Consider the following 57,278-nt stretch of genomic DNA (forward strand, 5'->3'; position numbering starts at 1 on the left):
GCAGGTCGCCTCCCGCTCCAAGGGTCCGCGCTACACCCCGATCACCAAGCGCGGCGACAAGCCCGACGCCATCGCCTGGCTGCTGAAGCACCATCCGGAGCTGTCGGATGCCCAGGTCTGCCGCCTGATCGGCACCACCAAGCCGACCATCGCCGCGGTGCGCGACCGCACCCACTGGAACGTCGCCAACATCAAGCCGCGCGGCCCGGTGATGCTGGGCCTCTGCTCCCAGCGCGAGCTGGAAGAGGCGCTGGCCCTGGCGATCCGCCGCGGCGGCGTGCCGCGCGCGCCGGAGGATGCCGCCGAGGACTTCTACGGCGAAGGCCGCGAGGACGACCGTTATTCCGAACAGGAAGACGCGCACTGAGGGGGGTGTCCCTCTCCCCGGGCGGGAGAGGGAATACCGCTTGAAGAGAGCTTGGAATCCGGCCATGACCGATCCCACCATCCCGCCGCCCCGGCTCGTCGTCGGCATCAGCGGCGCGTCGGGAGTGATCTACGGCATCCGCATGCTGCAGACGCTGCGGCGGATCGGCGTCGAATCGCATCTGGTGGTCAGCCGGTCGGCCGAGGTCACGCTGGCGCATGAAACCGCCATGAAGGTGGCCGAGCTGCGGGCGCTGGCCGATGTCAGCTATGCCGCCGTCGACATCGGCGCGGCCGTGTCCAGCGGCAGCTTCCGCACGCTGGGCATGGTGGTCGCCCCCTGCTCCGTCCGGACAATGAGCGAGATCGCCAGCGGCGTCACCTCCACCCTGCTGACGCGGGCGGCGGATGTGGCGCTGAAGGAACGGCGCCGGCTGGTGCTGATGGTGCGGGAGACGCCGCTGCATCTCGGTCACCTGCGCACCATGACCGCGCTGGCCGAAATGGGGGCGGTGATCGCGCCACCTGTCCCGGCCTTCTATGCCAAGCCGCAGGGCATCGACGATCTGGTCGACCATTCGGTTGGCCGGGTGCTCGACCTGTTCGGGCTGGACGCCGGCAACCTGCGGCGCTGGGGCGAGGAATAGCTGAGACACCTGACCCGCGGCGGTCGCCCAACAGGTGGCTTGGAGCGCGGGCACAATGCCGTTATACCGCTGTCGATGCACCACGACGCGGAACCGGCATCGCCGCCGGCCGGCGCCAAAGGGGAAAAGCCCATCATGCCCTTCAGCAGCAAACCGTCCGAGCCCATCCGCCAGCTTCTGGCCGGCATCAAGGCATTCCGCGCCCGCTATTATGAGCGGCGCCCCGACAGCATGCGGCAACTGGCGACCGAAGGGCAGCACCCGGAGGTCCTTCTGATCGGCTGCTCCGACAGCCGCGTCGACCCGGCGCTGCTGACGATGGCCGAACCCGGCGAGATGTTCGTCGTGCGCAACGTCGCCAACCTCGTCCCGCCCTACCAGCCCGACGGCGCCTATCACGGCACCTCGGCCGCCATCGAATATGCGGTCAAGGCGCTGAAGGTGTCGGAGATCATCGTGCTGGGCCATGCCAAGTGCGGCGGCATCCAGGGCCTGATCCGGCTGCGCGCCGGGCAGAAGGCGGAGGATGATTTCGTCTCTCCCTGGGTGTCCATCGCCGGCTCCGCGCTCGACCCCTATGTCGGGCCGGAAGGCTCCGAACAGGCGCGCGCCGATGCGGAGAAGCTGCAGAACACCCCGGCGGTGATCGAACGCGCCGCAGTGCGCGCGTCGGTCGAGAACCTGATGACCTTCCCCTTCGTGCGCGAAGGGGTGGAGGCCGGCACGCTGAACATCCATGGCTGGTGGTTCGACATCGAGTCGGGCGAGATGTGGGCGATCCATCCCGTCACCCGACTGTTCCAGCCGGTCGAGTGAGCGGCTCGGCGAGCCGTTTCAGGCCAGGAAGCGTTAACCCGAGCGCCGGCACGGGATTTGCCGGCCCCCTGCCCTGTTGAGGGCGAAGGAAAAACTCTCCTTCGCAATCCTCATAAGAGAAAGGGACTGCCATGAAGACCGCGCTCCGCTTCGTGATCGTCGCCGCCGTGCCGCTGGCGCTCGCCGCCTGCAACCAGACCAGCAGCAACAGTGGCGGTGGACTGTTCGGCAACAGCGGCGGCGGCGGGCTGTTCGGATCGGGAAATTCCGACTCCTACGCCCGCAACGGCCGCTGCGACGACCCGCGCTACAACACCTCCAACGGCGGCCACGCCGAGGCCGGGACCGACGATTACGACTGCTCCCGCTACGGCAACGGCCTGAAGCGCTGAGCCAGCGCCGCCAGCTCGGCGGCCATGCGCCTGGCGACCGCAGGCCAGTCGCCGGGCGCCGGCTGCCGGAACAGGCGGGCTGTCGGATACCAGGGGCTGTCGTCACGGCCGGTCAGCCAGCGCCAGTCCGCCGAGAAGGGCAGCGCCACCCACAGCGGCACGCCCAGCGCGCCGGCGAGATGGGCCGGCCCGGTGCAGGACGACACCACCAGATCCAGGTTCGCCATGATCGCCGCGGTGTCGGCGAAGTCCGAGATGGCGGTCCCCAGATCGGTGAAGCTGTCCGGCAGGACGCTCTCGGCAAGGCCGGCGCGTCCCGGCCCCATCTGCAATCCATAGAACCGGCAGCCCGGCACATCGAACAGGCCGCGCAGTCCGGCGAGCCTCGGCGAGCGCTCCTCGTCGCCGGGGAAGCGCGGGTTGCCGGCCCAGACGACGCCGACGCGCAGCCCGTCCCGCCGCCCCAGCCGCTCCCGCCAACGGGCGATCCGCGCCGGGTCAGGGCGCAGGTAGGGGGTGTCGGCGGGCACGCTGTCGAGATCGGTGGCGAAGGCGCGCGGCAGGCTCATCAGCGGAGATTCGAGATCGAAAGGCGGCAGCGGATCGCCACGCGCGATGATCTCCGCCGCCCCCTCAAGCCCGGCCATCAGGGGCATCAACGGCCGCTGCACCTCCAGCACCACCCGGCCGCCGCGGGCCGCCACCAGCGGGACATAGCGCAGGAACTGCAGCGTGTCGCCCAGCCCCTGCTCGGCATAGAGCAGGATGCTGCGGCCGTTCAGCGGCTCGCCCTGCCACAGCGGCTGAGGGAACGGCCGCCAGGGCGGATCGGCATGGGCGTCACGGCGGCGCCAGTCGAACTCTGGCCAGCCGCCCCGGTAATCGCCGGCCATCAGCCGGGCGAAGCCGAGATTCCAGTGCAGACCGACATCTTCCGGCCGGTCGGCCAGCGCACGCTCGAACTCGACGGCAGCCTGCGCCGGGCGGGCCATGGCGACCAGGGCGATGCCCCGCGCCGCATGGACCGACGGGCCCGGTCTCAGGCTCTCCGCCGCGGCGAAGGCCTCCAGCGACTCCGGGAAGCGGGCGAGCTTGGCCAGGACGGCGCCCAACACCTCCCACGGCTCGGCGGCAGTGCGGTCAATGGTCAGCGAGTCACGGGCGGCGGACTCGGCCTCCATCCAGCGACGTTGGACTGCCAGGGCGGCGGCAAGGGTCGCAAGTGCAACAGCAGACCGGGCGTTCAGGCCCAACGAGCGGCGGGCACAGCGTTCGGCCGCCCTTGCATCGCCGCAGGACAGCAGGGCGGCGGCCCGGTTCGCCAGCGCATCGGCATGATCGGGCGCCAGGGCCAGCGCAAGGCCGGCGGCCGTCAGCGCGGCCGGCACCTGTCCCAGCCGGCGCAACGCGCCGGCGCGGCTGGCATGGGCATCGGCGAGGTCCGGCATCAGGCGCAGCGCCCGGCCATAGTACCGCACGGCGGCGTCGAGGGCGCCGGCGGACTGCTCGACTCCGGCGAGGTTCGACAGCCCGCCGGCCCCGTCGGGACGCAGCGCCACGGCAAGGCGCAGGCACCGGTGCGCCGCCGCCTGACGGCCAGTCTGCGCGGCGAGCACCCCCAGAAGCTGCATGGCGTCGGCATATTCGGGGTCGGCGCCGAGGATTCGGCGGTAGATGTCCTCCGCCTCCGCCACGCGGCCCGCCTGATGGTGGTCCAGCGCGATCAGCAGAGCCTGTGACAAAGTAACCATCGGGTCTCTTATAAGATGACGGGCTCGCTACCGGGATCCGGATCATGCCCTTCCGGCACCCGGCCGGTCCAGCCGGGCCTACGTCTGAAATCGTCGCAAACGGTCACAGAATTGGGTTTTTCCCTGGATTGTCATGATGCTGACCCATCGTTATTGTCCGCGCCGTTCTTCGAGGAGCGGATCATGACCACCCGCCCAATCCGGGCACTCTGCCACTCCGGCCTCCGCCGGGTTACTCTCGCCGCCGCCCTGACCGTCTGTTTCGGGATCGCCGCCGCGCAGGCCAATGAGGGCGCCAAGCCGAACGGCTGCCCATGGGCCCAGGATGTGACGCTGGAGATCAACGGCAAGACACTGACCCTGAAGCAGGATGCCTTCACCACCACCAGCCCCGAACCGCTGGAGATCGAGCAGTTCAAGGTGTTCCCGTTGATTGACCAGTTGAAGCTGCGCATCATCGGACCGAAGGGACGCGAATGGGAGGCGGCGCTGACCCGCCTGGTCAGCGGCAAGCGGTGCAGCGCCTTCTATGCCGGCAAGCCGGTGCTGGTGTCCAACACGGTGCGCGATCCGAACGAACTGATCCTGAACCGTTAGATCAGTCCCCCAGCATTCCCAGCAGGTCATCCAATGCCGGGTCGCCGCTGGGCACCAGCAGCGCCATGTTAGCGGCGGCAAGCTCAACGCCGCCGCCCGGTTGCGGGATGAAGCCCGCCGTGGCGAACAATCGGTCCTGCTGGACCCGCTCGGCCTCCAGTTCCGCGGCCTTCATGCGCCGATAGAAGACCTCGTCCTCCGCCTTGGCACGGCGGCGCAGGGCGCGGAGCGGACGCACCACCTCGTCGCGCCAGCCGGCGACCGCCCCGTCGAGGCGAACCAACTCCTCGGCCGACAGGCGGATGCCGCACTCCAGGCCGGCCCAGGCGGCGAACAGCAGCACATTCACGTCGACCCCGCGCCGGTCCTGAAGGGACAGGCAGCAGGCCGGTACCCCCGGCCGCCCATAGACGGCCAGGGAAAAGTCCCAGAAGGGATTTGCGGACATTCCGCCCATCGCCACAAGGATCAGTCGCCGAAGCTGATGTTCAGGCCGCGGGCCGTCTTCACCAGCGCGCCGTCCAGCTCGACGCAGGAATAATGCTCGATCGCCTCGGTGATCGGCACGTCGATGACGCCGCGGTTGGACCAGGCGACCATGCGGTTGAACTTGCCCTCCGCGATCAGATCGACGGCATGGACGCCGAAGGCCGAGGCGATCAGGCGGTCGCGCGGGCTGGGCATGCTGCCGCGCTGGACGTGGCCCAGCACGGTGACGCGGGTTTCGGCCCCGGTGGCGTCGGCAATCTTCTCGCCGATATAGTCGCCGATGCCGCCATAGCGCTTCTCACCGCCCTGGAGGATCTTCTTGACCCCGGTGCCTTCCAGCGTCTTCACCGCTTCCGACACCACGACCAGGGCGAAGTTGCGGCCGGAGTCGCGCACGCTCTGGATCTTGGCGGCGATGCTTTCGATGGAATAGGGGATCTCCGGGATCAGGATCACGTCGGCCCCGCCGGCGATGCCGGCCGCCAGCGCGATGTGTCCGGCATCGCGGCCCATCACCTCCAGCACCATCACGCGGTGGTGGCTGGCCGCGGTCGGCTGCAGGCGGTCCAGCGCCTCCACCGCCACGGCGACAGCGGTGTCGTAACCGACCGACACCTCGGTCTTGCCCAGGTCGTTGTCGATGGTCTTGGGCACGCCCACCATCGGGAAGCCGCCCTTCTGCGCCAGCTTGTGCAGGATGGCGAAGCTGCCGTCGCCGCCGATGCCGATCAGCGCGTCCAGCCCGAGTTCGCGGTAGCCGCCGATGATCTCGTCGGAACGGTCCTTCAACGTGCCGTCCGGCATCGGATAGGCGAAGGGGTCGCCGCGGTTGGTCGTGCCCAGGATGGTGCCACCCTGGCGCATCATGTGGCCGTCGACGGAGCCGAGATCGAGCGTCTGGTACTGCACCGGGCGCTGGAGAAGGCCTTGGGTGCCTTCCTTGATGCCCAGCACCTGCCAGCCATAGCCGGTGGCGCGGTGGACCACCGCACGGATGACCGCGTTCAGCCCGGCGCAATCGCCGCCGCTGGTCAGGATGCCGATGCGCTTGCCGGCTTTATTAGGGGCAGTCATTGAGGGTTTCCCGTCCCGTTCGCCTGTTCATTGAAATGGACCACCATGTTACCGGATCAGAACTTTCCCGCAATCGTTGCCCGCATCCGCAAAGGGGGCATTGCGCCCGCGGCACCCATCCGCAACGACGTCGGGCATGCCAAAGGTCCGAGCCAGCGGTTTGGCGGTGCGGTACCGCCGGAAATCTGGTATAGTCCGGCCCGCCCAGCCAAAGGGTCACCCGCAAGAGCACCCCCGACCCACCCGGGGCAACGGCCATTCCTAACGGGCGCGATGAACGAGCAAGAGATTTTGAAGGAAAAGCTGGCGAGCTTGCGCAGCGAGCACCGCGACCTGGACGATGTCATCGCCCGGCTGGTCGAACGTGCGCCCTATGACCAGTTGCAGATGCAGCGGCTGAAGAAGCGCAAGCTGATGCTGAAGGACCAGATCATGGTCCTGGAGAGCCGGCTGCTGCCGGACATCATCGCTTAATCATTCCCTCTCCCGGGACGGGAGAGGGAGAACCTCGTCACCCCTTCTTGGGCACGGTGAAGAACTGGATGCCCATCTGGAAGCTGCGGGCGATGTTCTCGGCCTTGCCGATCAGGAAATTGGCGCCTTCGGCCGGCAGGACCTCGTGGGCGGTCTGGCGGAACAGGCCCAGCCAGCGTTCAAAATGCGGCGGCTCCAGCCCCAGCGAGATGTGGACCGGCATCGGACGCCCGTCGTAGCGCTGGGTCAGCAGGGCGATGGACGACCAGAAATCCATCATCTTGCGCAGGTGCGGCTCCCAATCGGTGATGGCACGGCCAAAGATCGGGCCAAGCTCCTCGTCCTTCATGATCTTGCCGTAGAAGGTCCGCACCAGCGTCTCGATCGACGCCTCGTCGATGCCGACGGCGGCCATCCGTTCCTCCGCCATGGCAGTGCGGATGTCGCGGTGTTCCTTGCGCTGGGTGTCGCCGAGGTCTTCGCCGGAAACGGGGTCGGTCATGCGATGGGTCCGCCGAGTGAATTGAGCAGGGTCTATCCGGTCCATATAAGGCGGCACCATAAGTGGAACCATGTTCCGCCGGAAGGGCCGGAATGTCGCAGCCGCAGGGTGGGATTCGTGGCACGCAGGCGCTGAGGAAAGGCGCCGCCTCTGGACAGAAGCCCGACTCTTCCTATAATGCGCCGCTTTCCGGACCTTGAGGAAAGCGCCAGGCCGTGACCGCCGACCACTCCCCCAACAGCACCGCTTCGGCTGCCGGCGTCCAGCCGCTGGTCGGCATCATCATGGGCAGCCAGTCCGACTGGACGACGATGAAACACGCCGCCGACACGCTGGCGGCGCTGGGCGTCCCGCATGAGGTCCGCATCGTTTCCGCCCACCGCACCCCGCACCGGCTGGTGGAATACGCCACCACCGCCAAGGCGCGCGGGCTGAAGGTGGTGATCGCCGGGGCTGGCGGCGCCGCCCATCTGCCGGGCATGGCCGCGTCGATGACGCCGCTGCCGGTCTTCGGCGTGCCGGTCGAAAGCCACGCGCTGAAGGGCATGGACAGCCTGCTGTCCATCGTGCAGATGCCGGGCGGCGTGCCGGTCGGCACGCTGGCCATCGGCAAGGCCGGCGCCATCAACGCCGCCTTGCTGGCCGGCTCTGTCATAGCATTGATGGACCCGGCGGTGGCCGACGCGCTGGACGGTTGGCGCGCCCGCCAGACCGCCGCGGTCGCCGAAGCCCCCGTCGACGATCCTGCCTGATAACTGGCCTGATGACTGGCCTGATGACTGGCCCGGACAACTTGAAAGCCTCACCGTCATGACCGGCACCCCATCCGGCACTCCCCTGCCCCGCCTCGCCCCCGGCTCCACCATCGGCATGCTGGGTGCCGGACAGCTCGGCCGGATGACGGCGCTGGCCGCGGCACGTCTGGGCTACAAAACCCATGTCTACGCCCCCGACGCGGCCGACAGCCCGGCGGCGCAGGTCAGCGCCGCCGCGACCGTCGCCGGCTGGGACGATCTGGAGGCGCTGGAGCGCTTCGCCCGCTCGGTCGATGCGGTGACGCTGGAGTGGGAGAATGTGCCGGTCGCCACGGCCGAGCATCTGCGCCGCTTCACCAACCTGAACCCCGGCCCGAACGTGCTGTCGGTGGCGCAGGATCGCATCGCGGAAAAGAGCTTCGTCAACGCGCTGGGCATCGCCACCGCTCCTTGGCGCGCCGCCAACAGTGCCGAGGAGGTCGCGCGCGCGGTGGCCGAGGTCGGTCCGCGCTGCGTGCTGAAATCGACGCGGCTCGGCTATGACGGCAAGGGCCAGGCCCGGCTGGACAGCGGCAGCGATCCGGCCGCCGCCTGGGCTAGCATCGGCGGCGGCAAACCCGGCGTGGAGGGCATCGTCGAGGGCTTTGTCACCTTCGCCTGCGAAGTGTCGGTGATCGTCGCCCGCGGCGCCGACGGCGCGATGGTGGCCTATCCGGCGGTGGAGAACCGGCACAAGGACGGCATCCTCGACGTCACCATAGCACCCGCCGCGCCGGAAAAGGTGTCGGCGGCAACCGCGGCGGAGGCCGACCGCATCGCGCGGCGCATCGCCGAGGCCCTGGATCTGGTCGGTGTGCTGGCGGTGGAGATGTTCGTCACCGCCGATGGCGCCGTGCTGGTCAACGAGATGGCGCCGCGCCCGCACAATTCCGGCCACTGGACGATGGACGCCTGCGCCACCTGCCAGTTCGAACAGCTCGTCCGCGCCGTCTGTGGCCTGCCGCTGGGCTCGGTGGAGCGGGTGGCCGATGCCGAGATGACCAACCTGATCGGCGACGACGTGCTGAGCTGGCCGGAACTGCTGGCCGAGCCCGGCGCCCGGCTGCACCTGTACGGCAAGGCGGAAGCCCGGCCCGGCCGCAAGATGGGCCACGTCAACCGGCTGTTCCCACGGCGCTGACGCCGGCACCGTGGCAGAAGCCGAAAGGCCCCGCGACCGGCACGGTCGGCGGGGCCTTTTCTATTTGGACGGAGGCTCGGTCCCGCCGCCACCGACGTGCAGCCACTGCACGCGCTGCGCCGGCGGATGGACATCACCGGTTTCTCGGCCGCGACGGGACGGCTGGAGAATGGCGGTTGAGCCTGCCCGGCTCAAGGCCGAAAGAGCGCAACCTGAAGGCGCAAGCAGCGTACCGCTTCCAAGACAATCAAACGGTGTTTCAGGCTCCAGCCAGATATGGTGCCGCTCACAATAGGTAGGGCCGCCCGCGGCCGGACAAATCCGCGGTCCTCAGGAAGCGGGCATTCTATCGCCACAACCTTTCGGAGGTAATCACCGGCCGGCGTTCGGAATAAGCCTGATTTCCGCTTTTTGGTTGCGGTTCCGACATTTAAGTTCAGCCAACGGTAATCGGGCGAATAATCCCCATCGCCAAGCAAATATCACCTTTTGCAGCAAAAATATCGGCAGCCAGCGTGAAATGGTTGAGACAATACGCCAATCTGGAGATCCGAAATGCGCTTTCCAGTTCTCGACGGCTGGCGCGGCTTATGCGCCGTGTTCGTCGCATTATTTCACTTCAACGCTTCAGGACATTTCTACCTCGTTCCGTTCGTTCGCGGTAGTTATTTGTTTGTGGATTTCTTTTTTGTCCTCAGCGGTTTCGTCATCACCCACGCGTATATCCACCGCTTGAACTCGACCGCGGACGGCAGGAATTTTCTGGTCAGACGCCTTGGCCGGGTCTGGCCGCTGCATGCCGCCACCCTGATCGCCTTCATTCCGCTGGAGATCGTGAAGGCATTGGCGGTCAGCGGCGAGACGGCTGCCTTCACCGCCCGCTTCGCCCCGTCCTCCATTCTCAGCAACCTGTTCCTTGTGCATTCCCTGGGCATCGAGGACGGGTTGACCTGGAACATTCCGAGTTGGTCGATCAGCGCCGAGTTCCTCGCTTACGTCACCTTCGCAGCGCTCTGCCTGCTGGCCCGCCGCACGTGGCTGGTGACGATGTCGGCGGTGGCGCTGTCGGCTGCCGGAGCCTTCGTGGTCATGGGATGGTCCGACCAATACATAGACACCAGCTTCGACTTTGGATATTTCCGCTGCCTCTATGGTTTCTTCACCGGCCACGTGGCGTATCGGCTGTTCCAGGCGGCCCGCGGCGCCGGACTGTCCAGGCTGTCGTTGCGGTGCCCGACAGCCGGGTCGCCGATAGCCGGACTGAGCGAGGGGCTCAGCCTTGCCGCGGTGATCGTCTTCGTTGCAACGGCGCGCGGGAATGCCCTGTCCTATGCCTCCCCCCTGCTGTTCGGTTTGGTCGTTTGGGTGTTCGCCTTTGAAGGCGGGGTGATTTCCCGGCTGCTGGCGATGCGGCCTTTCCAATGGCTGGGCGCCCGCTCCTATTCCGTCTACATGGTGCATGCGCTGGTCATCGCGCTGTACGAGAAGGCGGCGGTCGCAATGCAGAGGCTGTCGGGCCAGCCGATGTTCATCGAACAGGCGGCCGACGGCGCTGAAGACCGGCTGATCTTCTTCGGTGCCACCTGGATGATGGATCTTCTGGCGCTCGCCTATCTGGGGACGGTGGTCGCGGTCGCCAGCCTGACCCACCGCTTCGTGGAGATACCCGGACAATCCAGCTTCAACGCCTTGCTGCTGAAGCGGCGCAAGCCTGCGGTCCGGCCGGCGACGGTGGAAGTTGCCTGACCTGCTTAACCATGTTGCATGACGAGGCGACTCTGGATCAAAGACCCGATGGGGTCGCCTGTTCATGCCTGACGCCATCGACAAATATCATTTCGACACCGGAACGATTCAGTCAATTTCTTGGTGACGTTGCCAATCGCAGTCATGAGCATCCGGCAAAGTTACTTCGGGTATTTTGCATTTACGAAATAGATGTCTCAAATTGCCGCGTTCGAGCCGGACGAAGGTCATTTCCCATCGATGCGGCTTTTATCTCGTATCAATATTGGTTACTCTCTGTTGCATTCAGGAAGAAACTCTCTAAACTTTGATGTAATTTGTAGTCGGATGACGATGCCCTTGTCGCAGGAAAGCGCAGGTCGCTCCCCTCCCCCGATCGGACCGGCCGTCACCCCGGCCTCCGGTGCGGCCGGCCATCGCCGTCCACAGTCCAGCCGCGACCGCGACCGCTTCGTCGGTTTTGCCTTCGCCGCCGCCGATCTGCTGATCGAATCGGACCCCCACGGCAATATCCTGTTTTCCGCCGGCGCCCGCTGCCGGCTGACCAGGGGCGAGGTCGGTGGGCTGGTCGGCAGCAACCTGATGGAGGTGGTGGCCCCCGGCGACCGCAAATACGTCCATGTCCTGTTCGACCGCATCCGCGAAAAGGCGCGGATCAAGCCATCGCGCGTGATGTTCCAGGCCTTCGACGGTCAGCAGTTCCCGGCACTGCTCGGCGGCTGCCGGCTCGATTCCTGTCCCGGTTCCCTGTTCCTCACCGTGCTGCTGACCTCTCCGGCCCGTGGCAACGGCGGCAGTGGGTCGGTGACGGCGGCCCAGGGTGAACTGCTCGACCAGTGCGGCTTCGCCGGCATCCTGGAGGAGCGCATCCACGCTGCGCGCGAACGGGGACTGGAGCAGGGGCTGACCCTGCTGCTGGTCGAAGGCTTGCAGGCGATGGTGGACTCGATGCCGGAGGGAGCGGCGGCGGAGGTGCGCGAGGGCATCGATGCCTATCTGCGCGGCATCTCCGCCGACGGCGACAGTGCCGGACAGCTGACCGGCGACCGCTACGGCATCGTGCATGCCGCCGACATCGACGGGCGCGAGGTCCAGGGCCACATCGCCCAGATCATCGAGGCGGCGGGCGGTGCCCTGCCCGGCGGCATCCGGTCCTGGACGCTGGACATGGCCGACGACCGGCTGGACGCCGCGGATGCCGCCCGCGCGCTGGTCTACACCGTGCAGGCCTTCGCCTCCGCGCAAGGCGGCGAGTTCACCATCTCCAGCCTGGAGGATGGTGCCAACCGCCTGATGGCCGGGGCGGTGGAGCGGATCGGGCAGCTGCGCGCCACCATCGACAACCGCGACTTCGTCGTCGTTTACCAGCCGATCGTCGACATCGGCACCGGTGCCGTCCACCATCTGGAGGCGCTGACCCGGGTCGAGGGGATGAGCTCGCCGGCCGACTTCATCACCTTCGCCGAGGATGTCGGGCTGATCTACGACTTCGACCTGCTGCTGACCCGCACAGTGCTGGACACGCTGCAGCAATTCCGCAAGGAACCGAAGCTGCCCGATGTGGCGATCAACCTGTCCGCCAAGACGCTGATGAGCCCGATCTTCTTCAAGCAGTTCCAGTCGGTCGTCGCCCCTTACGGCGATCTCGCCTCGAAGCTGCTCATCGAAGTGACGGAAACCGTCGTCGTCACCGACATCGCCAAGCTGAATGAGGTCTTGCAGAAGCTGCGCGAAAGCGGCTTCCGCATCTGCCTGGACGATGTCGGCGCCGGCTCCACCAGCTTTCAGTCGCTGTACGGCATCCAAGCCGACTATGCAAAGATCGACGGCAAGTTCGTCCGCGGCGCCGTGAACAGCCCGCGCGACATGGCGATGCTGCGCAGCATGGTCGATGTCTGCCGCCAGCTGGGACTGGAACTGATCGGCGAGCAGGTGGAGGAGACGGTGCACGCCGAGCTGCTGAACGGCTTGGGCGTGTCCTTTGCCCAGGGCTTCCTGTTCAGCCGGCCGTCGAGCGACTTCGCCTATTTCGCCAAGGACTGGTCGAAGGTGCGCGGCGGCGGCAAGGTGCTGCTGAAGGGCTGAGGCAGAGGGACTGGCGGGCGCAGACCTGCCGGACCGCCGGTCCGGCCTCAGGCGAGAACCGCCGACCGGCCGAAGCCGGTGAAAACGCCCATTTCCTCAATGCTGTGGACTTGGTCGAGCCGATGACGGGCCGCGTTCAAAAGCTCCCGGTTGCGCGCCAGCGTGTCGCGGCCGGCATAACCGTCGCGCAGATGCACACGGTTCAGCAAGGCTTCCGCCTGGTCCAGGGCTTCCATAATGGTCACTGCGGTATCGGCGTCCATCGTCGTTCCCTTGTTCGCTGCGTCGCACCGGCAAGCTGTCGTGCGCTCCTTGATGACCCGACCTTAGCCGCCGCAACTCGCCGCCAGGTAGAGGACGTTTGGTCGCATGTACAAGATAACGTGTTGGATTTTATTCGTTATTTTGCTTTTCTTGACTCGTTTCTCTCCAACCATTGGGTCTGTACGCGGATGACCTTCTCGGTTGCGGAAAACGCCTGCCGGCGGGTGAGAACGAAAACGACGCCGCTGGACGCGGCGATCAGCGGAATTGGGCCGATGATCCAGACCAGGGCCGCCAATGCGAAGTAATAGGCGCGGATGCCCCCGTTCAGCGCGACGATGGCCAGGGTCAGCGCCTCGCTGATGGTCCGGGCGATCTCCCGGCGGTCCTGCGGAGGCACCGGCGGCATCGGCGCAGAGCCGATCAGGGCGCAGCAGTAATTGTACTGGCGCAGCGCCCAGGTGAACTTGAAGAAGCCGAAGGTGAAGATCACCACCATCAGCAGCATCTTGATCTCGAACATCTGGTGCGAGGTCGGGACGGCGAAGGAAAGGTCCGAAATCACCTGCTGCGCCCGTTCCGCCGCACCGAAGGTGCCGATCAGCCCGGCCAGCACCAGCATGTTGGTGGAGGCGAAGAAGGTGCAGCTGTGCATGGTATGGCCGAACAGCTGCGCGTCCATGATGCGGTTGTCGCGCTCCAGCATTCGCTCGATCCAGTGGCGGCGCACGATCCGCAGATGCCGGTTCACAACGTTGCGGTTGGACAGCAGATGGTCCTGGGTGACGGTGAAGCCGACCCAGGAGCCGATGAACCAGACGAAGGCGACGATGTCGAGCGTGGTGACGTCTGGCGGCATGGCGGCGGGGTCTTGGCAAGGTGACGGGGGGAGCAGGCACCCGTGTACGCCGGCAATGGGCGGGTGTCCACCTGCGGGTATCCGAGAGGCCCCCCTACTCCCCACGCGCCTGCACCGCTTTCAGCACGTGGACGCGGATGGCGCTGGACAGGTTGCCGGTCCGGGTCTGGTCGATCTCCTCGATCAGGGCATTGACCGACAGGCCGCGGGACTGCGCCACCGATTTCAGGGAGTCCCAGAACTCTTCCTCGAGGGAGACGCTGGTGGGATGGCCGGCGATCAGGACCGAACGCTTCTTCATGGTCACTCAACGCATCGCAGTGGGAGATGGGGGTGGTCAGAGGAAGGCCGGCGCGGCCGGGATAACTCACCCCCACCCTAACCCCAAGCTTAGCCTGGACCAACCATCCGTTCGGGGCGAACCCATTGATCGAATTGCTCATCCGTCAGGAGTCCGAGTTCCCGCCCGGCCTCCTTTAGACTTGTCCCTTCCTTGTGGGCCTTCTTGGCGATCTTCGCCGCATTGTCATAGCCGATGTGCGGGTTCAGCGCCGTCACCAGCATCAGGCTGTCCGACACCAGCTTGGCGATGCGCTCGCGGTTGGCCTCGATTCCCACCACGCAATTGTCGGTGAAGCTGGTCGCGGCGTCGGCCAGCAGGCGGATCGACTGCAGGACGTTGAAGGCGATCACCGGCTTGAACACGTTCAGCTCGAAATGGCCGGTGGCGCCGGCGACGGTCACGGTGGTGTGGTTGCCCATAACCTGGGCACAGACCATCGTCATCGCCTCCGACTGGGTCGGGTTGACCTTGCCCGGCATGATGGAGGATCCCGGCTCGTTCTCCGGCAGCGACAGCTCGCCGATGCCCGAGCGCGGACCGGATCCCAGGAGGCGGATGTCGTTGGCGATCTTCATCAGAGACACTGCCAGCGTGTTCAGGTGGCCGTGCACGTCGACCAGAGAATCGTGGGTTGCCAGCGCCTCGAACTTGTTCTCTGCGGTGACGAAGGGAAGGCCGGTGAAGGCCGCCACCTCCTCGGCGAAGGCTTCGGCGAAGCCCGGCTTGGCATTCAGGCCGGTGCCGACCGCGGTGCCGCCCTGGGCCAGCCGGTAGAGCTGCGGCAGCGCGCCCTTCACCCGGCCGATGCCGTACGAGATCTGGGCGGCATAGCCGGAGAACTCCTGCCCCAGCGTCAGCGGCGTGGCATCCTGGAGATGGGTGCGGCCAATCTTGACGATGTCCTGGAAGGCGTCGGCCTTGGCGTCGAGCGCCGTGCGCAGATGCTCCAGCGCCGGGATCAAGCTGTGTACGATCTCGTCGGCCGCCGCGATGTGCATGGCGGTGGGGAAGCTGTCGTTCGACGACTGCCCCATGTTGACATGGTCGTTGGGATGGATCGGCGTTTTCGCTCCCATGGTGCCGCCCAGCCGCTCGATGGCGCGGTTGGCGATCACCTCGTTGGCGTTCATGTTGGTCTGGGTGCCGGACCCGGTCTGCCAGACCACCAGCGGGAAGTGATCGGCCAGCCGGCCGTCGATCACCTCGTCCGCCGCCTCCATGATGGCGGCGCCGAGTTTCGGATCGAGCACGCCCAGCTTCATGTTGGCGGCGGCGGAGGCACGCTTCTGGATGCCCAATGCGCGCACCAGCGGCACCGGCATGCGCTCCCCGCCGATGCGGAAATTCTGAAGCGAGCGCTGGGTCTGAGCGCCCCAGTAACGGTCGGCTGGAACGTCTATGGGGCCGAAGCTGTCGGTTTCGGTGCGGACACCGCTCATGGTCGGACCTTTCCTGATCGCCGCTTTTCACGGGTGGGACGGGTTGCAACTGCCCCCGCCCCGCCTGATCTTTGCGGTGGACACCGGAACGGCAAGGGCCGGGACTGCGCAGGCCAGGGACACGCTCAAAGCGGGAGCTTGAGCGACTCGGCGGAAATCCTCGCTGTTCACTCGAATTTGTTCTTGTTGCGTTCGCCGTTCTTCCGTACGCTTTCTTTAACGATCCGCCGCAGGACCAGCGGCTGTCGACAGCGATTGGGGGAACAGGATGGACGATCTGGCACACGACCATATCCGCGCCTTCATTGCCCGGACGCGCGTTGCGGAGATGAAGAGCCGCGGCTGGCGGGTTCTCGGCCCCGGCGAGGAAGGCTCCCTGCTGATGGAAGGCCCGATGCCGACCGGCCGGGCCGCGGTGCTGGAGGAGCCCATCGGCGGGCTCTTCGGCGATCTGATCGCCCGCGCCATGGCGCGCGCCGACGCCCGCGACCGCACCGCCACACGCCGCGCCGCCTGATCGACTTTTTCGGGAATTAGCATTTTCAGGGGGTTGTGACTGTCCAACCGGATGGGCGGGACTGCACCCTTTGGTGGTCCCTCCCTCCAATTCCCTCGGGCGGTCTGAGCAACCGGACATAGCGGTGCGTGTTGTCATCATGCATGCTACCCGCCGGGGCATCCGACGGGGATCATTGCAGCAGGACTTCAGACGGCGTCATAGACGTTTTGAGGTAACTCTTCGTGGCTGTCCTAGATAACGCGACCATAGATCGGAAGTACCCCCGAAGATACTACCTGCCGCATAGTCCCGTTAGGAAGTCTTTAACTCACCCAATGGCTTGATAGGGCCATCGGGAACGCTCAGGCCTAGGGAGATTTACATGATCGGCGCCGTCAACTCGAAGAAGATCACCTCCTCCTCCGCGGCCCATATCGCGCTTCTCGACCAATTCATTCGACTGACGCAAGACACTATCGTCGAACAGGACGATGCCTTCGTCCGCGACAGCCTGGTCGATCTTCTGTCGAATCTGCGCAGCGAGCGTGCCGATTATGCCGAGATCATCGGCGCGTCCGCTCTGAACCGCGCCGTCTGATCCCCGCCTTTCAATCTTCCCTGGTACCGTCTTCCGCTGCGAGGTTGGACAGGGCCTCCCCGGTCAGGCGGTAGGGAAGCCATTCCCTCATCTGGCGGAAGCCGACCCGGTCGTAGAATCCACGAGCCGGGTTCCAGTCCAGAACGCTGAGATCCACCCGGCGGTAGCCGCGCTCCACCGCGCTTTTCGCCACGGCGGCCAGCAGCTTGCGGCCGACGCCGTAGCGCCGGGCGTCCGGCGTGACATAGAGATCCTCGACATAGAGACCGGGCCGCCCCTCCCAGGTGGAGAAGTTGCGGAAGGCAAGCGCGAAGCCGACCGGCGCGCCGTCCAACTCGGCGATCAGCGCCTCGAACACCGGCTGCGGCCCCCAGCCGTCTCGGCGGAAATCCTCCTCGGTCGCCTTGACCGCATCGGCCTCGCGCTCGAACTCCGCCAGTTCGCGGACGAAGCGCAGGATGGTCGTGCAATCCTCCTCAACGGCGGGGCGGATGGTGACGGTCGGCAACGAAGGCAGCATCGGAGGCGGCATCGGAGGCGGGCTCCCTGAAAATTTGCCAAATGGCATTGGGCGCAAAACGAAACGGGGAGCGGACCATAGCCCGCTCCCCGCATTTTCGCACTCCCGATAAACCGGAAGCCGTCAATCGTCGCCGCCGCCCTTAAGGTCCAGGATGCTGCGCAGTTCCTGCACACGCCGTTCGGCGCTGTGTTCGGCCAGCACCCGCTTGCGCGCCCGGCGGCCGAGGTCGGTCAGGTGGTTGCGCGGCAGCATCATCGCCGTGGTCACGTCGTCGGTCTGCGCCGCCACCAGAATCTCACGGCCGGGCTCGAAGAAGCTGTCCAACCCCTCCCACCGGTCGGCGACGATGGCGGCCCCGCAGGCGGCGGCCAGGAACAGCCGGGGCGACGGGCACCAACCGATCCGTCGCTCGTCGTCGCGGGCCAGCGTCAGCGCGAGGCTGGCCGAAGCCAGCACATCGGCATGACGCACCGGGTCGAGATCGGGGAAGGTCAGGATGTTGGTGGTGCGCGGCACCCCGTCGGGCAGATCGGAGCCGACCAGTGCGAAGCGCCGGCGGGTCAGCCGTTGGGCCGGGTCGATGAAGAATTTGTCCAGCCCCTCGCGGATGCCGTCCGGCCCACCGACGATGCAGCAGAGATCGGCCAGATACTCCCGCTTGAAGTCGCCGGGCTTGTCCTCCTCCGGCACGACCCAGGGGTAGAGCGGCGCCACCGACTCCGCCCCCGCCTTGGCACGATAACGGTCCAGCGCCGGCCCGCCGCAGGAGGCGAGCACCATGTCGAAGCCGGCCAGCCCGTCGGCCGGCAGATGCTCCACCGCCTCTCCCGCCTCCAGCGCCGTCAGGCTGACCGCAGCCTCCGGATCGTAGAGCACGCGGCGCGGGGTCCTGGACTGGCGGACGAGGTCAGCGGCGGCACGGGCGTCCGGCCCCTGCGCCACCACCAGCGCCACGCCGGCATCGTCGGCCTGGGCCGCAGCCGCCACCGCCACCTCGTCCCAGGCGCCGTAGGACAGCACCTCGCCGCCGGGAATGGTCCAGGGGACGGAGGGGCCGGGGCCGGTGCGCTCAACCGCGACGACGCGATGGCCGCGGATCGCCAACCCATGGATCAGCGCGCGCCAGCGCATGCTGTGCCCGCCATCCTGGCGGTACCCGCTGGTCAAGCCTCTGTTGGTCAAGCCCCCGTTGGTCAAGCCGAGGATCACGATTTTCATGGCTTCGGCACCCTTGGCGTTCCGCGACGGGAAGCCGCTTCCCGATGGAAGCGCTCCCGGATCAACGCGATTGGAGAAGGTGGTGTTCCGGCTTCCGGTCCCGTCCCGGCAGCCCTGCCCAAGACGAACTCAACCTGGACAAATCCGGCCGGGTTCGGCGCCTGGAGACAGGGCTTTGCCGGACGGGATTTGCGAAAGCGTTGCATTGAAATTTGATATGGACCGGTCCGGCGGCCCTGCAAGCGTATACCCCTCGCAATAGGCGTTTCCCCGATAGGGCTGCCCATTTGACGGTTGAGCCTTGCGGCCGGGGGCCTTAGGGTCACGGCCCGGTTTCCCCTCCGATCACGGTCGAGCGCATGCGACTTCCGTTCCGTCATCCCGCCCGCCTCCTTCTCGCCACGCTGCTGATGGCCGGCTGCCAGAGCACCGGTGCCACCGCACCGGTCGCAACCGGAGCCGCAACCTCGGCATCCGGTACCGCGACGGCGGCCGTCCAGCCCGTGGCGCAGCAGCCCGCCTCCTTCCCCGAATGGCTGGCGGCCCTTCGTGCCGAGGCGCTGGGCCAGGGCATCCGTCCGCAGACCTTCGACCGCGCTTTCCAGCGGGTGAAGCTGTCCGACCGCGTCGTCGAGTTGGATGGCGCACAGCCCGAGTTCACCCGGCAAGTGTGGCAGTATTTGGACAGCGCCGTGAATGAAAAGCGCGTCCAGGACGGCCGTCAGAAGTTGCAGGAGCATGCGGCGTTGCTTTCCCGCATCACCCGCCGCACCGGCGTTCCGGGAGAGATCCTGGTCGCCTTCTGGGGGGTGGAATCGGACTTCGGCAAGTCGACCGGCAACTTCTCGGTCATCGACGCGCTGACGACGCTGGCCTTTGAAGGCCGCCGCGCCGCCTATTTCCGGTCGGAGCTGCTGGCAGCCCTGCGCATCCTCGACTCCGGCGACATCGCGCCGGAGCGGATGACCGGTTCCTGGGCCGGCGCCATGGGCCAGACCCAGTTCATGCCGACCGTCTTCCTGCGCAACGCGGTGGACGAGGACGGCGACGGCCACCGCGACATCTGGGGCAGCATGCCCGACGTGCTGGCCTCCACCGCCAAGTTCGTGCTGGCGAATGGCTGGCGGCAGGGAGAGTCCTGGGGACAGGAGGTGCGGCTGCCCGACGGCTTCGCTTACGATCAGGCGGAGCTGAGCATCACCAAGCCGCTGTCGGAATGGCGCCGGTTGGGTGTGCGTCCGCTGGACGGCGGCGATCTGGGCGGCGAGGGATCGGCGGCGATCCTGGTGCTGGCCGGGCATCGCGGCCCTGCCTTCCTTGTGCGGGACAATTTCCGCGCGATCATGCGCTACAACCCGTCGACCAGCTATTCGCTGGCCGTCGCCATGCTGGCCGACCGCATGACCGGCAAGCCCGGCGTCCGCGGCCCCTGGCCGCGCGAGGAACAGGCGCTGAGCCGCGACGAGCGCATCGACCTGCAACAGCGGCTTGCGTCGCTGGGGCTGGAGCCGGGTGCCGCCGACGGCATTGTCGGGGCGAACACCCGCAACGCGGTGCGGCGTTTCCAGGCGTCTGTCGGCGAGATCCCGGACGGCTTCGCCACCAAGGCCCTGCTGGAGCGGCTGCGCCAGCGGTCGTGAGGATAAGGCCGTGACGGGTGGCTGAGGCTATTGTCCAGCTACCCCCTCGCCCCCCATGCCGCCGCGCAGCAGGCCCCAGGCGGCCGGCAGCAGGAACGCTGCGACCCCGGCGCCGACCAGCGCGTCGGGCGCTCCGTCCAGCAGCAGCCAGCTTGCCGCCAGCCCCAAGAGGCCGGCGCCGAGCGGCAGGACATCCTTGCGCGAGCACAGCCAGATCGCCCGCAGGTTCAGCCTGCCGCGCCGGCCGGCGAACAGCAGGGTCGCGGTCGCCACCGTCACGCCGATGGCCAGCAGCAGGGCCAGACTGGCGAGCGGCATGTCGGGGATCGCCATGCCGGCGATGCTGCGCCCGGCCGTTACCACCAGCGCAACCGCCGCAACACCCAGCGCCGCCCCGTGCAGCATCGACAGGCGCGCATGCCAGTCCGGCCGGCGCCCGAGCCCGACCAGCGTCACCGCATGACCGGCGGCATGGTTCAGCACCAGCAGGGCCGCAGCCAACAGGGTGACCGCCTGCGTCGCGTTGGCGGAGGCGAGCAGCAGGGCGCCGAGCAGCCCGTTCACCACCATCGCCATCCGCATGGTGTGCTTCAGATCACCCGATCCGCCGGAAAGATGGGATGTTCCACCGCCACAGGATCCGCCACCGCATCCGCCGCTCATCGCACGCCCCATTTTGAAACCCGACAGGGAAATCATAGGAGCGGCGGAAGCGTGCGTCCATCACCATCAGAGATTTCTGATATGTGCCGATCTCACCTTTCCGGTATCGAAAGAGGTGTCCGACCGCGTGGGCTACCCATTCGAACTGCGGCGGGGATAACCCGGCCCACCCAACGGTGCATGGGCTGTCTCATTGGGCGCTTACCCGTCCCCCTCCATGAAAAGCGAGCCGTCGAGGCGGATATCGGGACAGACACAGCCGCATCATCGGAACCACTCCATGACGAAGCGTCCCGCCTCCCCCATCAAGATCCTGATTGTCGACGACAACCCGCTGTTGCAGCGGGCGTTGAAGGACATGCTGGGGCTGTGGGGCGTCGGCCAGATCACCGCGGTCGGCAACGGGCAGGAGGCCAAGGACGCGCTGCGCCGCGAGGTCTACGACCTGATGGTGACGGACTGGGTGATGGAACCGGTCGGTGGCGCGCAGCTGGTCCAGTGGATCCGCCAGTCTCCGGGCAGCCTGCGGCCCGGCATGCCGATCATCGTGCTGACCGCCAACGCCGACCTCGCCACCGTGCGCAGCGCCTGGGATGCCGGCGCCGATTCCGTGCTGGCGAAGCCGGTGCCGGCCGCCACTCTGGCTCGCCGCATCGACGCGGTGCTGAACCGTCGCGACGGCTCCCTCCGGACGGGAACTGCCGAGCCGGGACGCGATACCGCCCGTCCGGCGGCCAACCCGGCCGGTCAGGGCAGCCCGTCGACCACCAGCCTGCCCTCCCCGCGGCCGGCCACGCCGCGCCCGGCGGCGAGCGGGATGGCGCATCTGCCCCCTCCCGCAACGCCCCCCACGACACCGACGAACCCGGTGCCGCCGACGCCGGTACCGCCGACTGCGGTTCCGGCCTCCGCCATGCCACCCGACCGTGGCGCCGCCACCATGCGCAGCGACGACCCCAAGCGGATGCGGATGCTGCTGGCGCTCGACAAGCTGGAGGCGGCAATCGAGCGACCCGACCCGATCGGCAGCCGGCTGCGCCATGCCCTGTCGGATGTGCAGATCGCCACAGCCGGCGATTCCGCCGCGTCCTCGGTCGTCGCGTCGCTGTCCACCTGCGTCACCTGGGTGGAACCGGACATCGAAGGCTATGTCGATGCGCTCCAGGCCCATGCCGCGGCCCTGCGCTGGCTGGCGGGTTCGGACGGCGGCGCCCAGTCGATGGCGGTGGCGCTTTGCCTGATCCGCACCCTGCGGGCCAGCGTCCGCACGCTGGCGGCCCGAGGCCAGAGCGACTTCGGCAATTGGCCGGAAGGCGGCAGCCCGACCCCTCCGGGCAAGTCCCCCCTGACGGGGCGCTGAGTCCCTTCCCATATCGTCTGATGACGATCTGGGCGAGAGAGGGACGGAGAGGGAATTTCCGCAAGGCAGGGCATTCCATACGCTCCGTTACGGAAGACCGGCGGTTGCCGCGCCGTTCCTTGCTTTTTGCAGGATGGCCGGCCGCAGTCGTTGCGATATAAGACAGCCTTCATTACCTTTTTGCCCAGCGAACAAATCGGTTCCCCAGCACTCCGTCCAGGAGTTTGCCAGGCTGCCGACCGATGGGAGGAAATGAAGAATGGCGCTCGCAACAGTGTCTCTCGAAGACAAGTACGCGCTCGAACAGGGGCGTGTTTACCTCACCGGCACCCAGGCGCTGGTGCGCCTGCCGATGATGCAGCGCCAGCGCGACCTTGCCGCCGGGCTGAACACCGGCTGCTTCATTTCCGGCTATCGCGGCTCGCCGCTGGGCGGCTTCGACCAGAATCTGTGGAACGCCCGCAAATTCCTGGAAAAGAACCACATCCAGTTCCAGCCCGGCGTGAACGAGGAGCTGGGCGCCACCGCGGTCTGGGGCAGTCAGCAGGTCGGCATGTTCAAGGGCGCCAAGTATGACGGCGTCTTCGCCATGTGGTACGGCAAGGGCCCCGGCGTCGACCGGTCGGGAGACGTGTTCAAGCATGCCAACGCCGCCGGCACCTCCCGCCACGGCGGCGTGCTGGTGCTGACCGGCGACGACCACAACTGCAAGTCCTCCACCTTCCCGCACCAGTCCGAACACGCCTACATGCACTCGATGATCCCGGTGCTGAACCCGTCGGGGGTGCAGGAGATCCTGGATTACGGCCTGATCGGCTGGCAGATGAGCCGCTATTCCGGCTGCTGGATCGCGATGAAGACCATCGCGGAGACGGTGGATACCTCGGCGTCGGTGTACATCGATCCGCACCGCGTCTCCCCCATCGTCCCCGCCGACTTTCCGATGCCGCCGGGCGGCCTGAACATCCGCTGGCCCGACCCGCCGCTGGAGCAGGAATACCGGCTGATGAAGCACAAGCTGTACGCCGCCCTGGCGTTCGCCCGTGCCAACAAGCTGGACCGGGTGGTGATGGAGAGCCCGCGTCCGCGCTTCGGCATCGTCACCACCGGCAAGAGCTATCTCGACGTCCGTCAGGCCTTCGACGAGCTTGGCATCACCGAGGAGATGGCGGCCGACTGGGGCATCACCGTCTACAAGGTCGGCATGCCTTGGCCGCTGGAGCGCGACGGCGTCCGCCACTTCGCCGAGGGTCTGGAAGAGATCGTCGTGGTCGAGGAGAAGCGCGCGGTCATCGAGAACCAGCTGAAGGAACAGCTCTACAACTGGAACCCCGACGTCCGCCCCAAGGTGGTCGGCAAGTTCGACGAGCAGGGCGAGTGGATCCTGCCGAGTGCCGGCGAACTGACGCCGGCGCAGATCGCCGTGGTGATCGGCCGCCGCCTGCAGCGCTTCATCGAGAACGAGAACCTTGCCCGCCGCATCGCCTTCCTCGACGCGCAGGAGAAGCAGAAGGCCCATGTGGCGCGCGTGGTGCGCAAGCCGACCTTCTGCTCCGGCTGCCCGCACAACACCTCCACCGTCGTGCCGGAGGGCAGCCGGGCGCTGGGCGGCATCGGCTGCCATTACATGGCAACGTGGCTCGACCGTTCGACCGATACCTTCACCCAGATGGGCGGCGAGGGCGTGCCGTGGGTGGGTCAGGCCGCTTTCACCGACGAGAAGCACATCTTCGCCAATCTGGGAGACGGTACCTATTTCCATTCCGGCATCCTGGCGATCCGGCAGGCCATCGCCGCCAAGGTGAACATCACCTACAAGATTCTGTTCAACGACGCGGTCGCCATGACCGGCGGCCAGCCCTTCGACGGCACGCTGACGGTGCAGTCAATCGCCAACGTCCTGCGGGCGGAAGGCGTGCAGCGCATCACCGTCGTCAGCGACGAGCCGGAGAAGTACGGCATCGGCAACGGCCTGCCGCAATTCACCACCGTCGAGCATCGCGACGACCTCGACCGCGTGCAGAAGGAGATGCGCGAGGTCCCCGGCGTCAGCGTCCTGATCTATGACCAGACCTGCGCCACCGAGAAGCGCCGCCGCCGCAAGCGCGGCAAGATGGTCGACCCGGCCAAGCGCGTGGTGATCAACGAGCTGGTCTGCGAAGGCTGCGGCGACTGCTCGGCCAAGTCGTCCTGCGTGTCGGTGATCCCGCAGGAGACCGAGTTCGGCCGCAAGCGTCAGATCGACCAGTCGAGCTGCAACAAGGATTACTCCTGCACCAAGGGCTTCTGCCCCAGCTTCGTGACGGTGGAAGGCGGGTCCTTGCGCAAGCCGAAACCGGCCGCAGCGAAGTCGGCCGACGCCACAGCCCTGCCCGCCCCCGCCGTCCCGGCCTTCGACAAGACTTGGAGCCTGTATGTCACCGGGGTCGGCGGCACCGGCGTCGTTACCATCGGCGCACTTCTGGGCATGGCCGCGCATATCGAGGGCAAGGGCGTCGGCGTGCTCGATATGACCGGGCTGGCGCAGAAGGGCGGTGCGGTCACCAGCCACATCCGCATCGCCAACACGCCGGAGGACATCCACTCCGTCCGCATCGCCGCCGGCGGGGCTGACGCGGTGCTGGGCTGCGACCTGATCGTCGCGGCGGCGGGCGACGGCCTGTCGAAGATGACCGCCGGACGCACCCGCGCCGTCATCAACACCCATGACAGCATCACCGCCGACTTCATCAAGAAACCGGACATGGTGATCCCGGTCCGCGATCTGGTCGGCGACATCCGCAAGGCCTGCGGCGGCGAAGCCAATGTCGATGCCTTCGACGCGACCAAGCTCGCCACAGCGTTGCTGGGCGACAGCCTCTACGCCAACCCGTTCCTGATGGGCTATGCCTGGCAGAAGGGTCTGATCCCGCTGAGCGAGGAGTCGATCATCAAAGCCATCGAGCTGAACGGCGTGGCGGTGAAGTTGAACCTCGACGCCTTCCAATGGGGCCGCCGCGCCGCCGTCGATCTGGCGTCGGTGGAAGCCGCCGCGAAGCCTCAGGAGGTGGCGCAGGCCGTGCAGTCGCTGCTGCTCGACCAGCGCCGCCAGTCCGGCAGCCTGGACGAGGTGATCGAGCGCCGCCACCGCTTCCTGGTCGATTACCAGGACGCCGCCTATGCCGCCCGCTACCACGCGCTGGTCGATTGGACCCGCCGGACCGAGCAGCAGAAGGTGCCCGGCTCCACCGCGCTGACGGAGGCGGTCGCACGCGGCCACTTCAAGCTGATGGCCTACAAGGACGAGTATGAGGTGGCGCGGCTCTACACCGACAGCGGCTTCGTCGAGAATGTCCAGCGCATGTTCGAAGGCGACTGGAAACTGACCTTCCACATGGCCCCGCCGGCGATGGCCGAGACCGGAGAGGACGGCGGCGAACCGAAGAAGAAGAGCTTCGGTCCGTGGATGCTGCCGGTCCTGCGCCTGCTGGCCAAGGGCAAGCGTCTGCGCGGCACCCGGCTCGACCCGTTCGGCCGCACCGCCGAGCGGCGCCAGGAACGCCAGCTGATCGCCGACTATGAGGCGGTGGTGGGCGAGCTGCTGAACGGCCTGACCCGCGAGAAGCTGGATCTGGCGGTGGAGATCGCCAGGGTGCCGATGGAGATGCGTGGCTACGGCCCGGTGAAGGCCCGCAACGTCACGGCGGCCAAGGCGAAGGAGGCCAAGCTGCTGGCCGACTTCCGCGCCCCGGTCGCCGCCCCGCAGCCGCTGGCGGCAGAGTGAGGCAGTCCTGAGGCGGTGCAGGCAAACAAATGAAGTTTGGAGAAGCCCAAGCGATTGGGCTTCTCCGCACAATGCTTTACCTACCAACCCGTCAGCCACGACCAAAGTCTCATAGCGAAAGCCGCAGTATCTGCTAATGTTGGAAATGCGAGTAGCGTCGCAACCCCATTTCAGAAACGTCACGGGTTTCGGGTTGAAGTGACGAAATGCGGCATAGCCATTAAATACTTCTGAAATTCCCGGACGGAATTCGCTGCTGCAAGGCGATTTCCGACCGAATTCGCTGCAACTTGGCTCGATAAGCTCAAAGGCATACTACAGTATGGTGAGGGGAATATTCCTCCCGCCAAAAACGAGCCGGCCCATGGGCACCCTGCTAACCCGCATCAGCATCAGCCGCAAAATCTCCGCCATCGTCATCTTGATGGCGTTGATCGCGTCCGTAATCGGCACCATCGGCTTCCTCGCGATCCAGACCTTCGGCGGCAGGGTCGATGACATCCAGGTCCGCTCGCAGCGGGCGCTGCTCGCCGAACAGGTCAGCAGCCTGATCTACAAGACGGTGATGGACAGCCGCGGCCTCTATGCCGTCAAGTCGAAGGACGACGCACAGCTGTTCAGCAAGGGGATCAGGGAGTCGACCGAATCGATCGGCAAGCGGATGGCGGAGTGGGAACGTCTGCTGACGCCCGACCGCAAGGCCGACTTCCAGAAGATGGTGGCCAGCGCCAACGAGTTCGTCGCCATCCGCAACGAGGTCGCCCGGCTCGGCGTCGAAGTCTCTCCGGAGGCGGCGCAGAAGCACGGCGACACACCGGAAAGCCGGGCCAGCCGCACCGCGCTGGGCAAGTCCCTGGAGGCGGCGGCACAGCGGAACATCGACAGCATCCAGCAGGCGAACGACGAACTCGACGCCTTCAGCACCCACATGATCACCCTGATGCTTGTCGTCGGCATCGGCGGCATCGGCCTGGCGGTCGTGGTCAGCGTCGCCGTGTCGCGCTCCGGTATCGTCAAGCCGATCACCGGCATCACCGGGACGATGTCCCGCCTCGCGGATGGCGACCTGTCGGTCGAGGTGGCCGGCAAGGACCGTGGCGACGAGATCGGCGGCATGGCCCGCGCTGTCGAGGTCTTCCGCCAGAACGCGCTTGACCGTGCCCGCATGGCGGCGGCCGAGGAGGCGGAACGGCTGGACAAGGAGCGGCGCACCGCCGCGGTGGAACGGCTGGTCGCCGGCTTCGACAGCAGCATGTCGGGCATCCTGCGCACCGTGAGCGCCGCCGCCACTGAACTGGACGCCACTGCGCAGAGCATGTCTCACACCGCCGAACAGACCAACAGCCAGGCCGCCAGCACGGCCGCCGCCGCGGAGCAGGCCTCGGTCAATGTGCAGACGGTGGCGTCGGCGACCGACGAACTGACGGCGTCGATCTCGGAAATCAGCGCGCAGGTCTCGCGCTCCACCACCATCGCTGCCCAGGCGGTCAGCGAGGCGGACGCGACCAACCGGCAGGTCCAGGGGCTGGTCGAGGCGGCCCAGCGCATCGGCGACGTGGTGAAGCTGATCACCGACATCGCCAGCCAAACCAACCTTCTGGCACTGAACGCCACCATCGAGGCGGCCCGCGCCGGCGAGGCCGGCAAGGGCTTCGCCGTGGTGGCCAGCGAGGTGAAGAATCTCGCCACCCAGACCGCCAAGGCGACGGAAGAGATTGCCGGCCAGATCCAGGCGATGCAGCAGGCGACCGGCGAAGCCGCAAACGCCATTACCGGGATCGGCGGCACCATCACCACGATCAACGATATCGCCACCTCCATCGCGTCGGCCATCGAGGAACAGGGGGCCGCGACCGGCGAGATCGCCCGCAACGTCCAGGAGGCGGCGCGGGGAACCGAGGTGGTGACGGCGAACATCGCCGAGGTCAGCCAAGGCGCCACCCAGACCGGCAGTGCGGCGACCCAGGTGCTGGGGGCCGCGGGCCAACTGTCGCGGCAATCCGAACAGATGAAGATCGAGGTCGAACGCTTCCTGGCCGGTATCCGCGCGGCGTGAGGGCATTGCAGAGGACGGGAGAATGTGCCCGCATCCTCCACCGCCGATGGGACAGGTGAGTAAAAACGCCACCTCCCAGTCTTGAAAAAAGGGCAGCTTCGGCTGCCCTTCCCGCTTCGGGAAATGGAACGGTCCGAGCGGCCGCCCAATGTCTCTACGGTTGCATATCCCTGAGCAGTTTTTTCCCGGAGACTGCGCCATTGCATGGGGCATCTGTCCCAACCCATAGTCTGCCGGGGGATTATCCTTTTCGCATATTTATTACGTCGAATTGCTCTCGAGCGCCTGCCGGCCGATAGAACAGGGCGCCGGAGCTTGTGGGTCCGGCGGGACGAGGGAGAATCGAGTGGCGGAACATCGGTTGACGTCTGAGCTGTCGGACCGGAGCGAGGACCGGTATCGCGCTCTGTTCAACGCTCTGGACGACGGGTTCTGCATCATCGAGTTCAGCGAGGATGCCGACGGCAACCTCACCGATTACATCCACATCGAGGCCAACGACGGGTACGAACGCCAGACCGGCATCCGCAACATCGTCGGCATGGCGGTGCGCGATCTGGCGCCGGCCGAAGCGGATGGCTGGATCGAGCTGTACGGCAATGTCCTGCGCACCGGCGAGCCCATCCGATTCGAGCGCCATTTTGCACTGGTGGATCGTTACATCGAGGTGTCGGCGGCAAGGCTGGAACCGGCCAGCCTGCGCCAGGTCTCCGTCCTGTTCCGCAACATCACCGCGCGGCGCCACGCGGAAGAGGCGTTGCGCGTCAGCGAGGCGCTGGCGCGGGAGAATGTGCAGCGCGTCCAGCTGGCACTGGCGGCCGGCGCCATCATCGGCACCTGGAATTGGGACCTGCCCGCCAATCGTTTCACAGTGGACAAGCCGTTCGCCGAATCCTTCGGTCTCGACCCCTCGCTGGGCCGCGACGGGCTCAGCCTGGAGCAGGTGGTCACCAGCGTCCACCCGGACGACAAACCGGGGCTGCTCGCTGCCATCCAGGAGGTCATCGCCCGCGGCGGCGCCTATGCCCACCAGTATCGGGTCAAGCGGTCGGACGGGAACTATTATTGGATCGAGGCGAACGGACGGGTCGAGCACGGGCCCGACGGCACGCCATTGAGTTTCCCCGGCGTGCTGCTGGACGTCGAGGAGCGCCGCGCGGTTGAGGCCGAGCGCGACAGGGCGACGGCGGCGCTGCGCGCGCTGAACGAAACGCTGGAACAGCGCGTCGCCGAACGCACCGCCGAACTGATGCGCGCCGAGGAGCAGCTGCGCCAGTCGCAGAAGATGGAAGCGGTCGGACAGCTGACCGGCGGGTTGGCGCACGACTTCAACAACCTGCTGGCCGGCATCTCGGGCGCCCTGGAACGCATCGCCGCCCGTGTCGATCAGGGCCGCGTCAACGAGCTGGACAAGTTTATCATTGCCGCCCAGGGCGCAGTGCGGCGTGCGGCGGCTCTGACCCACCGGCTGCTCGCCTTCTCCCGCCAGCAGACGCTGGCACCGAAGGCGGTCAACATGAACCGGCTGGTCGGCGGCATGCTGGATCTCGTCCAGCGCACGGTGGGACCGGGCATCCAGGTGGAGATGGTCGGCATGTCTGGGCTGTGGGCGACGATGGTCGATCCCTCCCAATTGGAAAACTCGCTGCTGAACCTCTGCATCAACGCGCGCGACGCCATGCCGAAGGGCGGCCGGATCACCATCGAGACCGGCAACCGCTGGATCGACCATGAAGGGGCGCGGCAGCAGGACATGCAGCCCGGCCAATATGTCTCGCTCTGCGTGTCGGACAACGGCACCGGCATGACGCCGGACGTGATCGAGAAGGCCTTCGACCCCTTCTTCACCACCAAGCCCATCGGCCAGGGGACCGGGCTGGGTCTGTCGATGATCTATGGTTTCGCCAAGCAGTCGGGCGGGCATGTGAAGATCTATTCGGAGGTCGGCGAGGGCACCATGGTGTGCCTGTATCTGCCCCGCCACCGCGGCGAAGCGGAAGAGGAGGAGATCCGCGAGGAGCCGGCCACGACCCTGCCGGCACGGCAGGGCGAGACCGTTCTGGTGGTGGACGACGAGCCGAGCCTGCGCCTGATGGTGATGGACCTGTTGAGCGACCTGGGTTATGCGGCAATCGAGGCGGCGGACGGTGCAGCCGGCCTGCGGGTTCTGCAATCGGGCGCGCGCATCGATCTGGTGGTGACCGATGTCGGCCTGCCCGGCGGCATGAACGGCCGCCAGATGATCGATCTCGCCCGCGTCGGCCGCCCGAAGCTGAAGACGCTGTTCATCACCGGCTTCGCCGAGAACGCGCTGCTGAACAACGGCCAGCTCGAACCCGGCATGTCGGTGCTGACCAAGCCCTTCGCCATGGATGTGCTGGCGGCGCGGATCCGGGAACTGATCGCGGGGTGAGGCTGCCGGACAGTCAAACCGGAAGCGTGTGGTTTCCCTCAACCATGGAGCGATTGCGACCACCGCGCTTTGCGGCGTAAAGCGCATGGTCGGCATTGTTCAAGATATCGCTCACCGAAGCCGAGTCTCTGTGTGAGCAGGCGATTCCAATGCTGACCGTTAACGAGACCGTCCGCCCCTCCCCTGCATCGATGCATGTCCTCGATACCGCCTGCCGCATGTCTTCGGCCAGGGAGAGAGCCCCGTTCACATCGGTTTCGGGAAGAAAGACGGCGAACTCCTCGCCACCGATCCGGGCGAATGTGTCCGTCTCCCGCAGACGCGTCTTGATTGTATTGGCAAGGGCCACGAGCACCGCATCGCCGACACCATGGCCATGGGTGTCGTTGATTGCCTTGAAGTGATCGACATCAAGAATCAGCAGGCTGAAAATTCTCCTGTAACGCCGATGCCGGATCAATTCGGCATCGGCTACGGTCATGAAACGGCGTCGATTGGCGATTCGGCAAAGCGGATCGGTTTCAGACAGGACAACCAGTTCCTCTTCCCGCATTTTCAGGCACGCGTGCGCAACCGCCAATTCATCATGGGCAGTCCGCAATTCGGCGTTCATCGTCTGCTCGATTACATATTCATGCAGGACCGCGCGTATCGCCAAGGCGGACGCCAGGGACGCCAGCGCCAGCAGGAACGTCCCGGCGCCGACGATCAGATAGGCGGTCGACAGCGCTTGATCCGACCGGGCGAATGCCGCTTCCTTATCGAAAAGTGCGACGGCGACCAATCCATAGTCGCGAAGCTTCTGGTAGCCTACGAAGCGCTGAACCCCGTCGACGGGACTTTCTGCCTCGTACACGCCGGCGTCGGGAGCAAGTGCGCTCATGTAAGGGCGCGAACCGATCACGGTGCCGAAATATTGCTCCTGGTAGATTCCCCCAACCACCCTGGACAGGATCGCTCCGTCGTACCGCGACAAGCCGATCGCGTCTCTTTCTCCGAGCAGGACGCTGTTTGAAAAATTCGCGAGATAGGAAGGATCGACGGACAGAACGATCACCCCATCGAATTCCCCTTGTTTGTTGATGATCTTGCGGGTGAATTGGATCGACCATTTACGGGACACACGCCCGAGAACCGGCTTGCTGATGTACAGAAAGTCGCGCTTGTCCTCCAGATGGATCCGAAAATGCTCTCTGTCAGACAAGTCAATCGGCTCGGTAACTTTACTCAAGTTTGAAAATATCAGGAACCCGTTTTTGTTCACCGCCGAAACCTGAAATAGATATTCTGGCATAATGATGGAAGATGCGCTCTTTACGATCGAATCCAGAGGAGCATGCCCCTCTCTATATTCGCTTAATATTATCTGAGCTGTCTGATCGATTTTCTGGATGATCCTGAGCACATACTCACTATACGCCTTCGACGTCATGAGGACGTTGCTCTCAGCCATCTTCTGATCGAGATTCCGGTAATCCCTGACATTGTCGAAGGTGATAATACACAAAGATGACGCCGAAAAAACGAAGGCAATCGCAATCACGGAGATCCATACCCTCAGATGGAAACGAGCTTTCCCTCTCGCCGGCAAGATTTTTCCTCTCTAGAAAATCAATCAATCACATCTTATTAATATTTACGGAATCAGGTGCGTTTCAATAAGGGAGGTCACCAATTTTATTTATATAATTCTCATAAAAACATACTCTGGATACATTTTCATTCATGCTTTGAATTTTTTGTTTTTCGATGCAGGTAATTTTCCACCCGGCCATGCCCTGCATCTACATCCAAAGACTGAAATCAGATCATTGTTCTTTAATGAATTTCAACCTTGCGAACGTCGCGCTTCAGTTCTTCCAAGCATCCGACCGGCATAGGAAGCACGTCGCTGCCTGAATTTCCTCAACAGCGGCCGTCCGCAAAACCAGAGAACGGGCTAACCGTCGAACCGCACCGGAAAACGCAGCACGAACCGCGTTCCCGTCCCGCCGTCATCCTCCAGCGAGATGCTGCCGCGCATCGTGCCGGTCATGATGTTGGCGCAGATGCTGAGGCCCAGCCCGCTGGCGCCCATGCCGCGCTTGGTGGTGAAGAAGGGCTCGAAAATGCGGGGGCGGTTCTCGGCGGGGATGCCCTTGCCGTCGTCGGCATAATGCATCTCGATCCAGCCGGACGGCTGTTCGCGGGCGGTGAGCAGGATGCGGCCGGTCTCGCCCTCGTCATAGGCATGGACCAGGGCATTGATGATCAGGTTCGACAGCACCTGCGCGAAGGAGCCGGGATAGCCGTCGACGATCAGGCCGGCGGGAATGTCGAGGTCGACCGTCACGCGGGTCCGGCGCAGGCGGGGCCTCAGGCTCAGCAGCACCTCGTCGACATAGGCGGCGAGGTCGAAGGGGCGGCGCTCGCCGCTCGCCTGGTCGGAGGCGACCTGCTTGAAGCTCTGGATCAGGCCGGTGGCGCGCTCGACGTTCGACAGGATCATCCGCGTCGATTCCCAGGCGACGTCCAGGAAATCCTGGAAATCGCTGCGGCGGATGCGGTTCTCCTCGAACAGGGCGCGGATGCGGCCGACCTCCTCGCCCAGATGGGAAATGGCGGTCAGGGTGACGCCGATGGGCGTGTTCACCTCATGCGCGACGCCGGCGACCAGTTGGGCCAGCGAAGATAGCTTCTCCGCCTGGATCAGGCTGGCCTGGGCATCGCGCAGTTCGGCCTCCGCCCGCTTGCGCGCGGTGATGTCCAGCGCCACCGTGACGATGTGGGTGACCTCGCCCCCCTCGTCGGTCAGCGGCATCTTGGTGGTCAACCAATCGCGCATCGCGCCGTCGCCGTCGGGGGCGCGGTCCTCGTGGAAAGGAACGCCCTGGCTGCTGTCCACCACCAGCCGGTCGAGCGCCGTTGCACGCTCGCTCGCAGGGCCGGGAGGCGGGGCGGCGGCGGGACCGTAGGTCTCGCGGTAGAAGCGGTTGGTCAGCCGGACCGTGCCGTCGCGATCCTTCACGTCGATCAGCGCCGGGATGGCGTCAATCACCCCGGTCAGGATTTCGCGGCTCTGGCGCAGCGCCTCATCGGCGATGACGCGGTCGGTGATGTCGGTGAAGGTCCGCACCTGCCCGCCGTCCGGCAACGGCACCACCCGCACCTCGATGAAGCGGCCGTCACCCTGTGGGCGGGCATAGACGAACTCCTGCTCAGGCCGCCCCAGACGGTCCATCAGATAGCGAGTCTTGGCGTCCAGATCGTGGCCGAAATCGGGGGCTCCCACCGGCATGGCGACCAGACCCGAGGCGATCTGATGGCGCACGATGTCGGACAGCGCCGGCTTGCCGCACATCACCTCCTCCGACACGCCGAGGATGTCCAGCGCATGGCGGTTCCAGGCAATGTAGCGCAGGTCGCGGTCCAGCAGGACGATGCCCTGCCCCATATTCTCCAGCGTCAGACGCAGCATGTGGCGCTGCGTCGCAAGGTCATCCTCTGCCCGGCGGCGCTCGGTCACGTCGGAATAGGTGCGGACAAATCCGCCGGCGGAGGTCCGGCGGGTCCGCACCTCCAGCACGCGGCCGTCGGGGCGGCGATGCTCATAGAGCGGCGGATCGGCCCGGCGCGTCCGTTCAAGATGACCGGCCGCGAGGACATCGGGGTCGCCCGGTCCATACTCGCCGCGGCGGGCGAGGTAATGGACCATGCGGGCATAGTCGTCGCCCGGCATATAGCCCGTCGGCACGTCGAACATCTCGTAGAGCCGGGGGTTGATCACGCGAACCCGGAGGTCGGGATCGACCAGCATCACGCCCTGGTCCATCTGGTCCAGCGCAAGCACCGCAAGATCGTCGCCGGCAACGGGTTCCTGTCCGGGTAAATCAACCGCAGGTGAATGGTTCGTCGGGAGGTCGGGGATCCGGGCTGGCAAGGTCGGCGCGCCATCCATCGTTACGCGTGTCCACAATCGAACGTCCCACTGTAACAGCCACGGCCCATCCTGCCGAGCCTTCGTCTGCATCACCGCATCACAACCACGCAACATTTATGGGACATTTTAAGCATTTCGGAACCTTTGCCGCACTAGCCTGTTTCGGGTGGCGACAGGTTTGTGCAAGATCGTCCGATGAGCGATACTATGCCGCCCTGCATTCCGCTCACCCCGCGTTTCCTGCTCCCGTGAGGTAACCGCCCCTTGTCCGGATTGGCCGCCCTTCCCGCACCGACCAGCGCGATGCCCAGTTCGGGCATTGCGAAGCTGCGTCAGATGCTGGCGAGCGATGCTGCGGCGGTCCAGCCGATCCGGCGCGTCCCTGGTGATGAGGAACGCAAGCGCGGCAAAGAGGGCACCGAGGCGACCGGCGACGCCCTGCAGGGCAGCGGCCGCGCCGACGGAGAGTCGACGGCGACACGGGCGCGGACGGCTGCCGGTTCGTCCGGTGGGTTTGCCATCGGCGGTGCGGCGGAGGAATCCAGCCCGGTCAATGGCGGCCCGGTTCCGCTGAACGCCCTTCCCAACGCCGGCTATGTCGCCCAGAGCATCCATCAGGAGGCCATGGGCAGCGGCCTGACCATTGAACCCTGGTCCGAAGCCATCGACGCCTACCGCCGCGCCGATGCCGGGGTCAACACGCCGATGGTCACCCAGATCGCGGTGTGAACGCCCCTCTCCCAAGGCGGGAGAGGGAAATCCACGCGCCCCTCAGTCGTCGCCGCCCGCCGGCATCGGGCCATGGGGAATGTCCGCCTTGCGGCCGCGGAACAGGTTGCTCATGAAGTGACCGAAATCCTCCATGTAGAGGTAGAGCGACGGCGTAATGTAGAGCGTCAGAACCTGCGACACGCACAGCCCGCCGACGACGGCAAGCCCCAGCGGCTGGCGCAGTTCCGCTGCCGCGCCATGGGCGATGGCGATGGGCAGGGTGCCCATGATCGCCGCCATCGTCGTCATGATGATCGGGCGGAAGCGCAGCAGGCAGGCCTGCTCGATGGCGTCGCGCGCCGACATGCCGTTACGCCGGGCGTCCACCGCGAAGTCGATCATCATGATCGCGTTCTTCTTGACGATGCCGATCAGCATCAGGATGCCGATGATGGCGATGACGCTGAGTTCGACATCGAACAGCATCAGCGTGGCCAGCGCGCCGATGGCCGCCGACGGCAGGCCGGACAGGATGGTCAGCGGGTGGATGAAGCTCTCGTACAGCACGCCCAGCACGATGTAGATCACCAGCACTGCCGCGGAGAGCAGCAGCGCCTGACCGGCCTGGGCATCCTGGAACACCTGGGCGGTGCCGGCGAAGCCGGTGGTGATGGTGGGCGGCAGCCCCATCTCCCGCTCCGACGCGCGGATCAGGTCGACCGCCTGCCCCAGCGAGGCGCCGGGCGCCAGGTTGAAGGACAGGGTGACGGCCGGAAGCTGTCCCTGGTGCGCCACCGCCAGCGGGCCGGCGGTGCGCTCCACCCGCGCGAAGGCGTCGAGCGGAACCAGCTTGCCGGTGGTGGTGGAGCGGACATAGATGCGCGACAGCGAACTGTCGTCGCCCTGGTATTTCGGCTCCAGTTCGATCAGCACCTGATAGTCGTTGCTGGGGGTGTAGATGGTCGAGACCTGCCGCTGGCCGAAGGCGCTGTACAGGGTCGAGCGCACCTGATCGACGCCGAGGCCCAGCGTCGCCGCCTTCTCGCGGTCGATGTGGACGTAGGCCTGCGGGTTGTTGAGCTGAAGGTCGCTGGTCACGTCCTGCAGGATGGGGATGCCGCGCAGCGTCTGTTCCAGACGGCCCGACCACTGGTACAACTCGTCGAGGTCGAGGCCCTGGATTGTGTACTGGTAGAGGCTCTTCGACGCGCGGCCGCCGATGCGCAGGTTCTGCACCGGCTGCATGTAGACCGCCATGCCGGGGATGCCGTTGACCTGCCGGCGAATCTGCTGGATCACCTCGGTCGCCGACGGACGCTCGTCACGCGGCTTCAGGGTGATGAACATGCGGCCCTGGTTGCCGGTGCTGCCGCCGACGCCGACGGAGGAGATGACGTCGACAACCGCCGGATTGGCCTTGATGATGGCGGCGACCTGCTGCTGCCGCTCCGCCATCGACGGGAAGGCAATGTCAGCCCGCGCCTCGGTGGTCACCTGGATCTGGCCGATGTCCTCGGTCGGGAAGAAGCCCTTCGGGATCGCCTGGTAGAGCAGCGCCGTGCCGATGACGGTGCCGATCATCACCAGCCCCATCAGCGGGCGGTGGCGCAGGGTCCAGCGCAGCGTGCGGGCATAGCCGTTCAGCACCGCGGAGAAGCCGCCCTCCAGCATGCGGCCGAACCAGCCCTCCTTCTGGTCATGGGCATGGGTGAGGAAGCGCGAGCACATCATCGGCGTCAGCGTCAGCGACACGAAGGCCGACGCGCCGATGGACATGGTGACGACCAGGGCGAACTCGTGGAACAGCCGCCCGACCACGCCGCCCATCAGCAGGATCGGGATGAAGACCGCGACCAGCGACAGGGTGATCGACAGGATGGTGAAGCCGATCTCGCGCGAGCCCTTGATGGCGGCCTCGAACGGCTCCATTCCCTCTTCGACGTAGCGGACGATGTTCTCCATCATGACGATGGCGTCGTCGACCACGAGGCCGACCGCCAGCGTCAGCGCCATCAGCGAGATGTTGTCGACGGAGAAGCCCAGCAGATGCATGCCGCCGGCCGTCGCGATCAGCGAGATCGGCACGGCCAGCGCCGGGATCAGCGTCGCCGACAACCGGCGCAGGAACAGGAAGATCACCATGACGACCAGCACGATGGTCAGGCCCAGCGTGAACTGCACGTCCTCCACCGCCTGACGGATCGATTCGGAGCGGTCGTTGACCACCTGGATGGCGGCGGCGGCGGGAAGCTGGGTCTGGAAGACCGGCACCAGTTCGCGCACGCGGTCGACCACGTCGACGGTGTTGGCGTCGGGCTGGCGCTGGACCGCCAGCATGATGCTGCGGGTGCCGTTCAGCCAGCTGGCGGTGCGGTCGTTCTCGACGCTGTCCAGCACCTGCGCCACGTCGCCCAGGCGCACCGGCGCGCTGTTGCGGTAGGCGACGATCAGCTGGCGGAAGGCGGCGGCGTCGGGAAGCTGCGGGTTGGCGGCGATGACCAGCTGCTGCTGCTGGCCGGTCAGGGTGCCGACAGGCGTGTTGGCGTTGGCGGCGGCCAGCGCCTTCTGCAACTCGTCGATGCCGATGCCGCGCAGGGCCAGCGCGTTGGGGTTGACCTGCACCCGCACCGCGTATTTCTGCGAGCCGTAGATCTGCACCTGGGCGACGCCCGGCAGGGTGGCGACCTTGGGCTGGATCAGCGTTTCGGCGATGTCGTTCAGCTGCGCCAGCGGCAGGGTCGGCGAGTTCAGCGACAGGAACAGGATCGGCTGGTCGGCCGGGTTGACCTTGCGGTAGCTGGGCGGAGTCGTCATCTCCGCCGGCAGCCGGCGCTGGGTGCGGGCGATGGCCGCCTGCACGTCTGCCGCCGCCGCGTCGATGTCGCGTTCCAGCACGAACTGGATGGTGATGCTGGTGTTGCCGAGCGTGCTGTTCGACGTGATGGTGTCGATGCCGGCGATGGTGGAGAACTCGCGCTCCAGCGGACTGGCGACCGACGCCGCCATGGTCTCCGGCGAAGCACCCGGCAGGGTGGCGGTGACGCTGACCACCGGGAAATCGACCCGCGGCAGCGCCGCGGTGGGCAGCTGGCGGTAGGCCGCCAGACCGCTGAGAACCAGGGCCGCCGTCAGGAGAATGGTCATCACCGGACGGCGGATGCAGAGTTCGGAGAGGTTCACGTGGCACCCCCGCTGCTCTTGCCCTCGGCGGACTGGCCGCTGGCCGCCCCATTGGTTGCCGTGCTGCGGGCGGCGTCCTGGGTGGCGGAACCCTGCTGGCGTCCGCCCTCGGCGGTCTCGCCGCCGCCAGGAGAGCCGGCTGGGGCGGCGGGCTTGCCGCCGGCCTTCTCGGTGATCTTCGCGCCGGGGAACAGGCGCGACTGGCCATCGACCACCACCCGCTCGCCCGCCTTCAGGCCGGAGGCGACGACGCTGAGGCCGCCATGGCTGCGCTCGACGGTCACCGGGCGGACCTCGACCGTTTCGTCGGCCTTGACGACATAGACGAAGCGGCCCTTCTGCCCGGTCTGGACGGCAAGGTCGGCGACGGTCAAGGCGTTCTGCTCGACGCGCAGCGTCAGGACGGTGTCGACGAACTGGCCGGGCCACAGGCGGGTGTCGGCGTTCGGAAACTCGCCCTTCACCAGGATGGTGCCGGTCTGCTGGTCGACTTGGCTGTCGACGAAGGACAGCTTGCCTTCCGCCTTATCGCCCCCCGGATTTTGGCCATGGCCGCCGGCGATGGTGGCGGTCACGGGAAGCGAGCCGCTGGCCATCGCGGCGCGGATCGCCGGCAGATGCTTTTCCGGGACGTTGAAGGAGACGTTGATCGGGCGCAGCTGGGTCAGGGTGACCAGCGGGTTGGTGTCGGCGGCGCGGACCATGGTGCCGACCTTGGCGGCGACGGTGCCGGTGCGGCCGTCCATCGGGGCGGCGATTCGGGTGAAGCTGAGCGAGACCTTCGCCGCCTCGATCGCCGCGAGGTCGGCCTTGACCGTCCCCTCCAGCGCGTCGGCGGTGGCGACGGCGGCGTCATAGGTGGTGCGGGAGATGGCGCTGGTCCGCACCAGCTCGGCATAGCGCTTCACGTCGCCCTTGGCCTTTTCCAGATTGGCGCGGTCGCGCTCCAGATTGGCCTGGGCCTGACGCAGCTGGGCGTCGAGCGACCGGCTGTCCAGGGTGAAGAGCGTATCGCCGGTCTTCACCTCCTGCCCTTCGGTGAAGTTGACGGTTTCCACCGCGCTGTCGACGCGGGCCTTGATGGCGATGGCGGCGATGGGCTGGACGCTGCCGATGGTGACGATCTGTTCGGGCACCGCCTGAGCCGCCACCGTCTGCGTCACCACGGGAACCGCCCGGCCGGCACCGGCCGGAGCCGCCCCCTTGGCTTGCGGCTTCTGGCCGTCCGCAGCCGTCCTGCCATCCGCCCCGGCATTGTGGGTCGCATACCAATAGTACCCGCCGCCGCCGATCACAGCGGCCAGCAGCAGGACCAGGAAAAACCGTCTCATCCGATGGGACTCCAAACGCCGGAGCCAGGGGCCGGCACAGGCTTAGATAAAGGGGGGCAGATTGGTGATGCCGGACATCAGGATATCGATGACGGAGCGCTCCAGCGCCTCACGCGGGCGTTCGCCCAGTTGCATGATGCCGCCGCGGACCATGCCGATGATCAGCAGCGGCACGACCTCCAGGTCGATCTTGCGGAACTCGCCGGACGCCATGCCGTCGGCCAGCACCTGCTGCAACGCGGTGGCGGTGCGCTGGCTGCGGCGCCGCAGGATGCGCCGGGTGCGGTCGGCCAGATCGGACTGGTCGCCGCCCAGCAGCTTCAGCGTCTGCAGCTGCTCGCTCAAGGTGTCGACCAGGGCCGAGACCATGGCGGACAGCCGGACCGACGCCGGCACCTGCTGCGGCGCCAGTTCGGCGTTCAGCTTGTGCTCCAGCCCGCCCAGCGCGCGTTCCAGCGATTCCAGATAAAGCTCTTCCTTGGAGGGGAAGTAGCGATAGAGCGTGGCCTTGCCCACGCCCGCCCGTTTCGCCACCTCTTCCACCTGGACCGAGGCATAATCGCGGCCGGCGAAAAGCTCCGCCGCGGCATTGAGGATCACCTCGCGCCGCCGAGCGCGCCAGTCGGGTATCTCTTCCGCATCAAGAGGCATGAATGGAACTCACGGGTTTCAAAAACTGACGATAGTCGAGATCCTTAGAGTGTCAAGGAACCTGTTTCCAATAAAAATGAATTCGGCGTCATGTGGTGGAACTGTTTCCTTTCCATGACCGGATCGGGCGGATTGACGGCCCCGAGACCGTAAAAAAGCGCGAAGCCCGACCTGCCCAGGGGGGAATTACCTGGGAGGCCGGGCTTCGCGCCCATTCAATCCAAAGCGGTGACGCGAGGCGTCAGCTCCGCGTGGTGGGGGTGCGGCCGATGCCGGTCGAGCCGGTCACGCCGGTGGTCGAGCCTGCCATCGAACCGGTGCCCGCCGATGCGCCGGCCGGGCCGCCGCTGGTTCCGGCGCCGACGCCGGCAGCAGTGCCGGCGCTGGTGGTGTCGGAACCCTGGAGGCCGCCTGTCGTCCCGCCCATCGACGAGGAGGTGCCGCCGGGGGTCGAGCCGGTGCCGCCGGCATTCGCCATCGCCGAGGCGCCGGCGCCGGTCGAACTGCCCCAGTTGGAACCACCCTGGCTTCCGGCTTGAACACGGACGCGCAGGTTGTTCTGCACATGCGACACGCCGGAGACGGACTCGGCAACATCTTCTGCCCGGCGCTTGGTGTTGCGGTCGGGGACCATGCCGGTCAGCGTCACCTCGCCGCCACTGACCGCCACCTCGATGTCGGAGGCGTCGATGTAGGCGTCGTCGGTCAGCCGGTCGCTGACATCCTCGCGCACACGCTCGTCGGACCGGCTGTAGCCCCGCGGGCCACGGCCGCGATGCTGGGAGGCACGCGCTTGGTCCTCGTGACGGCGTCGTTCCGCGTCGTCATCGCCGAACCAGGAGGCGATCTCGTCGCCGGCCTGTTCCCAGAAGCCGCGCTGTTCGCCCCGGGAGCGGCCGCGGTAATCGTCGCGCTCATAGCCTGCGCCATAGCTGGTGGCGGAACTGCCGCCGAGATCGCGCCGGCTCCAGTCGCCGCGGTTCCAATCGCCACGGTCCCGGCCGGACTCGTAACCGCCGCCATAACCGCTGGATTGGGGACCGTAAGGGCGGGATCCGTAATCGCGGTAGCGCTGGTCGCTGCTTTCGGAGCTGCGGTCGCCGTAATTCCGCTCGCCATAGGGGCGGACGCCATAATCGCGGTCGCGGTAATCGGCGCTGCCGACATCACGGCTGGTGTAGTTGCCTTCGGTTCCGGCGTTGCCGGCCCCGGCATAACCGCTATAGCCGCCGGAGCCCGACCGGCCGCCATAGCCGGCCCCATAGCCGCCGCGGCTCATGTCGCGCCCGCCGCCGAAGTTGCGATCATAGACCCGCTCCATCTCGCGGGAATTGTCGCGGCGGTTGTCTTCGTAATGGGAATCGCGGCCGTAACCGCCCGATTCGTTGCCGACCCGTCCGCCGTAGCCGGCGTCGCGGTAGTCACGGCCCTGCTCGTCCTGATGGCGGTGGGCCTGGGTGCGATACATGCTCTCTCGCTGTCGGCTGTCGTCCCCGCCCTGGGCGCGGTTCCAGTCCCCTCCCTGTTCATGGCTCCGGTCCTGACCATAGACGCCGGTGCGGCTCGGCCCCTCGCCCCAATCGCGGTGCCGGTTGGGTTCACGGTCCTCGTCGCGCCAGTCGCGGCCCTCGCCACGCCACCGATTCTCGTACTGCGCCATCGTGGTCGGCTCCCTCTTTTCAGGATTCTTGAATGGGCGGGGCGGCGTCACGCATGGCGTCGCCACGCCCGTCTGTCCCGAACAACAGAGGCGGTCAAACGGCGTTCCGGAAATTCAGTGGCCGATCACAGGGAAAACGGAGAGTTCTGGCACGGGGCTTGCGAAGGGGAGTACGGTTGGTTCCACGCATCACTTACGGCTTCGGCGCTTCATGCACCGAAGCCGTTTTCTTTTGCGCCCTTTTATTGGGCAGAGACTTCAATCTGCTTAATTTGGCAGCGACTGGTCGAGCAGACGGGCAACCGCGGCCCCCAACTCCTCGTTGAGGAAAGGCTTGTATATGATCTCATCCGCATTGAACATGCGGGTCATCTTCAGCAGATAGCCGGCCGGCATGTTGGGCGCACCGCCGGACATGGCGAGGATCTTCACGTCCGGCTGGGTGCTGCGGGCAGCCTTGATCAGTTCGATCCCGTCCACCTCCGGCATCAGCACGTCGGTGACGATCAGGTCGAAACTGCGGCGGTCAAGGGCGCGGATCGCCGCCCGCCCGTTCTCCGCTTCCGTAACGTCGAAACCGCGCCCCTCGAGATATCCGGCGACGGACAGCCGCACAGCCGGCGAATCCTCGACGACCAGGATGTTGGGGCGATTGGCACTTCCCATCATGCACCCGGCTCCTTTTGGGAACCGCCTTATCGAAAAGCCGGCCGCGGCCGGCGGAAGTCTGCGCGCGCCCCTCACCCACCCACTGCCGCAACGGCCGCAGCCGCATCGGCATGGATCTGGAACAGGGACGAAAATCCGCTGACATCGAACATCTCGCGGATATTCGGCGCCATCGCGGACAGGACGATCGAGCCGCGCTTCGCCCGGGCCGCCTTGGCGGCGACCAGCAGGGAGCGAAGCCCGGCCGAACTGATGTAGGCAAGCTGGGCCATATCGACAACAACCCGCGTGCCCTCATCGCCGATAACGGACATCAGAACGCGTTCAAATTCGCCTGTGCTACCGCTGTCGATACGTCCGACCGGGTGCAACACAATGACGCCATTCTCCGTTCGCTCGGCAATGTGCATACCCGGCTCCCGCCATATCCTTCCAGGCCTCCGGTTATAGCATGTCGGCGGAGTGCCGACGATGCCTTCGCAGCGCAGCAGGAACCGCACTTATCGCGCCTCTCCGCCATCGGCAGGCCCAGCGCGTCATAGGCGACCAAGGCCGTCTTGCGAAAGATGTGGGCGAGCAGGTCCCAGTCCTCCGGGTCCAGCAGGCGGACGGCGGCCACCGCGCGTCGCACCGCCATCCAGGGGAATGGCGTCATATGGCGAGGCTGCGGGAGGCGGGACGCTCATGACTCGATGATTTCGGCGAAGTTCAGCAGGCCGATGGGTGGGTAACAGTCGAGAGCCCGCGCGGTGGCCATGTTGATGATGACGGAGAAGCGCTTCAGCGTTTCCACCGGGATGTCCGCCGGGTCGGTCCGGTCGATCAGAATCTGCGCCGCCTTGAAGGCGGTGAAGTGGCCGATGCCGTAGGCGCTGCTGGCCAGCGCCAGCATCGCCTTGTCGGTGCGCACGATCAGTTCGGTCGCCGAGAAGGTCGGCAGCCGCAGGCGCAGCGCTTCGGCCGCGACGACGGAGCGGTTGTGAAAGGCGATGAAGGTGTCGGGGCCGATATACAGCACCTCCGCCCCGCGGGCCGCCACCCGGGCCAGCGCATCGGGAACGGCGGCAGCGACCGGCTCGCCACGGTCGTTCAGCGGCACCGGTTCCTCCACCAGGTCCAGCCCGCGCACCGCCATCTCCGCGCGCAGCCCCTCGATGGTGAGGACGGAATTGCGTTCCTGCGGGTTGTAGACGATGCCCAGCCGCCTGATCGGGCGGTAGGCAAGAATGGTGCTCAACTGCACTGCGATGGGGGCGATGTGGATGGTGCCGGTGACGTTGCGCCCCGGCCGGCCGAGGTCGGGCACGATCTTCGCGTCCACCGGTGCGGCGACGAAGGTGAAGACCACCGGAATATCGGTGACGTGGCGGCGCGGATCGGCATCGTCGAAGGGACCGACGATGCCACGGGTCTGGGGCGTGCCGAAGCTGTAGACCAGATCGGGGCGGGTGTCCTTGATCTCCTCCACGATGGCCGGCAGGCGGGCGGGATCGCCGCCGGTGTCGCGGATGGTGTAATCGACCTTCAGCCCATGGCGGTCCAGATAGTCCTTGAAGCCGTATTCGTTGTCGCTCTCGCCCCGGCCAAGAACCATGGTGATGCGGAAGGCCGGCACCGCCGCCGCGAGGGGAAAGGCCGGCAGCAGCAGACCGCCGGCGGCAAGGCCCAGGAGAGAGCGGCGGCGGATGCCACGAAATTCGTCTCCGAAACGCCTCATGGTCATGCCTCCTGCGGCCGGACCGCGGGAGCGGCCCTGCCGGGCGCGCCGTCCGGCCTCATGGCACGCCGCCGTCATGAAACGCGGATGCATCAGCCACGAGCCGACCGAAGCTCCATCGTCATCCGCCCGGCGTCCCTTCGCAGGGCGCTACCCCTCAGATGAACCGCGATTCCGGCGGAGCTTGCAAGCGGTTTTCCAGATTACTCTAATATATCAGATCGGCGGCCATCCTGACGGCCTCAGCCGGGCGGCATCGCGTCGGCATGGGCGTTCCGCATGGGGATTTCCTGCATGCGGCGCTGTTCCGGCCGCCATGGTGCCGCATCGTCCTCATCCTCCGCGGCGTCCGAGTCCTGGGACATGTCCGGGCGCAGGTCGGGGAGGACGGTTTGCCGCAGTTCGGCCAGTGCCAACAGCGCGTCGCGGTCACCGGCCGCTGCCGCCGCCTGAAGCCAAAGGGCAGCTTCGGCCGGATCGCGGGCGGCGCCGACTCCCTCACGCAGACACAGGCCAAGGCGGTATTGCGCGGCTGGGTGCCCCTGTTCGGCGGCGGCACGCAGCCAGCGAACCGCTTCGGTCTCGTCACGGTCGATTCCGCGGCCGTCGAGCAGCAGCAGGGCGAGGTTGACCTGGGCGGGAGCGGAGTGCTGGAGCGCGGCAAGCCGGTACCACAGTGCTGCCTTGGCCGGATCGCAGGGCACGCCGGCGCCATGTTCGTGCATGTAGCCCAGATTGTTCTGCGCGCCGACATCGCCCTTGGCGGCGGCGCGGCGATACCAGGAGACCGCCCGGCGCGGGTCGGGCGGTACGCCGATGCCGTTGGCGAGCAGGAAGGCAAGCATGGTCTGCGCCGCGACATGGCCCTGGCGGGCGGCCCGGCGGTACCAGATAACCGAAGCGGCGACATCGGCCGTCCGCACGGCCTCCGCCAGCCGGTATTGCGCGTCGCTGTCGCCCAGTTCGGCCTTCATCCGGGTCCAGAGCGTGGGCGTGGCAAGCATGGGTGTGGCAAGCATGGACATGGCGCCGGCACCTTCGTCGATTGTCCCCCGGGGTTCCGTTCCACCAACACCGCGCGAACCGGCTTTATTCCGGTCGCCGCAGCGTTGTGGCCGAACCCGTCGCCCGAGTCTGTCCCCCTGCCGCCGCCCGTTCAACCTCCCCAGCCGGCGGTCGAGGAATTGTCACGCCGACGCCATCGGTTAAGAATGACCATCCCTTCGCGCCCCCGCGATACCCGGAGGCATAGGGGAAAAAGTGGGGCCGGGAGGCGGAGCGGATGGATGGTGCAGCGGCGAACCGTCTGGAGATGGTCCTGCGCAGCGACCTGTCGGAACTCGGCCGGCTGGCCGCCGCGGTGGAAAGCTTCATCGCGCGCAACCGGTTGTTCCCTGACCTCGCCTTCCGCTTCACGCTCTGCCTCGATGAACTCGTCACCAACATTGTTTCGCATGGCCGCGGCGGTGGCGGCGGGCATGGAATCCGTGTGCGGCTGGAAACCGATGGGCTGGAACTGCGGGCTGAGGTGGAGGACGATGCCGACGCCTTCGATCCCTTCGCCGAGGCCCCTTCGCCGGACCTAGGCGGCGATCTGGAGAGCCGGCGGATCGGCGGACTGGGCGTTTTTCTGGTCGGCAAATTGATGGACCGCGCCAGCCACCGGCGAGAAGGCGGCCTTAACCTGACGGTGCTCGCCAAGCGCATCGCCTGACGGCCGGCGGCGGAGCGCAACCGAGAAGGGCAGCCTGGGAACAGTCCCGCTTCAAAAAATCTTCATGGAAGCCTTATCCGCCTGGGACTCCGATCCGGGCAACGCCCTGATCGCCAAGTCCCCAATGTTGTCGGGGGCATATAGATGGATTGGCGAACCTTACACGCTTTTCATCAAATGCCGGCGAGTTGCCTTCCATGACAATCCGGCAAAGCAGAGCGTTTCGCTCTGCAACAAACCGACACATGACAAGGGGATCAAATTCTTGCACTATTGTGGATAGCCCCAGGTTGCGGCCGGGACCGACCGTTCGGGTAAGCCCATGCGGACCGGGGCAGGAGCATGGAAGGCGGACGCTAACGTGTGGAGTCGACGCATCATGACAGGGACGCAGTGCCAAGAGGCACGGCTGCGCCTTGGCTGGTCGACACGGATGCTGGCGAACAAGGCTGGCGTTCCGTGGTACGCCGTGATGAACCTCGATTACGGCACGGGTGAAGTCGACCCGGCCATCGTCGACGCGCTCGCCCGCGCCTTCAAGCAGGCGGGGCTGGAGCTGCGGTGACGGAAAGCCCCTCTCCCATGAAGGGAGAGGGACCGGTCTCCACTCCGCCAACCCGTTCCCTCAGCTCGTTTTCCCGGCCTTGCCCTTCTCCGCCGGACGGTCGATGTGCTTGGCCGATTCGGTATCGGGGGTGATCGGCTTGCCGGTATCGGACACCTCCCTGGCCGCCTCGAGCGGGTCGGCGATGTCGCGGTCGGGCTCGTTGGACAAGATCTTGCCGCTGTCGGGTTTCCGGTCTGCCATGGGATCGCTCCTTCCGTCGGATGGTTCCATCACAACAGGCGGCTGCCGACATTCGTCCCGGATACACTCTGTTACCGAATCCATCACCGCCGGACACAGGCCGGCAACGAAGGTCAGCCATCCTGATCGCCATGGACGCCCCCGGCCGAGACCGGGGAGCGCCGGACGCGATAGGATGGACAGCATGAAAAAGACCCTGCTCGCCGTGGCCGCCGCTATCCTCGCCGTAACCGCGGCGACCGGAACGCCCGCAATGGCCCAGGGATGGCAGCCCGGCCCGGACGACCGCCCTGCCGGTCACCAGTACCCGCAGCCGCAGCAGCCCCGCGGGTACGATCATGGCCCGCGGTACGAGCACCCCGGCCGTCAGCCGGTCCATCGCCCCGGTCCGCCGAAGGCATATGGCTGGCGGGCCGGCGAGCGTCTGCCGCAGGAGTGGCGCGCGCCCCGTCATGTGATCGCACGCCCCGCCGCCTATCACCTGCACCGCCCGCCGCGGGGCCATCGCTGGGTCCGCGTCAACCATGACGCCGTGCTGGTCGTTTCCTCCAGCGGCATCATCGTGGAGATCATGCCCGGCCTGTTCCGCTGACCGGAGCTCTCGCCCCTAATCGCCAAAACCCTTCTGCGCCAGGACCAGGAAGATCTTCTCCTCCAGCTGGTCGGGCGTGAAGGGCTTGGCGATGTAGCCGCTGACCTGATGGGCAAGCGCCTTCTTCACCGCATCCAGCGTCGCCAGCGCCGTGACCATCAGGAAAGGCAGGTCGCCGCGGGTCTCGCGCACCTGCTTCAGCAGGTCGAGGCCGCTCAGCCGCGGCATCATCCAGTCGCAGACGATCAGGTCATAGGCCGCACCGTCGGCCTGGAAGCGCTCCAGCGCCTCCTGGCCGTCGGCGGCGGTGACGATGTGGCCGATGCCCAGTTCCTGGAGGACGGAGGTGACGAAGGCTCGCGGCCCGGCCTCGTCATCCACCACCAGGACGCGGTGGGAGGACAGGTCGATGAAGGGCACGCCGACCATGCCCAGCGCCTGCCGCAGCCAGTTGGCACGCGCCAGCCGTTCCTTCGGCCCCGGCGCGTTCAGAAGCACATGGCGGACGAAGCGCGGCCGGTGGCAATGGCGGTAGAGCACGCGGGCCACCGCCAGCCGGCTCTTGCCGGAGCAGAAGGCCCCCTCCCCGGCCAGCCGGACGATGTCGAGAACGGTGTCGGCTGGCGGATCGTCCTTGGCCTGGATCAGCGGGGTCAGCACGCGCTGGGTGCGCAGGAAGGCGTTCTGGATGTCGTCGAGCTGGCCGCCGAGATACTCGCGCTCCTCGTCGGGGAAGGCGCTCGACAGCACGAGGCGCTGAACCTCCGCCAGCCCCTTCAGCTTCTCGTTCCGGTCCTTCCAGCAGTCCAGCAGCCGGCCGGCGAAGTCGCGGCTGTCGAAGAAGCTCTTCAGGTAATCGGCCACCGCCTTGGCTGCGGTGGGTGACAGCGGCATCTTCTGGAGCACGAACAGGATGCGCAGCTTCTGCACGAAGTTGCGGCCACGGGTGATCTCCGGGACCGTGTCCTCGTTGACCAGCAGGGCGGTGCGGCGTTGCAGCGCCGCCTCCGTCCGCGCACCGCCGACATAGGCGCCCTCGCGGTCGCGCAGGCGGGCGGACAGATCGCTCAGTGCCAGAATCTCGCGCTGCACCGCCTCGATGCCGAACATGTCGCCGGCGCTGGCGATGGTGAAGCAGGCGGGCTTGGCCATCTCGCGGCGGAAGGCGGCGGCCAGCGCGTCGCGCAGGCCCGGCATCGGCACCCGGCGCATCACCGCATCCAGCCGGCGGAACACCGATGGGGCGTCGTCCGCCATTGGCCGGTCGGTGGCGATCAGCGTCACGATCAGGTCGATCAGGGTGGTGAAGGGCGCATCCCGCGCACAGGACGCGGTGCCGGCGTCGCTCAGCAGGATCTCTCCCAGCAGCCGCTCCACCGGCGCCAGCGCGTCGGGATGCTCGGTGGTCTCGGCGAGGTTCAGCAGCGCCTCAGCCTTCTCGGCGAAGTTGCGGCAGACGGCGATATGCTGGGTGACGGCGGCGTCGAGAAGGAAACGGCCGAGGAAGCCGCCGACGGACAGCAGCTCCGCCGCCGTGCCGGGATAATCGGCGGACAGGAAGTCGGGCGGCGGATGTTCCTTCACCCGCTCGCGCGTCAGCCGGGCGATCTCGTTGACCAGCGGCGTCATGCCGCCCTTCCGGTCCATCGCCCGTTCGGCCTGGGTCAGGATGGCGACGAAGGTGGCGGTGTTGGACAGCCCGGTCTGGTGGCGCGGGTGGTGCAGCAGCTCCGTGGCGGTCAGCGCGTTCTCGTCGAGGAAGCGGCGGCAGAAGCGGCCGACTCCGTCCCGGCCGGCCGGCGTGTAGAAGTCGGCCGGCTCGCGGCAGGCGGCAGGGGCCGAACCCTCCGCCTCCTCCAGGACCGGTTCCGCAGCGGGGATGTCGTGGCGGGACTCCTCCATCTCCGCCCTCACAGGGCCAGCAGGTCGCGGAGCGCGCCGAGCAGCCGCTCGGGCGCCACCGGCTTCATCACGATCTGCCGCCCCTCCTGCGCCGTCAGCCCGGCCGCCGTCTCGCGCGAGGCGTAGCCGGTCAGGAACAGGATGGGCAGAAGCTGGTTGCGGGTCTCCAGTTCGCGGGCAAGCTCCAGCCCGTTCATCCGCGGCATCGACACGTCGCTGACCACCGCATCGAACAGGCCGCCGGCCTCGTCATAGCGGGTCAGCGCCTCCTGCCCGTCGGATGCCTCCACCACCGTGCAGCCGGCCTCCTCCAGCACGAGGCGGAGGTAGCGGCGCACCGAGTCCTCGTCATCGACCAGCAGGATGACCGCGCCCTCCCCCTCCGCGACCTGCAGGGGGTCGAGCCCAACCGGCGATGCCGGCGGTTCGACGGCGGGCAGATAGAGCGCGAAGGTGGCACCCTGCCCCTCCTCACCCTCCAGTTCGACCGAGCCGCCTGACTGCTGCGCCGTGCCGTAGACCATCCACAGGCCGAGTCCTGTGCCCTTCCCCGGTTCCTTGGTGGTGAAGAAGGGCTCCCAGACACGGTCGCGGATCTCCGCCGGCACGCCCGTCCCCTGATCGCTGACGCGGATCGCGACGTAGCGGCCCGGCTTCAGGCCGCGGTGACGCGCAAAGAAGGCGTCGTCCGGCATCTCCACCGCCAGGGCGATGGTCAGGGTTCCGCCATGGGGCATGGCATCACGCCCGTTGAGCGCGAGGTTCAGCAGAGCCTGGTTCAGCGTCACCGGGTTGACCAGCGCGTGCGCGCTTTCGTCATCGGCCGAAATCGTCACGTCGATGCCGGCGCTGAGCAGGGGTTTCAGGAAGACGCGCAGGTCGCGCACCAGCGGAGCGACTGCGACCACCTCGCGCTCGTCGGCCACCCGGCGATGGGAGAAGTCCAAGAGCTGCGCAGTCAGCGCCGCCGCCCGCTCGGACGCCTTGGCGATCTCCTGCACGCAGGTCAGAACGCGGTCGGGGTCGGCCGGATTGCGCTCCGCCAGCCGGGCGAAGCCGCCGATGGCGGTCAGCATGTTGTTGAATTCATGGGCGATGCCACCGGCCATGCGCCCCACCGCCTCCATCTTCTGGGCGCGCTGAAGCTCGCCCTCCACCCGGCGGCGGTCGGTGATGTCGTTCAGCACCAGCAGCACCGCCGGCCCGCCGCCATAGACGGCTTGACTGGCCGCGACCTCCAGCCGGCGGCGTTCGCCGGTCGGGCGCAAGGCGTCGCATTCCAGCCGGCGCTCCTCCCCCTCGGCAGCGGCGGCGAGCGTCGCGGCCAGCGCCTCGCCCCCCGTCCCATCGTTTTCCAGAAATCCGGCAAGCAGTTGGCCTTCCAACGCATCGGCGGCGACGCCGAGGATCGCCGCGGCGGCCCCGTTGGCGAAGCGGATGGCGGCGCGGTCCCAGATGACGATGCCGTAGGGGGCCAGCTCGACGAGCTGGCGGTAGCGCAGCTCGCTCTCGCGCAGGGCGCCGACGGTCTGTTCCAACCGGGCGGTCTGGCCGGCCAGCTCCTCTTCCCGCGTCTTCAGCTCGGTGATGTCCATCAGGATCTTCACCACGCCGCCGGTGCCGGTGGCATGCTCGCTGATGCGGTACCAGCGCCCGTCGGACAGCCGGCCGTCGACCGGGGTGGAGTGCTGGAGATGACGGGTCAGCCGCTGCTCCACCCAGGCGCCGATGTCGCCGCCGCCCTCGTAGCCGCCACGCTCGGCGGCGGCGTGCAGAATCTCGGAGAAGCTGCGGCCGGGGGTCAGCATGTCGGCGATGGTGGGATAGGCGCGGCGATACTGCTCGTTGCAGATCAGCAGCCGGCCGTCGGCGCTGAACAGCACGAATCCTTCCGACACGCTGTCGATGGCGTCATGCACCACCGCCTGCATGAAGCGCGCCTCCACCAGAGCCAGTGTCTCGGCGGTGGCATCGACACCGCAGCCGCGATAGCCGCGGAAGCGCCCGTCGGCCCCGCGCACCGGTACGGCGCTGAGCCGCAGCACGAGGTCGCGCCCATCCACCCCCTCGAAGCTCACCTCGAGATCGCGGAAGGACCGGCCGGCCTCGATGTCGGTACGGTATTCCGCCCAGGTCGCCTCGTCGGTGACCAGAAGCCCGAGGTCGAGAAGGGAATCGCCGAACACCGTCCGCGGATCGCAGCCGAGCAGCGTGGTAACCCCGCCCGACAGCGAGAGATAGCGATGGTCCGACCCGGTTTCCCAGAACCAGCCGGGCGTCACGGCGGAGAAGTCGCGGAAGCGGTCGCGCAGCACCTCCAGCTCGTCCGTTGCGCGACGCAGAGCGGCGTCGGAGCGTGCCAGAGCGGTGGCGGTGGCTCCGGCACGCCGGGCGCTCCACAGGGCCAGACCGCCGGCGGCGGCCAGCGCGGCGGCGACCGGCCAGCCGACCTGCCCGCCCGCAGACAGCGCGGCCAGGGCGCCGATGCCGGTCAGCCCGGCCAGCAGGCCGGGAAACGAGGCGGAAAGACCCGACGGACCGGACACCGGTCTGGCGGCACCCCCGGTGGGATGCGGTCGGTCGGTGCCTGCAACGTCCACGGGGCCTCCGTCGGTCCGAAAGGGTGGCGGAAGAGTAGTTGTCCGGTGACATCATCACCGGATCGTCCCGTCTTAGGCTGTCAGGCGTTAACAGCAGGTTTAGTAGCTAAGCTTTCGTACAGCCACGACGGCCTGAAGCGGTAGCGGCGAAGGAGAGGAGATCCGGGAGGCCGCAAAACACGTAAAAACCGGTTGCCGTTCCAAAGCCGGCCGGTTTCAAGAGGACCATGCCATGCCGCCCATGACGACTGGGACCACTCCCGAGGGGCCCCCGAAGGCAGACGTGATTACGTGGAGCAACCTTCCGGCCCAGACCGCCGAAGGGGTGGAGCGCCGCAGCCTTCCCGGCACCGGCGCATCGCTGAAGCACATCGTCATCAAGGCCGGCACGGCCGCCCCCCGCCACAACCACCCGCAAGAACAGTTCGTCATCGTCGTGGAGGGCCGCGCCCTGCTGACCTGCGAAGCGGGACCGGTGGATCTGCGGCCGGGCATGGTCATCCGTTTCGACCCCGGCGCCTGGCACAGCGCCGATTTCGTCGAGGATACCGTCCTGATCGAGGTGACTTTGAACCCGGCGGGGTGAGGTCAGACGCCGATATCGATGTCGATCTCGTCGTCGTCTTCCGGCGCCCGGCCCAGCAGCAGGTCGGCGGCGTCGAGCGTCAGCGCTTCGACCTCCTCGTTGCGCTCCTCGTCGGGCAGGCGCAGCGCGTGCATCAGCTGGGTCGCCAGATGGATCAGCATGGCGCGGACGCAATCGTCTTCGGGATACTCCAGCGCCACCACGTCCTTCAGGAAGGCGCCGAGCTGGTCCGGCGAATTCCAGGGATGGGCGATGACGCTATCGAAGCCGCTGGTGCCGAGGAAGACGGAGTTGAGCGCGATGGCCTGACGGTTGATGCCGTCGACCGCCTCGTCCTGGTCGAGATTGCCCTGGAGAACCTGATTGAACGCGTCCAGGCTGAGGTCGATGAACTGGCGGACCAGCAGCTGCACCACGGACTCGTCGGACAGGTCGTTGCGGGCCTGCGGCTGGGTCAGCACCGGCAGCGGTTGCAGCAGTGCCGCGATGATCGGCTTTGCGGATTGGGATTCCATCGCGGGCAACTCCTGTCGGGATCGACCCCGGCAATCGGCGGGGCAAAAGGTTCACGGCTCCCGATACTGCCAGAGCCTGACGCAAAACGCAAAAAAGGCCGCCCCCTCGCGGGAGCGGCCCTTTCGCCAAGCCTGACGGGAGGTCAGGCCCGAAAGATCAGCCCACCAGCTCGATGCCGGCGAAGAAGAAGGCGATCTCCTGGGCGGCGGTCTCCGGGGCGTCCGAACCGTGGACCGAGTTGGCCTCGATCGACTCGGCGAACTCCTTGCGGATGGTGCCCTCGGCGGCGTTGGCCGGGTTGGTGGCGCCCATGATCTCGCGGTTGCGGGCGATGGCGTTCTCGCCTTCCAGGACCTGCAGGACCACCGGGCCGGAGATCATGAAGGAGACCAGATCGCCGAAGAACGGACGCTCGCGGTGCACGCCGTAGAACTGCTCGGCCTGGGCCTTCGACAGCTGGACGCGCTTCTGGGCAACGATGCGCAGGCCGCCGTCTTCGAACTTGGCGTTGATCTTGCCGGTCAGGTTGCGGCGGGTGGCATCGGGCTTGATGATCGAGAGGGTCCGTTCGACGGCCATGGTGGTGACTCCTGCGGGAATGGGGCTTTTCGCCGATTGAAAAACACGCAGGCGCCGCCGGATGACCGGGGCGCCGGATGGGCGGCTTTATAGAGGCGCTTTTACGGCGCGGCAAGGCGTTCGTTTGGGGCCGGGTTCCCCCATCCCCGCAAAAATACGGCCGCGATGGCATCCCAACGCGGCCGGAGTCGAGGAGGCTATGGGGGAGGCTTTGGAAATGCAGGCGTCAGGTCAGGACTTGGCAGCCCCCAGCTTGGCCTGCGCGGCGGCCAGACCGTCCTTGCCGTCCAGCGTGGTGACGCCGGACAGCCAGGTCTTCAGAATGCCGGGATTCTTCTTCAAGTAATCGGTCGCCACCGCTTCCGGCTTGCGGCCGCCGTTCATGATGCCGTCCATCACCGCATTCTCCATGTCCACGGTGAAGACCAGATTGGACAGGAACTTGCCGATGTTCGGACAATCGGTGGCATAGCCCTTGCGCACGTTGGTGCTGACGGTGGCACCGCCGTAATTCGGGCCGAACCAGTCGTCGCCGTCGGACAGATAGGTGATGTCCATCGTCTTGTTCATCGGATGCGGCGCCCAGCCCAGGAAGGCGATCCACTTCTTGGCCCGCACCGCGCGCTTGACCTCGGCCAGCATGCCGGCCTCGCTGGACTCCACCATCTTGAAGTCCTTCAGCCCGAAGGCGTCGGCTTTCAGCATTTTGTCGATGATCAGGTTGCCGTCGTTGCCGGCCTCGATGCCATAGATCTTGCCGTCCAGCTTGTCCTTGTACTTCGCCAGATCCTTGAAGCTCTTCAGCCCGGCTTCGGCGGCGTAGGTGGGAACCGCCAGCGTATATTTGGCGCCCTCCAGGTTGACGCGCGTCACCTCGACCGAGCCGTCCTCCAGCACCGGCTTGATGAAGGTCTCCATGGTGGGCATCCAGTTGCCGAGGAAGACGTCCAGCGATTTGGTCTTCAACCCCAGATAGACGACCGGCACCGACGAGACGCTGGTGGTCGGCTTGTAGCCCAGCGCGTCGAGCGTGACGGAGGCGAGCGCCGTCGTCGCCGCGATGTCGGTCCATCCCACGTCGCCGAAACGCACCGCCTTGCAGGATGCCGGATCGGCGGCCTGTGCCGTCCCCGCCGTCAGGGTGGCGGACCCGGCCGCCAGCATCAGGCCGACGGCAAATGTGGAGAATTTGGCGGCGGAGAATTTACCGGCAGAGAATTTACCGAATGTCTTGGCCATGTCCCTGTTCTCCTTGCTTGTGGTTATCGTTGCCGTCTTTGTCGTGGGGCGCGCGGGTCTCAGGCCCGCAGCCGCTGGTCCTTCCGAATCTCCTTCTGCGTCATGGCGGCCTCTGCGACGTAATAGGGCACGTCGGCGCGCGGCAGCGGCGGTCGGCCGCGCACCGCGTCGGCCAGCTTCTCCGCCATCATGATGGTGGGCGCGTTCAGGTTGCCGGTGACGATGCGCGGCATGATCGAGGCGTCGATGACACGCAACCCTTCCAGCCCATGCACCCGGCCCTGCCCGTCCACCACCGCGCCATCGTCGGTCCCCATCCGGCAGGTGCCGCAGGGGTGATAGGCGGTCTCGGCGTGATGACGGACGAAGGCGTCGAGGTCGGCGTCGGTGACGCAATCGGCGCCGGGGCTGATCTCCTCGCCGCGATAGGGCGCCAGGGCGCGCTGCCGCATGATGTCGCGGGTGATACGGATGCCGGCGCGGAACTCCTGCCAGTCCTGCGGATCGGCCATGTAGTTGAACAGGATGCTGGGCGCCTGCCCCGGATCGCGCGAGCGGGCATGGACGCGCCCCTTGCTGGGCGAACGCATAGAGCCGACATGGGCCTGGAAGCCGTGCGCCTCCACCGCGTTGGTGCCGTTGTAGCTGATGGCGACGGGGAGGAAATGGTACTGGATGTTGGGCCAGGGCACATCGTCGCCGGTGCGGATGAAGCCGCCGGCCTCGAACTGGTTGCTGGCGCCGATGCCGGTGCCCAGGAACAGCCATTCGGCACCGATGGCCGGCTGGTTCCACCATTTCAGCGCCGGGTAGAGCGACACCGGCTGGCGGCAGTGATACTGGATGTACATCTCCAGATGGTCCTGGAGATCGCCGCCGACGCCCGGCAGGTCGATCACCGTCTCCACCCCCAGCTCGCGCAGCAGCGGCGACGGCCCGACGCCCGACCGTTGCAGGATCGCCGGCGAGGCGATGGCCCCGGCGCATAGCAGCACCTCCCGCCGCGCCCGCACCGTGACCGGCGTGCCGTTGCGCAGATAGGCGACGCCTACAGCACGCCGTCCGTCGAACAGGATGCGGTCGGTCAGCGCGTGGGTGACGATGGTCAGCCCCGGCCGTCCCCGCGCCCGGTCGAGATAGCCACGGGCCGTGCTGCACCGCCGCCCCTGCGCCGTCACCGTCCGGTCCATCGGGCCGAAGCCCTCCTGGCGGTAGCCGTTCAGGTCGTCGGTACGGCCATAGCCGGCCTGCGCCCCGGCCTCCACCATTGCCTCATACAGCGGGTTGACGCCGGGCTTGGCGGTGGTGACGAACAGCGGACCGTCGCCGCCATGGTAGGCGTTGGGGCCGACGTCGCGCGTCTCCGCCTTGCGGAAATAGGGCAGGCAGTCGAGATAGCTCCAGTCCTCCAGACCCGGCAGCCCGGCCCAGCCGTCATAGTCCAGCGCATTGCCGCGGATGTAGCACATGCCGTTGATCAGCGACGACCCGCCCAGCCCCTTGCCGCGCCCGCACTCCATCCGGCGGTTGTCCATGTGCAGTTCGGGTTCGGTCTCGAAGGCCCAATTGTAGCGGCGGCCCTGCAGCGGAAAGGCCAGCGCCGCCGGCATTTGGGTGCGGTAGTCCAGCCGGTGATCGGGCCCGCCCGCCTCCAGCAGCAGGACGCTGACGCCGGCATCCTCGGTCAGGCGGCAGGCCAGCACGTTGCCCGCCGACCCGGCGCCGACGATGATGTAGTCATACTCGCGCACCGCAGAGGCGATGGAGGGCATGGCATCGGGCATGGCGGTGCCGTTCTCCGGCGCAGCGGCCCCAGAGGTCGGTTGGTTCGACATCGAACACCCCTTCTATAAAAAGCGGGCTTCCGTGAAAGACGGTCTCAGAACACCGAGGCGTAGGGTCCCAACTCGACCTGGACCGACTTGAGGCGGGTGTAATGGTCGAGCGTTTCGACCCCGTTCTCGCGGCCGACGCCCGACTGCTTGTAGCCGCCGACCGGCATCTCCGGCGGCGATTCGCCCCAGGCGTTGATCCAGCAGATGCCGGCTTCCAGCCGGTGGATCACCCGGTGGGCGCGGGCCAGATCGTTGGTGACCAGCCCGGCGGCGAGGCCGTAGCTGGTGGCGTTGGCCCGCCGGATGACCTCCTCCTCCTCGTCGAAGGTCAGGATCGACAGGACCGGGCCGAAGATCTCCTCGCGCACGATGGTCATGCCGTCGTGGCAATCGGTGAAGACGGTTGGCGCCACATAGGCGCCGCGTGCAAAGACGGCGCCGTCCGGAACCCCGCCGCCGGCCAGCAGCCGCGCCCCCTCCGCCTTGCCGGCCTCGATATAGCGCAGCACCTTGTCGCGGTGGGGGAAGCTGGCGAGCGGGCCGAAATTGGTGGCGAG

The 57,278-nt window shown here is 66.8% G+C and carries 51 protein-coding genes (2 of these 51 cut by a window edge); 22 read left to right on the forward strand and 29 right to left on the reverse strand.

Annotated elements, in window-relative coordinates; translation table 11 throughout:
- From TSH64_RS11260 to TSH64_RS11275, 4 genes are all read left to right on the forward strand, one after another.
- Positions 1-367 carry the 3' portion of a DUF1013 domain-containing protein gene (locus TSH64_RS11260; RefSeq protein WP_109452530.1) on the forward strand. 248 nt of this gene lie to the left of the window's left edge, so 367 of the gene's 615 nt are visible here — the last part of the coding sequence; the start codon falls outside the window, past its left edge; its stop codon occupies positions 365-367.
- A gap of 64 nt (positions 368-431) precedes the next feature.
- Entirely contained in the window at positions 432-1,013 is a 582-nt protein-coding gene (locus tag TSH64_RS11265; RefSeq protein WP_109096815.1) for a UbiX family flavin prenyltransferase, read from the forward strand.
- A gap of 135 nt (positions 1,014-1,148) precedes the next feature.
- On the forward strand, positions 1,149-1,829 hold the full coding sequence (locus TSH64_RS11270) for a carbonic anhydrase (RefSeq protein ID WP_109452532.1): 681 nt from the start codon (positions 1,149-1,151) through the stop codon (positions 1,827-1,829).
- 131 nt (positions 1,830-1,960) lie between these two features.
- On the forward strand, positions 1,961-2,221 hold the full coding sequence (locus TSH64_RS11275) for a hypothetical protein (RefSeq protein WP_098739639.1): 261 nt from the start codon (positions 1,961-1,963) through the stop codon (positions 2,219-2,221).
- Here the strand turns inward: TSH64_RS11275 and TSH64_RS11280 are convergent.
- Entirely contained in the window at positions 2,197-3,972 is a 1,776-nt protein-coding gene (locus TSH64_RS11280; RefSeq protein WP_109096816.1) for a tetratricopeptide repeat protein, read from the reverse strand. The two genes, TSH64_RS11275 and TSH64_RS11280, sit on opposite strands and share 25 nt — an antisense overlap.
- Positions 3,973-4,155: 183 nt before the next feature.
- On the opposite strand from TSH64_RS11280, the gene TSH64_RS11285 reads away from it, so the two are divergent.
- Positions 4,156-4,569, forward strand: coding sequence for a hypothetical protein (locus TSH64_RS11285; RefSeq protein WP_109452534.1), 414 nt, complete (start codon positions 4,156-4,158; stop codon positions 4,567-4,569).
- A gap of 1 nt (position 4,570) precedes the next feature.
- Here TSH64_RS11285 and TSH64_RS11290 read toward each other — a convergent pair whose 3' ends face one another.
- Complete coding sequence (locus tag TSH64_RS11290; RefSeq protein WP_109452536.1) at positions 4,571-5,017, reverse strand: TIGR02444 family protein; 447 nt, start codon at positions 5,015-5,017, stop codon at positions 4,571-4,573.
- 20 nt (positions 5,018-5,037) lie between these two features.
- Positions 5,038-6,132, reverse strand: coding sequence for an ATP-dependent 6-phosphofructokinase (locus TSH64_RS11295; protein WP_109096817.1), 1,095 nt, complete (start codon positions 6,130-6,132; stop codon positions 5,038-5,040).
- Positions 6,133-6,405: 273 nt separating this feature from the next.
- Between TSH64_RS11295 and TSH64_RS11300 the strand changes: the two genes are divergently transcribed.
- Positions 6,406-6,606, forward strand: coding sequence for a DUF465 domain-containing protein (locus tag TSH64_RS11300; protein ID WP_085089646.1), 201 nt, complete (start codon positions 6,406-6,408; stop codon positions 6,604-6,606).
- A 37-nt stretch (positions 6,607-6,643) separates the two neighbouring features.
- On the opposite strand, the gene TSH64_RS11305 is transcribed toward TSH64_RS11300, so the two are convergent.
- On the reverse strand, positions 6,644-7,108 hold the full coding sequence (locus TSH64_RS11305; protein WP_247872882.1) for a group III truncated hemoglobin: 465 nt from the start codon (positions 7,106-7,108) through the stop codon (positions 6,644-6,646).
- A 215-nt stretch (positions 7,109-7,323) separates the two neighbouring features.
- Here TSH64_RS11305 and purE point away from each other — a divergent pair, with 215 nt between their 5' ends.
- From purE to TSH64_RS11325, 4 genes are all read left to right on the forward strand, one after another.
- A complete protein-coding gene (purE, locus tag TSH64_RS11310; protein ID WP_109096818.1) occupies positions 7,324-7,860 on the forward strand; it encodes a 5-(carboxyamino)imidazole ribonucleotide mutase in 537 nt (178 codons plus the stop codon).
- A gap of 58 nt (positions 7,861-7,918) precedes the next feature.
- Complete coding sequence (locus TSH64_RS11315) at positions 7,919-9,043, forward strand: 5-(carboxyamino)imidazole ribonucleotide synthase (protein ID WP_109096819.1); 1,125 nt, start codon at positions 7,919-7,921, stop codon at positions 9,041-9,043.
- Between the two features lie 555 nt (positions 9,044-9,598).
- Positions 9,599-10,789: an acyltransferase gene (locus tag TSH64_RS11320; protein WP_109096820.1), complete on the forward strand. Its 1,191-nt coding sequence runs from the start codon at positions 9,599-9,601 to the stop codon at positions 10,787-10,789.
- 333 nt (positions 10,790-11,122) lie between these two features.
- On the forward strand, positions 11,123-12,874 hold the full coding sequence (locus TSH64_RS11325; RefSeq protein ID WP_247872883.1) for an EAL domain-containing protein: 1,752 nt from the start codon (positions 11,123-11,125) through the stop codon (positions 12,872-12,874).
- A gap of 47 nt (positions 12,875-12,921) precedes the next feature.
- On the opposite strand, the gene TSH64_RS11330 is transcribed toward TSH64_RS11325, so the two are convergent.
- The 4 genes from TSH64_RS11330 to fumC form a co-directional block, all read right to left on the reverse strand.
- Entirely contained in the window at positions 12,922-13,137 is a 216-nt protein-coding gene (locus TSH64_RS11330; protein WP_109096822.1) for a hypothetical protein, read from the reverse strand.
- Between the two features lie 137 nt (positions 13,138-13,274).
- Positions 13,275-13,997 carry a DUF599 domain-containing protein gene (locus TSH64_RS11335; protein WP_109096823.1) on the reverse strand — a complete coding sequence of 241 codons (723 nt, stop codon included), beginning with the start codon at positions 13,995-13,997 and terminating at the stop codon, positions 13,275-13,277.
- A 94-nt stretch (positions 13,998-14,091) separates the two neighbouring features.
- Complete coding sequence (locus TSH64_RS11340) at positions 14,092-14,298, reverse strand: ribbon-helix-helix domain-containing protein (RefSeq protein ID WP_109096824.1); 207 nt, start codon at positions 14,296-14,298, stop codon at positions 14,092-14,094.
- Between the two features lie 89 nt (positions 14,299-14,387).
- Positions 14,388-15,779 carry a class II fumarate hydratase gene (gene fumC / locus TSH64_RS11345; protein ID WP_109096825.1) on the reverse strand — a complete coding sequence of 464 codons (1,392 nt, stop codon included), beginning with the start codon at positions 15,777-15,779 and terminating at the stop codon, positions 14,388-14,390.
- Positions 15,780-16,047: 268 nt separating this feature from the next.
- Between fumC and TSH64_RS11350 the strand changes: the two genes are divergently transcribed.
- On the forward strand, positions 16,048-16,296 hold the full coding sequence (locus TSH64_RS11350) for a hypothetical protein (protein WP_109096826.1): 249 nt from the start codon (positions 16,048-16,050) through the stop codon (positions 16,294-16,296).
- Between the two features lie 364 nt (positions 16,297-16,660).
- On the forward strand, positions 16,661-16,876 hold the full coding sequence (locus tag TSH64_RS11355; RefSeq protein ID WP_109048389.1) for a hypothetical protein: 216 nt from the start codon (positions 16,661-16,663) through the stop codon (positions 16,874-16,876).
- 10 nt (positions 16,877-16,886) lie between these two features.
- On the opposite strand, the gene TSH64_RS11360 is transcribed toward TSH64_RS11355, so the two are convergent.
- Together TSH64_RS11360 and TSH64_RS11365 are read right to left on the reverse strand one after the other, a co-directional pair.
- Positions 16,887-17,408, reverse strand: coding sequence for a GNAT family N-acetyltransferase (locus TSH64_RS11360; RefSeq protein ID WP_247872884.1), 522 nt, complete (start codon positions 17,406-17,408; stop codon positions 16,887-16,889).
- A 111-nt stretch (positions 17,409-17,519) separates the two neighbouring features.
- A complete protein-coding gene (locus tag TSH64_RS11365) occupies positions 17,520-18,617 on the reverse strand; it encodes a glycosyltransferase (protein WP_109096827.1) in 1,098 nt (365 codons plus the stop codon).
- A 359-nt stretch (positions 18,618-18,976) separates the two neighbouring features.
- On the opposite strand from TSH64_RS11365, the gene TSH64_RS11370 reads away from it, so the two are divergent.
- Positions 18,977-20,257 (forward strand): lytic murein transglycosylase, encoded by a 1,281-nt coding sequence (locus TSH64_RS11370; RefSeq protein ID WP_109096828.1) that lies wholly within the window; start codon positions 18,977-18,979, stop codon positions 20,255-20,257.
- Between the two features lie 27 nt (positions 20,258-20,284).
- Here the strand turns inward: TSH64_RS11370 and TSH64_RS11375 are convergent, their stop codons facing one another.
- Positions 20,285-20,839 (reverse strand): hypothetical protein, encoded by a 555-nt coding sequence (locus tag TSH64_RS11375; RefSeq protein WP_247872885.1) that lies wholly within the window; start codon positions 20,837-20,839, stop codon positions 20,285-20,287.
- Positions 20,840-21,200: 361 nt separating this feature from the next.
- Here TSH64_RS11375 and TSH64_RS11380 point away from each other — a divergent pair, with 361 nt between their 5' ends.
- The 4 genes from TSH64_RS11380 to TSH64_RS11395 all read left to right on the forward strand — a co-directional run bounded on the left by TSH64_RS11380 (position 21,201) and on the right by TSH64_RS11395 (position 30,512).
- Entirely contained in the window at positions 21,201-22,280 is a 1,080-nt protein-coding gene (locus TSH64_RS11380) for a response regulator (RefSeq protein ID WP_109096830.1), read from the forward strand.
- A gap of 259 nt (positions 22,281-22,539) precedes the next feature.
- A complete protein-coding gene (locus TSH64_RS11385; RefSeq protein ID WP_109096831.1) occupies positions 22,540-26,043 on the forward strand; it encodes an indolepyruvate ferredoxin oxidoreductase family protein in 3,504 nt (1,167 codons plus the stop codon).
- Positions 26,044-26,407: 364 nt separating this feature from the next.
- Positions 26,408-28,099, forward strand: a complete 1,692-nt coding sequence (locus TSH64_RS11390) for a methyl-accepting chemotaxis protein (RefSeq protein ID WP_109096832.1) — start codon at positions 26,408-26,410, stop codon at positions 28,097-28,099.
- Between the two features lie 361 nt (positions 28,100-28,460).
- Positions 28,461-30,512: an ATP-binding protein gene (locus TSH64_RS11395; protein ID WP_109096833.1), complete on the forward strand. Its 2,052-nt coding sequence runs from the start codon at positions 28,461-28,463 to the stop codon at positions 30,510-30,512.
- Between the two features lie 13 nt (positions 30,513-30,525).
- On the opposite strand, the gene TSH64_RS11400 is transcribed toward TSH64_RS11395, so the two are convergent.
- A complete protein-coding gene (locus TSH64_RS11400; RefSeq protein ID WP_109096834.1) occupies positions 30,526-32,055 on the reverse strand; it encodes a sensor domain-containing diguanylate cyclase in 1,530 nt (509 codons plus the stop codon).
- A 396-nt stretch (positions 32,056-32,451) separates the two neighbouring features.
- A complete protein-coding gene (locus tag TSH64_RS11405) occupies positions 32,452-34,341 on the reverse strand; it encodes a PAS-domain containing protein (protein WP_247872886.1) in 1,890 nt (629 codons plus the stop codon).
- Between the two features lie 393 nt (positions 34,342-34,734).
- On the opposite strand from TSH64_RS11405, the gene TSH64_RS11410 reads away from it, so the two are divergent.
- Positions 34,735-35,160 carry a hypothetical protein gene (locus TSH64_RS11410; protein WP_109096835.1) on the forward strand — a complete coding sequence of 142 codons (426 nt, stop codon included), beginning with the start codon at positions 34,735-34,737 and terminating at the stop codon, positions 35,158-35,160.
- Positions 35,161-35,202: 42 nt separating this feature from the next.
- Here the strand turns inward: TSH64_RS11410 and TSH64_RS11415 are convergent, their stop codons facing one another.
- From TSH64_RS11415 to TSH64_RS11450, 8 genes are all read right to left on the reverse strand, one after another.
- A complete protein-coding gene (locus TSH64_RS11415) occupies positions 35,203-38,322 on the reverse strand; it encodes an efflux RND transporter permease subunit (protein WP_109096836.1) in 3,120 nt (1,039 codons plus the stop codon).
- Positions 38,319-39,653, reverse strand: coding sequence for an efflux RND transporter periplasmic adaptor subunit (locus TSH64_RS11420; protein ID WP_109096837.1), 1,335 nt, complete (start codon positions 39,651-39,653; stop codon positions 38,319-38,321). The genes TSH64_RS11415 and TSH64_RS11420 overlap by 4 nt, the downstream gene beginning before the upstream one ends.
- Positions 39,654-39,695: 42 nt before the next feature.
- A complete protein-coding gene (locus TSH64_RS11425) occupies positions 39,696-40,304 on the reverse strand; it encodes a TetR/AcrR family transcriptional regulator (RefSeq protein WP_098739613.1) in 609 nt (202 codons plus the stop codon).
- 241 nt (positions 40,305-40,545) lie between these two features.
- Positions 40,546-41,964, reverse strand: a complete 1,419-nt coding sequence (locus tag TSH64_RS11430) for a BON domain-containing protein (protein WP_109096838.1) — start codon at positions 41,962-41,964, stop codon at positions 40,546-40,548.
- 267 nt (positions 41,965-42,231) lie between these two features.
- A complete protein-coding gene (locus TSH64_RS11435) occupies positions 42,232-42,633 on the reverse strand; it encodes a response regulator (protein WP_098739611.1) in 402 nt (133 codons plus the stop codon).
- A gap of 71 nt (positions 42,634-42,704) precedes the next feature.
- Positions 42,705-43,043 carry an STAS domain-containing protein gene (locus TSH64_RS11440; protein ID WP_109096839.1) on the reverse strand — a complete coding sequence of 113 codons (339 nt, stop codon included), beginning with the start codon at positions 43,041-43,043 and terminating at the stop codon, positions 42,705-42,707.
- 272 nt (positions 43,044-43,315) lie between these two features.
- Positions 43,316-44,350 (reverse strand): ABC transporter substrate-binding protein, encoded by a 1,035-nt coding sequence (locus TSH64_RS11445; protein ID WP_247872887.1) that lies wholly within the window; start codon positions 44,348-44,350, stop codon positions 43,316-43,318.
- Positions 44,351-44,592: 242 nt separating this feature from the next.
- Positions 44,593-45,375, reverse strand: coding sequence for a tetratricopeptide repeat protein (locus TSH64_RS11450; protein WP_247872888.1), 783 nt, complete (start codon positions 45,373-45,375; stop codon positions 44,593-44,595).
- 257 nt (positions 45,376-45,632) lie between these two features.
- On the opposite strand from TSH64_RS11450, the gene TSH64_RS11455 reads away from it, so the two are divergent.
- Together TSH64_RS11455 and TSH64_RS35315 are read left to right on the forward strand one after the other, a co-directional pair.
- Positions 45,633-46,064 (forward strand): ATP-binding protein, encoded by a 432-nt coding sequence (locus TSH64_RS11455; protein ID WP_109096840.1) that lies wholly within the window; start codon positions 45,633-45,635, stop codon positions 46,062-46,064.
- A gap of 379 nt (positions 46,065-46,443) precedes the next feature.
- A complete protein-coding gene (locus TSH64_RS35315; protein ID WP_143273396.1) occupies positions 46,444-46,629 on the forward strand; it encodes a hypothetical protein in 186 nt (61 codons plus the stop codon).
- A gap of 60 nt (positions 46,630-46,689) precedes the next feature.
- On the opposite strand, the gene TSH64_RS11460 is transcribed toward TSH64_RS35315, so the two are convergent.
- Positions 46,690-46,872 (reverse strand): hypothetical protein, encoded by a 183-nt coding sequence (locus tag TSH64_RS11460; protein ID WP_109096841.1) that lies wholly within the window; start codon positions 46,870-46,872, stop codon positions 46,690-46,692.
- A 184-nt stretch (positions 46,873-47,056) separates the two neighbouring features.
- On the opposite strand from TSH64_RS11460, the gene TSH64_RS11465 reads away from it, so the two are divergent.
- Complete coding sequence (locus TSH64_RS11465) at positions 47,057-47,464, forward strand: RcnB family protein (RefSeq protein WP_109452548.1); 408 nt, start codon at positions 47,057-47,059, stop codon at positions 47,462-47,464.
- 15 nt (positions 47,465-47,479) lie between these two features.
- On the opposite strand, the gene TSH64_RS11470 is transcribed toward TSH64_RS11465, so the two are convergent.
- Together TSH64_RS11470 and TSH64_RS11475 are read right to left on the reverse strand one after the other, a co-directional pair.
- Positions 47,480-49,366, reverse strand: a complete 1,887-nt coding sequence (locus TSH64_RS11470; protein ID WP_109096842.1) for a response regulator — start codon at positions 49,364-49,366, stop codon at positions 47,480-47,482.
- Between the two features lie 8 nt (positions 49,367-49,374).
- On the reverse strand, positions 49,375-51,966 hold the full coding sequence (locus TSH64_RS11475; RefSeq protein ID WP_109096843.1) for a response regulator: 2,592 nt from the start codon (positions 51,964-51,966) through the stop codon (positions 49,375-49,377).
- A 283-nt stretch (positions 51,967-52,249) separates the two neighbouring features.
- Between TSH64_RS11475 and TSH64_RS11480 the strand changes: the two genes are divergently transcribed.
- The gene (locus TSH64_RS11480) at positions 52,250-52,552 is read left to right on the forward strand and encodes a cupin domain-containing protein (protein WP_199237541.1); all 303 of its coding nucleotides are present in this window, start codon (positions 52,250-52,252) and stop codon (positions 52,550-52,552) included.
- 2 nt (positions 52,553-52,554) lie between these two features.
- Here TSH64_RS11480 and TSH64_RS11485 read toward each other — a convergent pair whose 3' ends face one another.
- From TSH64_RS11485 to betB, 5 genes are all read right to left on the reverse strand, one after another.
- Positions 52,555-53,067 carry a hypothetical protein gene (locus TSH64_RS11485; protein WP_109096844.1) on the reverse strand — a complete coding sequence of 171 codons (513 nt, stop codon included), beginning with the start codon at positions 53,065-53,067 and terminating at the stop codon, positions 52,555-52,557.
- A gap of 157 nt (positions 53,068-53,224) precedes the next feature.
- Positions 53,225-53,647 (reverse strand): nucleoside-diphosphate kinase, encoded by a 423-nt coding sequence (gene ndk, locus TSH64_RS11490; protein ID WP_012974418.1) that lies wholly within the window; start codon positions 53,645-53,647, stop codon positions 53,225-53,227.
- 231 nt (positions 53,648-53,878) lie between these two features.
- A complete protein-coding gene (locus TSH64_RS11495; protein WP_109096845.1) occupies positions 53,879-54,886 on the reverse strand; it encodes a choline ABC transporter substrate-binding protein in 1,008 nt (335 codons plus the stop codon).
- 59 nt (positions 54,887-54,945) lie between these two features.
- Positions 54,946-56,658, reverse strand: coding sequence for a choline dehydrogenase (gene betA / locus TSH64_RS11500; RefSeq protein WP_109452552.1), 1,713 nt, complete (start codon positions 56,656-56,658; stop codon positions 54,946-54,948).
- Positions 56,659-56,765: 107 nt separating this feature from the next.
- Positions 56,766-57,278, reverse strand: partial view of a betaine-aldehyde dehydrogenase gene (betB, locus tag TSH64_RS11505; RefSeq protein ID WP_109096846.1) — the end only. The gene runs 957 nt beyond the window's last position; only the last 513 of its 1,470 coding nucleotides appear in the window; the start codon falls outside the window, past its right edge; its stop codon occupies positions 56,766-56,768.

It is taken from the genome of Azospirillum sp. TSH64 (assembly GCF_003116035.1).
Classification (GTDB): domain Bacteria; phylum Pseudomonadota; class Alphaproteobacteria; order Azospirillales; family Azospirillaceae; genus Azospirillum.

Excerpts from the sequence above, each read along its gene's own strand:
- TSH64_RS11265 (WP_109096815.1), top strand. The coding sequence starts at position 432 with ATGACCGATCCCACCATCCCGCCGCCCCGGCTCGTCGTCGGCATCAGC.
- TSH64_RS11270 (WP_109452532.1), top strand. The coding sequence starts at position 1,149 with ATGCCCTTCAGCAGCAAACCGTCCGAGCCCATCCGCCAGCTTCTGGCC.
- TSH64_RS11275 (WP_098739639.1), top strand. The coding sequence starts at position 1,961 with ATGAAGACCGCGCTCCGCTTCGTGATCGTCGCCGCCGTGCCGCTGGCG.
- TSH64_RS11280 (WP_109096816.1), bottom strand. The coding sequence starts at position 3,972 with ATGGTTACTTTGTCACAGGCTCTGCTGATCGCGCTGGACCACCATCAG.
- TSH64_RS11285 (WP_109452534.1), top strand. The coding sequence starts at position 4,156 with ATGACCACCCGCCCAATCCGGGCACTCTGCCACTCCGGCCTCCGCCGG.
- TSH64_RS11290 (WP_109452536.1), bottom strand. The coding sequence starts at position 5,017 with ATGTCCGCAAATCCCTTCTGGGACTTTTCCCTGGCCGTCTATGGGCGG.
- TSH64_RS11295 (WP_109096817.1), bottom strand. The coding sequence starts at position 6,132 with ATGACTGCCCCTAATAAAGCCGGCAAGCGCATCGGCATCCTGACCAGC.
- TSH64_RS11300 (WP_085089646.1), top strand. The coding sequence starts at position 6,406 with ATGAACGAGCAAGAGATTTTGAAGGAAAAGCTGGCGAGCTTGCGCAGC.
- TSH64_RS11305 (WP_247872882.1), bottom strand. The coding sequence starts at position 7,108 with ATGACCGACCCCGTTTCCGGCGAAGACCTCGGCGACACCCAGCGCAAG.
- TSH64_RS11315 (WP_109096819.1), top strand. The coding sequence starts at position 7,919 with ATGACCGGCACCCCATCCGGCACTCCCCTGCCCCGCCTCGCCCCCGGC.
- TSH64_RS11320 (WP_109096820.1), top strand. The coding sequence starts at position 9,599 with ATGCGCTTTCCAGTTCTCGACGGCTGGCGCGGCTTATGCGCCGTGTTC.
- TSH64_RS11325 (WP_247872883.1), top strand. The coding sequence starts at position 11,123 with ATGCCCTTGTCGCAGGAAAGCGCAGGTCGCTCCCCTCCCCCGATCGGA.
- TSH64_RS11330 (WP_109096822.1), bottom strand. The coding sequence starts at position 13,137 with ATGGACGCCGATACCGCAGTGACCATTATGGAAGCCCTGGACCAGGCG.
- TSH64_RS11335 (WP_109096823.1), bottom strand. The coding sequence starts at position 13,997 with ATGCCGCCAGACGTCACCACGCTCGACATCGTCGCCTTCGTCTGGTTC.
- TSH64_RS11340 (WP_109096824.1), bottom strand. The coding sequence starts at position 14,298 with ATGAAGAAGCGTTCGGTCCTGATCGCCGGCCATCCCACCAGCGTCTCC.
- fumC (WP_109096825.1), bottom strand. The coding sequence starts at position 15,779 with ATGAGCGGTGTCCGCACCGAAACCGACAGCTTCGGCCCCATAGACGTT.
- TSH64_RS11350 (WP_109096826.1), top strand. The coding sequence starts at position 16,048 with ATGGACGATCTGGCACACGACCATATCCGCGCCTTCATTGCCCGGACG.
- TSH64_RS11355 (WP_109048389.1), top strand. The coding sequence starts at position 16,661 with ATGATCGGCGCCGTCAACTCGAAGAAGATCACCTCCTCCTCCGCGGCC.
- TSH64_RS11360 (WP_247872884.1), bottom strand. The coding sequence starts at position 17,408 with ATGCCGCCTCCGATGCTGCCTTCGTTGCCGACCGTCACCATCCGCCCC.
- TSH64_RS11365 (WP_109096827.1), bottom strand. The coding sequence starts at position 18,617 with ATGAAAATCGTGATCCTCGGCTTGACCAACGGGGGCTTGACCAACAGA.
- TSH64_RS11370 (WP_109096828.1), top strand. The coding sequence starts at position 18,977 with ATGCGACTTCCGTTCCGTCATCCCGCCCGCCTCCTTCTCGCCACGCTG.
- TSH64_RS11375 (WP_247872885.1), bottom strand. The coding sequence starts at position 20,839 with ATGCGGATGGCGATGGTGGTGAACGGGCTGCTCGGCGCCCTGCTGCTC.
- TSH64_RS11380 (WP_109096830.1), top strand. The coding sequence starts at position 21,201 with ATGACGAAGCGTCCCGCCTCCCCCATCAAGATCCTGATTGTCGACGAC.
- TSH64_RS11385 (WP_109096831.1), top strand. The coding sequence starts at position 22,540 with ATGGCGCTCGCAACAGTGTCTCTCGAAGACAAGTACGCGCTCGAACAG.
- TSH64_RS11390 (WP_109096832.1), top strand. The coding sequence starts at position 26,408 with ATGGGCACCCTGCTAACCCGCATCAGCATCAGCCGCAAAATCTCCGCC.
- TSH64_RS11410 (WP_109096835.1), top strand. The coding sequence starts at position 34,735 with ATGCCCAGTTCGGGCATTGCGAAGCTGCGTCAGATGCTGGCGAGCGAT.
- TSH64_RS11420 (WP_109096837.1), bottom strand. The coding sequence starts at position 39,653 with ATGAGACGGTTTTTCCTGGTCCTGCTGCTGGCCGCTGTGATCGGCGGC.
- TSH64_RS11425 (WP_098739613.1), bottom strand. The coding sequence starts at position 40,304 with ATGCCTCTTGATGCGGAAGAGATACCCGACTGGCGCGCTCGGCGGCGC.
- TSH64_RS11430 (WP_109096838.1), bottom strand. The coding sequence starts at position 41,964 with ATGGCGCAGTACGAGAATCGGTGGCGTGGCGAGGGCCGCGACTGGCGC.
- TSH64_RS11435 (WP_098739611.1), bottom strand. The coding sequence starts at position 42,633 with ATGATGGGAAGTGCCAATCGCCCCAACATCCTGGTCGTCGAGGATTCG.
- TSH64_RS11440 (WP_109096839.1), bottom strand. The coding sequence starts at position 43,043 with ATGCACATTGCCGAGCGAACGGAGAATGGCGTCATTGTGTTGCACCCG.
- TSH64_RS11445 (WP_247872887.1), bottom strand. The coding sequence starts at position 44,350 with ATGAGGCGTTTCGGAGACGAATTTCGTGGCATCCGCCGCCGCTCTCTC.
- TSH64_RS11450 (WP_247872888.1), bottom strand. The coding sequence starts at position 45,375 with ATGTCCATGCTTGCCACACCCATGCTTGCCACGCCCACGCTCTGGACC.
- TSH64_RS11455 (WP_109096840.1), top strand. The coding sequence starts at position 45,633 with ATGGATGGTGCAGCGGCGAACCGTCTGGAGATGGTCCTGCGCAGCGAC.
- TSH64_RS35315 (WP_143273396.1), top strand. The coding sequence starts at position 46,444 with ATGACAGGGACGCAGTGCCAAGAGGCACGGCTGCGCCTTGGCTGGTCG.
- TSH64_RS11460 (WP_109096841.1), bottom strand. The coding sequence starts at position 46,872 with ATGGCAGACCGGAAACCCGACAGCGGCAAGATCTTGTCCAACGAGCCC.
- TSH64_RS11465 (WP_109452548.1), top strand. The coding sequence starts at position 47,057 with ATGAAAAAGACCCTGCTCGCCGTGGCCGCCGCTATCCTCGCCGTAACC.
- TSH64_RS11470 (WP_109096842.1), bottom strand. The coding sequence starts at position 49,366 with ATGGAGGAGTCCCGCCACGACATCCCCGCTGCGGAACCGGTCCTGGAG.
- TSH64_RS11485 (WP_109096844.1), bottom strand. The coding sequence starts at position 53,067 with ATGGAATCCCAATCCGCAAAGCCGATCATCGCGGCACTGCTGCAACCG.
- ndk (WP_012974418.1), bottom strand. The coding sequence starts at position 53,647 with ATGGCCGTCGAACGGACCCTCTCGATCATCAAGCCCGATGCCACCCGC.
- TSH64_RS11495 (WP_109096845.1), bottom strand. The coding sequence starts at position 54,886 with ATGGCCAAGACATTCGGTAAATTCTCTGCCGGTAAATTCTCCGCCGCC.
- betA (WP_109452552.1), bottom strand. The coding sequence starts at position 56,658 with ATGCCCTCCATCGCCTCTGCGGTGCGCGAGTATGACTACATCATCGTC.